Origin of the sequence: Neisseria sp. P0008.S004, assembly GCF_051962755.1 — a bacterium.
In the GTDB taxonomy this organism is placed as follows: domain Bacteria; phylum Pseudomonadota; class Gammaproteobacteria; order Burkholderiales; family Neisseriaceae; genus Neisseria; species Neisseria subflava_A.
The window spans coordinates 90,441-135,669 of the sequence record NZ_JBQCUZ010000008.1 but is presented as its reverse complement, the minus strand read 5'-3'; the positions used below and the strand labels follow the sequence as shown (position 1 = coordinate 135,669).

The 45,229-nt window shown below is 49.2% G+C and carries 34 protein-coding genes, 3 tRNA genes and 1 pseudogene (1 of these 38 running past the window's edge); 23 read left to right on the top strand and 15 right to left on the bottom strand.

Translation table 11 applies throughout. From position 1 onward, the window contains the following. The 3 genes and pseudogenes from ACTHSW_RS09545 to grxB form a co-directional block, all read left to right on the top strand. Window positions 1–461, top strand: a pseudogene (locus ACTHSW_RS09545) (hypothetical protein); the annotation flags it as partial. A gap of 39 nt (window positions 462–500) precedes the next feature. Continuing rightward, complete coding sequence (locus ACTHSW_RS09540; protein ID WP_225905466.1) at window positions 501–2,327, top strand: hypothetical protein; 1,827 nt, start codon at window positions 501–503, stop codon at window positions 2,325–2,327. Between the two features lie 106 nt (window positions 2,328–2,433). Continuing rightward, a complete protein-coding gene (gene grxB / locus ACTHSW_RS09535; protein ID WP_107769234.1) occupies window positions 2,434–3,069 on the top strand; it encodes a GrxB family glutaredoxin in 636 nt (211 codons plus the stop codon). Window positions 3,070–3,124: 55 nt separating this feature from the next. On the opposite strand, the gene ACTHSW_RS09530 is transcribed toward grxB, so the two are convergent. Genes ACTHSW_RS09530 through ACTHSW_RS09520 form a run of 3 tightly spaced genes read right to left on the bottom strand, consistent with a single transcriptional unit; the run spans window position 3,125 to window position 6,611 of the window. Beyond that, window positions 3,125–3,643 carry a PqiC family protein gene (locus tag ACTHSW_RS09530; protein ID WP_070461956.1) on the bottom strand — a complete coding sequence of 173 codons (519 nt, stop codon included), beginning with the start codon at window positions 3,641–3,643 and terminating at the stop codon, window positions 3,125–3,127. After that, a complete protein-coding gene (gene pqiB / locus ACTHSW_RS09525) occupies window positions 3,643–5,304 on the bottom strand; it encodes an intermembrane transport protein PqiB (RefSeq protein WP_070461959.1) in 1,662 nt (553 codons plus the stop codon). The genes ACTHSW_RS09530 and pqiB overlap by 1 nt, the downstream gene beginning before the upstream one ends. Further along, a complete protein-coding gene (locus tag ACTHSW_RS09520; RefSeq protein WP_083290081.1) occupies window positions 5,301–6,611 on the bottom strand; it encodes a paraquat-inducible protein A in 1,311 nt (436 codons plus the stop codon). Before ACTHSW_RS09520 ends, pqiB begins: the two co-directional genes overlap by 4 nt. A gap of 413 nt (window positions 6,612–7,024) precedes the next feature. On the opposite strand from ACTHSW_RS09520, the gene ACTHSW_RS09515 reads away from it, so the two are divergent. Continuing rightward, entirely contained in the window at window positions 7,025–7,648 is a 624-nt protein-coding gene (locus ACTHSW_RS09515) for a biliverdin-producing heme oxygenase (RefSeq protein ID WP_070461963.1), read from the top strand. 120 nt (window positions 7,649–7,768) lie between these two features. Here the strand turns inward: ACTHSW_RS09515 and ACTHSW_RS09510 are convergent, their stop codons facing one another. Further along, complete coding sequence (locus tag ACTHSW_RS09510; RefSeq protein ID WP_070461965.1) at window positions 7,769–9,310, bottom strand: surface lipoprotein assembly modifier; 1,542 nt, start codon at window positions 9,308–9,310, stop codon at window positions 7,769–7,771. Window positions 9,311–9,677: 367 nt separating this feature from the next. Between ACTHSW_RS09510 and ACTHSW_RS09505 the strand changes: the two genes are divergently transcribed. Further along, complete coding sequence (locus ACTHSW_RS09505) at window positions 9,678–10,673, top strand: Slam-dependent surface lipoprotein (protein WP_070461967.1); 996 nt, start codon at window positions 9,678–9,680, stop codon at window positions 10,671–10,673. A gap of 54 nt (window positions 10,674–10,727) precedes the next feature. Further along, a complete protein-coding gene (locus ACTHSW_RS09500) occupies window positions 10,728–13,145 on the top strand; it encodes a TonB-dependent hemoglobin/transferrin/lactoferrin family receptor (RefSeq protein ID WP_070461969.1) in 2,418 nt (805 codons plus the stop codon). Window positions 13,146–13,354: 209 nt separating this feature from the next. Here ACTHSW_RS09500 and mnmC read toward each other — a convergent pair whose 3' ends face one another. Beyond that, window positions 13,355–14,965 (bottom strand): FAD-dependent 5-carboxymethylaminomethyl-2-thiouridine(34) oxidoreductase MnmC, encoded by a 1,611-nt coding sequence (gene mnmC / locus ACTHSW_RS09495; protein WP_070461971.1) that lies wholly within the window; start codon window positions 14,963–14,965, stop codon window positions 13,355–13,357. 127 nt (window positions 14,966–15,092) lie between these two features. Here mnmC and ACTHSW_RS09490 point away from each other — a divergent pair, with 127 nt between their 5' ends. After that, entirely contained in the window at window positions 15,093–15,683 is a 591-nt protein-coding gene (locus tag ACTHSW_RS09490) for a tyrosine-protein phosphatase (protein WP_070461973.1), read from the top strand. Between the two features lie 74 nt (window positions 15,684–15,757). Here the strand turns inward: ACTHSW_RS09490 and cysE are convergent, their stop codons facing one another. Beyond that, window positions 15,758–16,576 carry a serine O-acetyltransferase gene (gene cysE, locus ACTHSW_RS09485; RefSeq protein WP_070461975.1) on the bottom strand — a complete coding sequence of 273 codons (819 nt, stop codon included), beginning with the start codon at window positions 16,574–16,576 and terminating at the stop codon, window positions 15,758–15,760. Between the two features lie 150 nt (window positions 16,577–16,726). Between cysE and grpE the strand changes: the two genes are divergently transcribed. From grpE to ACTHSW_RS09470, 3 genes are all read left to right on the top strand, one after another. Next, a complete protein-coding gene (gene grpE / locus ACTHSW_RS09480; RefSeq protein ID WP_070461976.1) occupies window positions 16,727–17,287 on the top strand; it encodes a nucleotide exchange factor GrpE in 561 nt (186 codons plus the stop codon). Between the two features lie 304 nt (window positions 17,288–17,591). Then, window positions 17,592–19,520 carry a molecular chaperone DnaK gene (dnaK, locus tag ACTHSW_RS09475; protein WP_049348822.1) on the top strand — a complete coding sequence of 643 codons (1,929 nt, stop codon included), beginning with the start codon at window positions 17,592–17,594 and terminating at the stop codon, window positions 19,518–19,520. A 255-nt stretch (window positions 19,521–19,775) separates the two neighbouring features. Next, complete coding sequence (locus ACTHSW_RS09470; RefSeq protein WP_070461978.1) at window positions 19,776–19,994, top strand: hypothetical protein; 219 nt, start codon at window positions 19,776–19,778, stop codon at window positions 19,992–19,994. A gap of 73 nt (window positions 19,995–20,067) precedes the next feature. On the opposite strand, the gene ACTHSW_RS09465 is transcribed toward ACTHSW_RS09470, so the two are convergent. After that, window positions 20,068–21,408 carry a DUF2868 domain-containing protein gene (locus ACTHSW_RS09465; RefSeq protein ID WP_070461980.1) on the bottom strand — a complete coding sequence of 447 codons (1,341 nt, stop codon included), beginning with the start codon at window positions 21,406–21,408 and terminating at the stop codon, window positions 20,068–20,070. A 123-nt stretch (window positions 21,409–21,531) separates the two neighbouring features. Then, window positions 21,532–21,616: transfer RNA gene (locus ACTHSW_RS09460), tRNA-Leu, on the bottom strand. Window positions 21,617–21,778: 162 nt separating this feature from the next. Here ACTHSW_RS09460 and ACTHSW_RS09455 point away from each other — a divergent pair. The 4 genes from ACTHSW_RS09455 to ACTHSW_RS09440 all read left to right on the top strand — a co-directional run bounded on the left by ACTHSW_RS09455 (window position 21,779) and on the right by ACTHSW_RS09440 (window position 23,340). Beyond that, entirely contained in the window at window positions 21,779–22,444 is a 666-nt protein-coding gene (locus ACTHSW_RS09455; protein WP_070461982.1) for a hypothetical protein, read from the top strand. Next, entirely contained in the window at window positions 22,437–23,030 is a 594-nt protein-coding gene (gene ribA / locus ACTHSW_RS09450) for a GTP cyclohydrolase II (RefSeq protein ID WP_063068903.1), read from the top strand. The genes ACTHSW_RS09455 and ribA overlap by 8 nt, the downstream gene beginning before the upstream one ends. Window positions 23,031–23,155: 125 nt before the next feature. Then, window positions 23,156–23,231 (top strand) — tRNA-Val (locus ACTHSW_RS09445). Window positions 23,232–23,263: 32 nt separating this feature from the next. After that, window positions 23,264–23,340, top strand: a tRNA-Asp gene (locus tag ACTHSW_RS09440). 190 nt (window positions 23,341–23,530) lie between these two features. On the opposite strand, the gene parE is transcribed toward ACTHSW_RS09440, so the two are convergent. Together parE and ACTHSW_RS09430 are read right to left on the bottom strand one after the other, a co-directional pair. Then, window positions 23,531–25,516 carry a DNA topoisomerase IV subunit B gene (gene parE / locus ACTHSW_RS09435; RefSeq protein ID WP_107811064.1) on the bottom strand — a complete coding sequence of 662 codons (1,986 nt, stop codon included), beginning with the start codon at window positions 25,514–25,516 and terminating at the stop codon, window positions 23,531–23,533. 68 nt (window positions 25,517–25,584) lie between these two features. Further along, window positions 25,585–26,121: an RNA pyrophosphohydrolase gene (locus ACTHSW_RS09430; protein ID WP_070461986.1), complete on the bottom strand. Its 537-nt coding sequence runs from the start codon at window positions 26,119–26,121 to the stop codon at window positions 25,585–25,587. A 328-nt stretch (window positions 26,122–26,449) separates the two neighbouring features. Here ACTHSW_RS09430 and ACTHSW_RS09425 point away from each other — a divergent pair, with 328 nt between their 5' ends. From ACTHSW_RS09425 to ACTHSW_RS09415, 3 genes are all read left to right on the top strand, one after another. Further along, a complete protein-coding gene (locus ACTHSW_RS09425; protein WP_070461990.1) occupies window positions 26,450–27,589 on the top strand; it encodes a polyamine ABC transporter substrate-binding protein in 1,140 nt (379 codons plus the stop codon). A gap of 107 nt (window positions 27,590–27,696) precedes the next feature. Next, window positions 27,697–27,969 (top strand): ACT domain-containing protein, encoded by a 273-nt coding sequence (locus ACTHSW_RS09420; RefSeq protein ID WP_070461992.1) that lies wholly within the window; start codon window positions 27,697–27,699, stop codon window positions 27,967–27,969. A gap of 15 nt (window positions 27,970–27,984) precedes the next feature. Continuing rightward, the gene (locus ACTHSW_RS09415; protein ID WP_036493871.1) at window positions 27,985–29,340 is read left to right on the top strand and encodes a PFL family protein; all 1,356 of its coding nucleotides are present in this window, start codon (window positions 27,985–27,987) and stop codon (window positions 29,338–29,340) included. Between the two features lie 66 nt (window positions 29,341–29,406). On the opposite strand, the gene ACTHSW_RS09410 is transcribed toward ACTHSW_RS09415, so the two are convergent. Next, entirely contained in the window at window positions 29,407–30,936 is a 1,530-nt protein-coding gene (locus ACTHSW_RS09410) for a helicase HerA-like domain-containing protein (protein WP_070461993.1), read from the bottom strand. A gap of 241 nt (window positions 30,937–31,177) precedes the next feature. On the opposite strand from ACTHSW_RS09410, the gene ACTHSW_RS09405 reads away from it, so the two are divergent. Then, window positions 31,178–32,407 carry a multidrug effflux MFS transporter gene (locus tag ACTHSW_RS09405; protein WP_070461994.1) on the top strand — a complete coding sequence of 410 codons (1,230 nt, stop codon included), beginning with the start codon at window positions 31,178–31,180 and terminating at the stop codon, window positions 32,405–32,407. A 61-nt stretch (window positions 32,408–32,468) separates the two neighbouring features. Continuing rightward, window positions 32,469–33,278, top strand: coding sequence for a glutamate racemase (gene murI / locus ACTHSW_RS09400; protein ID WP_049331752.1), 810 nt, complete (start codon window positions 32,469–32,471; stop codon window positions 33,276–33,278). A gap of 70 nt (window positions 33,279–33,348) precedes the next feature. Here the strand turns inward: murI and pgmB are convergent, their stop codons facing one another. The 3 genes from pgmB to ACTHSW_RS09385 all read right to left on the bottom strand — a co-directional run bounded on the left by pgmB (window position 33,349) and on the right by ACTHSW_RS09385 (window position 37,711). After that, window positions 33,349–34,014 (bottom strand): beta-phosphoglucomutase, encoded by a 666-nt coding sequence (gene pgmB, locus ACTHSW_RS09395; protein ID WP_070461995.1) that lies wholly within the window; start codon window positions 34,012–34,014, stop codon window positions 33,349–33,351. A gap of 12 nt (window positions 34,015–34,026) precedes the next feature. Then, window positions 34,027–36,285, bottom strand: a complete 2,259-nt coding sequence (locus tag ACTHSW_RS09390) for a glycoside hydrolase family 65 protein (RefSeq protein WP_107811062.1) — start codon at window positions 36,283–36,285, stop codon at window positions 34,027–34,029. A 73-nt stretch (window positions 36,286–36,358) separates the two neighbouring features. Further along, window positions 36,359–37,711: an SLC45 family MFS transporter gene (locus ACTHSW_RS09385; protein WP_440373888.1), complete on the bottom strand. Its 1,353-nt coding sequence runs from the start codon at window positions 37,709–37,711 to the stop codon at window positions 36,359–36,361. Window positions 37,712–38,051: 340 nt separating this feature from the next. Between ACTHSW_RS09385 and ettA the strand changes: the two genes are divergently transcribed. Continuing rightward, a complete protein-coding gene (gene ettA, locus ACTHSW_RS09380) occupies window positions 38,052–39,728 on the top strand; it encodes an energy-dependent translational throttle protein EttA (protein WP_003747462.1) in 1,677 nt (558 codons plus the stop codon). Between the two features lie 65 nt (window positions 39,729–39,793). On the opposite strand, the gene mtrR is transcribed toward ettA, so the two are convergent. Continuing rightward, window positions 39,794–40,429, bottom strand: coding sequence for a multidrug efflux system transcriptional repressor MtrR (mtrR, locus tag ACTHSW_RS09375; protein ID WP_070462000.1), 636 nt, complete (start codon window positions 40,427–40,429; stop codon window positions 39,794–39,796). Between the two features lie 226 nt (window positions 40,430–40,655). Here mtrR and ACTHSW_RS09370 point away from each other — a divergent pair, with 226 nt between their 5' ends. The 3 genes in view from ACTHSW_RS09370 to ACTHSW_RS09360 are tightly spaced (at most 56 nt apart) and all read left to right on the top strand, a layout consistent with a single transcriptional unit that may run on beyond the window. Next, a complete protein-coding gene (locus tag ACTHSW_RS09370; protein ID WP_440373887.1) occupies window positions 40,656–41,924 on the top strand; it encodes an efflux RND transporter periplasmic adaptor subunit in 1,269 nt (422 codons plus the stop codon). An 11-nt stretch (window positions 41,925–41,935) separates the two neighbouring features. Next, window positions 41,936–45,148 (top strand): efflux RND transporter permease subunit, encoded by a 3,213-nt coding sequence (locus ACTHSW_RS09365; protein ID WP_440373886.1) that lies wholly within the window; start codon window positions 41,936–41,938, stop codon window positions 45,146–45,148. Between the two features lie 56 nt (window positions 45,149–45,204). Further along, on the top strand, window positions 45,205–45,229 hold the beginning of the coding sequence (locus tag ACTHSW_RS09360) for an efflux transporter outer membrane subunit (protein ID WP_107831885.1). Its footprint extends 1,382 nt past the window's final position; the window shows 25 of its 1,407 coding nt (coding positions 1–25); its start codon is at window positions 45,205–45,207; its stop codon lies off the right edge, out of view.

Below are 45,229 nucleotides of genomic sequence, written 5' to 3'. Positions count from 1 at the left end.
AGAAATGGCTCAAACACAGGCGGCGTAAGCTAAAACGGCCGACCGACGGCTTTACGGTAGTGCATCAGACCAACTACAACGGCAGTACTTTTTTAGAAATCGAAGCAACGCCTGATTATTTAAAGCATTACCGTTCGCTGTTTCCTGACAACCGTTATCCCGAGGATTTGCCCCTGCCAAGCATTGGTTGGCATCCAATGTTTAGACCGATATTTTGTTCTGATTCTGCTGTAAGTTTTGGAAAATCATTAAAGGATATTGACAACTTAGAAAAATCATTAGAGGCTATTGACAACAACGGTCATATTAAGAATTTTCATGCAAGATTGTCTATTCATGATAGTGTATCTCTATACTTTATGCATGATAACCAAGAAAATATGAGATGTAGCAAGGAAATATCTTATATTCAATATAAAAAAAATTATTTATATAAAAAAGATTATTTTATCACCAATTAAAATTAAAAATTTACTCAAACAATTAATAGGAGAATTATTATGGCAACAGTTCAAAATGCACAAATTCGGCAGCATTTTATTCGCATGGGCATGCCTAAAAAGGAGATTGATAGCATCATGCGGGATAATGTTATTATGCAAAAGACTCATATTTTTATCAATAAATGGGGGCTATCAAGTATTCGTGTCGATCATCATGTTCCAGCCACTTATACAACGAGAAAATTAAGAGGAGACATTGAATACCGTGAGATGGTATTTGGAAAAGATTATCTTACGGCTTCTGATTATGCCCATGAAATCGAGCATGGTATTTCTGATACTCTTTATAGACTAGATCTTGCTGATGAGAGAAATCCAACAAAAAACCTTACTGCAAATGAGTATGCCCGCCGTTTTTTGTATGAAGAAGGAAAAGCCGAATACAACCGTTTTCAGTTTGATTTGCGGAACAATCCCAAAGAAACCAAATACGGATCGGATACGGCAGCAATCAAGGCGATGAACCAACAACAGGCTGTTGATTATTTTGCCCACAAAATGAAAACCCAAAACCCCAGCGGACAGCCCGACCATACTTATTGGACATGGGCGAAATCTGTATTCCTTAAGGAAACCAATCCAAACCTGCTAAACGGTAAAACTCCGGCCGAAAAGCAAAAAATTCTGCAATCAGGAATGGATGAAGCAGCGCCTGACCATCCCAACAGACTGTTTGGCGTAGGTGACGAGCGGGTTCGCTTTCAGAAAACCGATCCAAATATGCCGCTTAGTCTGATGCCGATGATGGCGCGTGGAAATCCTACGCTGATGGTGGTATTTGTACCTGCCAACAGCCGTTTGGCAGACGGTACGGTAACGACGGCTGCAAGAACAGCGTTATATTATTCTTCAGGCGGAAAGCAGGGGGCGATTGAATTCGGTATCGGTGGCGCGGGCAAGAGTGTCAGCTTCAACGATAATTTAGTAAATTACTCAAAAAGTGCGTATGCGGCACTGATTACTTCAGCCAGTAGGCTTCATTCCAATGCAGTGAACCGCTTGGCTACTTTGGTCGAACAGCAAAAATCCGAACAGGCATCAGGAAAAGGCAAAGAAATTCATAATGAAAACGAAGCTTTGAAAGCTTTGCAGGATTTACTGAACAAAGCCAATATTTCACTTGATTTGCAGGGCGGAGTGGATAATCTTCAGCAGAATTTTGACCAAATTGCCAAAAATTACCATACTCCTCTTGCTATCGAGCTGTATGGAGAAGAGTTGCTCACGACTTCGGTGGAGGATGGAGTGAGTTTTGATATGGATGGCGACGGGATGGCCGAACAGACGGCTTGGCTCAAAAAAGGCAGCGGTTTTTTGGTTTGGGATAAAAATGGAGACGGCATGGTAAACGACGGAACGGAGATGTTTGGTGAGGCAACAGTTATGTCTGACGGCAAGCGCGCAGAAAACGGCGTAGAAGCTTTGAAAGATTTGGACAGCGACAATAATAATATCATTAATCAATATGATGAATTGTGGGGCGAGCTAAGAATCTGGCATGACGAAAACAGTAACGGGAAAACGGAGGAAGGAGAGCTTTCTCTATTGTCCGACTGGGATATCCAGTCGATCTCTTTGGATTTTGCAAAAATCAATCTGAAAGATGAAGCCGATAATAAAATATTATTTGAATCAGAAGTGGTTTTGGAAAACGGGGAAAGGCGTAAGGTTGCCGATATTGATTTCCAAAACGACAAAGGAATTTACAATGAGTTGGCAGGTGAAATTTCAGCAGAGACAGCCGCTGATGTCGTGTATCCGACGGAAATTTCAACATCGGTTATACTGCCCGGAGACAATACTGCATATATCCCGGCCGTATAAACACGTTATCAGATATGGTTTCCAAAGATATTTGGCAGGATAATCCTTTTGCGTGAGGCATTCAGACGGCCTTTGCCCAATCAAACCCATTTTCGGAGGATTTTTAATGAAACTGTATATTTACGACCATTGCCCGTTTTGTGTTCGTGCGCGGATGATTTTCGGCTTGCGTGATGTGGCGGTGGAAGAGGTTGTCTTGGCAAATGATGACGAAGCCATGCCGATTGGCATGATTGGCTCAAAACAAGTGCCGATTTTGCAAAAAGAAGACGGTTCGTTTATGGGCGAAAGTTTGGATATTGTCCGCTATATCGATCAAGGCCGTCTGAAAGAGGAAGTTCGTCCAGAAATGCAGGCTTGGTTGGATAAAGTGGGCGAATACAATAATAAATTGGTACAGCCGCGCATGGTCAAAATCGGCCTGCCCGAATTTGAGACCGATGAAGCGAAAAAATACTTTATCGACAAAAAAGAGAAAAGTATCGGCAATTTCGAGACTAATCTGAACAAAACGGCGCAATATCTGGAGCGTCTGCATCAAGACTTGGCAGAACTGGAAGCGCTGGTGTGCGAAGGCGAGGGCTTGGGTGGAGAAATTAGTTTGGAAGATATCCTGACGTTCCCTATTTTGCGCAACCTGACCGTTGTGCGCGGTATCCAATGGCCGCAAAAATTGATGGATTATTTGTTGGCAATGAGCGAGCGTTCCGGCGTGGCTTTGTATTTTGACCGCGCGTTGTGATGAATGTTTGAAACATAAAAAAGGCCGTCTGAAAATGTTCAGATGGCCTTTTGGTTTAATAGGCAATCGTATCGGCAACCTGTGACAAACCGTTTTCCAACGATTCGAGCATGGCGGTATAGCCGTCGCCTTGTTGCGGCGTAATGGCGTTAAACGGTTTGCTGCGTCCGTCCGGCCATAGTGCATAACCGCTGATGGTGGTCTGCCCCTGATAGCTGCCTTGGAAGGCTTCGATATAGACTTTCAGGGTTTGACTGCTTTGGCTGCGTGAAGCAGGCACGAAGGTGCGATGCGGATTGAGGCGGTTGAGCTTGTTGCTGAGATTTGCTGACAATGCGCCATCGAGCGGTGCCGCCCAAAGGTGGTTTTTCGCTAGATTCACATGATAGGCATCGGTTTGGTAAACGAGGCCGCCGTTGGCAAGCGGTTCGGCAAGGTTGACTTTGACCGCGATTTCGTTGCCATGGGCATCAGGTCGGATGTACTGGCTGTCGGGCAGGACGAAATATTGTGTGCTTTGCGCAGTGCCGCAGGCGGCAAGCGTCAGGGCGGCGGCAATCGGGAAGAGGCGCATTATCGGCTTCCTTTCGGGATAGGGTCTTTGCTGCTGCTGTTGAAAATCAGCGCGTTGGGTTTTTCTTTCAAAGTATTAATCACGGGTTGAACGTCTTTTAAGGTTTTGTCCAAACTTTGCAGCGTATTTTGTACGTCGCCATAGATAGGCGATTGAGGCGATACGCCTTGCAGGGTTTGACGCAATTCTTTCAGGGTTTGGTTCAACTCGTTCGGAATGTTTTGTGTCTGCGGTTTGCCGACCAGTTTGTCGATAGAGCTTAGGGCAGCATTGGCAGATTTAAGTGTGGACTTGAGCTCGGCAAGCGAACCGTTCAAGCCGGCAACGGTTTTATCCAATGGCAAATTGTTGAACTTGTCTAACAAGTCGGCCACTTTGGCTTGCAAATCGTCCAAACCGCCGCCTTGGGTCGCGATAACGGTATCGCCTGCATAAACGGTATGCGGTCGCAGCTTAGGCGAGGCAGAAGGCTGATCGTTCAACTCAATCATTTTGCTTCCGGTCAGTAGGTTGTTGCTGGAGATGGTGGCGGTCAGGCCTTTGTTTAAGGCTGTCTGAAATTGTTGTTTCCAATGTTCTTTGCTTTGCTCGTCGGCATTGATTTCCAAACGGGAAGGCTCGATGCGGATGCGTACGGGAATCCAACCGTTTTCAAACAAATGCAGGCTGTCGTTGCGGTCGAAATAAGGGACATCGGAAACCACGCCGACATTCAGGCCTTTGTATTCGACAGGCGAACCGGCAGTCAGGCCGCGTACGGATTGTTTGAAAAACGCGGTGTAGTACAGCGAGCGGTCGTCAGGCAGGTTGGCGACTTCACTGCGGCTGTCATAAAGCGTGAAGCTGTCTTCGCTTTTGACGTTCTTGCTGTCGCTTGTTTTAGGCGAGTCAAAGGAAATCGCGCCGGATAGCAGGGCAGCCAGAGGGGCGGAGTTGAGTTTGACACCGCTGCCTGTGGTTTCGATATTAATGCCGCTTTCCAGCCAGAAACGGCTGGAGGAATTAATCAGTTTGTCGTTGGGGCTTTGGATGAAGATGGTGTAATGCACGCTTTGGTCGGACGGGTCGAAATGCGCGCTTTCTACTTGGCCGACCATAAAGTTTTCATACAAAACCGGGCTACTGACGTTGAGGATGCGGTCGTTTTTGCCGATCAAATTCAGGCGCAGGCCGCTTTGACCGATGGCGGCAATCGGCGGAATGTCTTGGACGACAAATACGTCTTTGGTTTCTTGGCTTTTGCCCGGTGTAAATGCAATATATGAGCCGGAAAGCAAGGTTCCCAAGCCGGTAACGCCGCTTTGGTCGATACGCGGTTTGACCACCCAAAATTGGGTATCGCTGCGGATAAGGTCTTTGGCGTCGGCACTGAGTTGGGCCGTGACTTCCACGCCTTTTTGGTCGTCGCGCAATTTGATGCGGGTAACGCGTCCGACATCGACGTTTAACACTTTAATAATGGTGTTGTTGACTTCGATGCCTTCGGCGCTGTCCATCAACAGCGTAACGACAGGGCCGCGGTTGCGGATGTCTTTAATCAAAAGCCAGCCGCCGGCAATCAGTGCAATCAGCGGAATCAGCCACACGACAGACGTGAAGACATTGGTTTTCTTGACACGCGCCGGTGCGTGATAATTGGGTGAAGAGTCGTGTTTTTTCATTGTGTTAAGGTCTGGTCAGAATCAAGGCCGTCTGAAAGCTGCTGTTGCTTGTCCCAAATCAGACGGGGATCGAAATAATAGGCCGAAAGCATGGTCAAAATAACGACCAGGCAGAAGTAAATCGCCGCACCACCCGGCACGACGCGCGCCATATTGGTGTGGAACGAACTCATCAAAATAATAATCACAAAAATATCAATCATCGACCAGCGGCCGATGGATTCGGTAATCCGATACAAAACCGACATTTTGTCCGCGCTCATCACAGGTTTAAAGTATGCGGAATAAATCAAAACCGCCATCGCAATAATCTTCAAAACCGGCACCATAATACTGGCACTAAAGATAATCACGGCAATCAATCGGTCGCCGTCGTCCCACATATAAACAATGCCGTTGAAAATCGTATTGATCTCCAAAGCCGTCGGATTTGACGAAATCATAATCGGCAGGATGTTGGCAGGGAAATACAGGATAAACGCCGCGACTAAAAACGCCAGCGAAATGCTCAGGCTTTTCGGGCGGCGACGGTATAAGTCCGCACCGCATACGCCGCAAGGCTGCTCGTCTTTATCGCGGAAATACAGGCAACGGCTGCAACAGATTTTGTCTTCAGTGGCCGTCTGAACCGCATGGCCGCCGGTTAAACGGTGAATCTTATAATAAACCCAATGCTGCGGAATCGATACCGAAGTCCGAATCAGCATGACCGACAACGGAAACATCAGATAAAACGCTGAGCCGAACTCTACTGTGGCAACGGACGAGAGCTTGATATATGCCACCAAAGTGGAAATGAAAAACACATCCACCATAATCCAATGACGCAGCCGAACCAATACGCGCGTTGCAAAGCGCAGCGCAGGGTAGGCCTTTTCGCGTATCAAGGCCGTATAAACATAAAGACAGAGCAGCAAAAACAGTAAGGGCGCGCCGAAGGTGAGGATAAACATCACTTCCGCCAGAAAACCGTAATCCAGCGAAATCAAAAGCCGCATCATTTGCGGCAACGACAAAATCGATGTCACGCCGAACAAATCCACGCGGATATACACCATATTGTACGCGAACGCCATTAGAATCAAGGTTGTCAGCGCATAGGCAATTGGCGCGATATACGGATTGTTTTCCACTTCCACAATTTCATGGTTGCACACCGGACAATGCGCTTCCTGTCCCTGACGCAGGCGCGGAATATCCATACGGCAGCCGCAATCTGGGCATTCCACCGTATGTGCAGGCAGCGTCGCATCAGGAAGATAAGACTTGTAGCGCCACCAGCGATGGTAGGCAGGAATCCGTTTCATGGTTCGGCAGGGGATAAAGAAGGTGCAAAGAGTGTCGCATTATAAAGGAAAACAGAAGGATAGCCCAAATTTAGGTCGATATTTGATTGAATTGCGGCTGCTTAATAAGGTTTGGGCCGTCTGAAAAGTTTGAAAAGACTTCAGAAGTTTATTGCTATGGACCGTTAAATTTTATTAATAGGTCTTAGTTTGGTTTATTTCCATTAGGATAAAAATAAGATATATTCTCAATATTTAAAAACACGATAATCCTTGTAGATTTGTGGAAGGTACACGGTCAACGAACCTGAAGTAGGCTAAAAATTATCTTCTTTGTTTTTAAAACGATTCTTTTCAAATTAGACGGATTTTTAACCATAAAGGCCGTCTGAAACCATCTGAAACTATTAGTCTCTTAATTCAAAGTAAACATCATGAGTGAAACCCAAGAGCTGACTTTCGCCAAACGCTTAAAAGAGCAAACCACAGTTACACACGACAGCGTTGATAACTTGGTTATGTCCGTTCAACCTTTTTCCAGCAAAGAAAACTACATCAAATTCTTGAAACTTCAATCTGTTTTCCATAAGGCCGTCGACCACATCTATAAAGATGCCGAATTGAACAAAGCCATTCCAGAGCTTGAATACATGGCGCGTTACGATGCCGTGACTCAAGACTTGAAAGACTTGGGCGAAGAGCCTTACAAATTTGACAAAGAATTGCCACACGAAACCGGTAATAAAGCCATCGGCTGGCTGTATTGTGCCGAAGGTTCTAATTTGGGCGCGGCATTCTTGTTCAAACACGCTCAAAAACTCGAATACACCGGTGAATTCGGAGCACGCCACCTAGCTCCTCATCCAAACGGCCGAGGCAAACACTGGCGCGCTTTTGTCGAGCATCTGAACGCTTTGAACTTGACTCCCGAAGCCGAGGCGGAAGCCATTCAAGGTGCGTGCGAAGCGTTTGCCTTCTATAAAGTGATTTTGCGCGAAACTTTCGGTTTGCCGGAAGGTGCGGAAGCACCTGAAGGTATGACACCGCACAGACTCTAAAAAATAATTAAATCAAACAGACAAGGTCTCGGCGTAGATGTTTGCAGAGACCTTTAATTACACTACAAAGTTTTGTTTGAACGGGTTGCTGTCTTATACCTACTCAGATTTGATTCTCTTTTAAAAATTCCATTCACCACCTAATGACCATTGATGAATATTACGCATTGCATAGGGTGCATTGCTACGGGTGTGACTATAACTATAATTCAAAGTAGGGGTAATGCCTTTATAAGATAATTTGTTGTGACTAAGATTGATAGAGAGAGCGCGCTCCCGATTGCGTTGCGGCTCCGTGCCGAATGCCATAATGCCTTTATAGCGACGGTTGGCAAATGAAGCGGTAAGTCTGCTGTTAAGCCCACCTAAAACCTGCCATTGCTGTATCCAACCTATATTGAAACCGTTGCGGTGGTAGGCTGCATTGTTCTCAATATTGTGTATGTTTTTGTTTTCAGGAACAAAGCGGTTGTATTGCCAACCGCCGAACAGAGTCGTGTTGCCAAAACGGCGAGCCAGGGAAAGATAAGTACTGTCGTGCCAACCATCATTGCGCAGTGCACGATCAGTTTCCCGATAGTTTTGGCGGTAGCGTTCCAGTGAGTAGTAAAGTTGAGTCGCATTGCCGAGATTGAACATATGCGAAAGCTGTACGCCAACTCCGTGAGCCAGCATATAAGGTGCAACGCGGCGGTTATTTTCTTTTTTGCTGTCAAACTCGCTGCTGCCTGCCAACTGTGCCTGATAAAACGGTAAAACGCTGACGGTTTGTTTGCCGTCCTTGCGTTGCCAGCCCAAATAAGCTCTGCCGAACGAATCGTCGTAAGCCGATTGGCGGTCGAAAAAATAGCTTGTGCCGCTGAGGTTGGCGCGGAGTTTGATAGCGTGATGCCCATGCAATGGGGTGAGTTTTTCGGTGTTCAATTCGTAATTCAAGCCGTTGGCACTGACAGGTAAGGTAACACTGCATGCGGTTTGCCCCCTTGTTTCGATGCAATAACGCGGAGCAGCGTTGTTGGCATTATCGTTATGCACGGGGCTGATTCCACCAGACCATTTCCATTCTGTCTGCCGTTTGACGGCTTCTTGAAAACGTTTGACATTTTCCAAAACGGGGACAGGTATATCGCGTTGCGCGGCATGACGAAAATGCATCATTGCCTCACCCAAGCGATGGTCCTGAAACTCTGCTGCTGCCAAATCCAACAATATGCGGTCGTCTGAAACGTCAGATTCATAAAGGGTACGATAACGTTCGACCGCTTCGGAAGTCCGTCCTTTCAACTTTGCCAGCAAAGCATCGGCACGCGCAATCAGTTTGGGATTGTGGTTGGGCTGTTTACGGTAAAGGGCGACAAGCGAGGAAACCAGGTCTGCGCTATTGCTGTTAAGTGCTTGAACCAGTGCGTCTTCAAGAATATGCGGGTTTGCCGCTAAAAAATCATCATTAACCAGAGTTGGTCTGCCTATATTCTCATTCTTTTCAGGCGACCTTTCCTCCTCAGATAGAATATCTAACCATTGTTTCTGTTGTACTTGTACAGCAGTATTCTGAGAAGAAATATTCTGCCGAACACCCTCTTCGGGAAATTCAGCAAAGGCTGCTGACGGCAATAGGTAGCACAAAGAAGCTGAGACAATTTTTTGTTTTATTTTTAGCATTTAAAGTCATCCGAAATATATGTATATCTGAGGGCAAATCGTTTCTAATAAGGGATTTGCTCTTATCATAAAACTGCCTGAAACATCTCAGGTGATTTTATTTTTGCATAAAAAATACAGATTCGTATTTAGATTTATCATTATAACGGCAAATTTACGAAATAAATATAACTTATTTATTTTTATAGGATTATAAATTGCGTAAATATATTTAACAGAGAGAGGATGGCATAAAGATTCACCCTAACTACTGATAGAAAAAATATTGGTATTGCTAAAATAAAATATTTGTTACACAATATTGCATATTATTAGTAATACTTATCATTATTGTATCTGAGAAGCTTGTATTTTAGAGAGATTGGTTATGAAAATTAATGTATTTATAGTGCCTATTGCAACTACCTTTATTTTGACTGCATGTGCAGGTGGAGGTGCATCTGAACCCAAAGTTCCCGTTGCTATTCCGACAGCGCAACCTATTGCCAATGTTAAGCTGAGCGATGAAAGCAATGCAGTAAAGACCATTAATACCCTTTCCGATAAAGGCGGCAGTCTGCGTGAAGCGGAACTCGAAGTGAAAACATCATGGGGCTACAGCTATACCGATAAACAATATGTCTATCAAACCCCTTCTGGTAACTATTACAACATTAGTTCATATTCTGATCCGATTGTCCCATCATATTCCAGCCCGTCTTATGCCCTTCGTACACGCCATGAAGGACAACCTTTATCTGAAGGTGGTAAACTGTTTGTCTGTTGCAGTAGTTCGGGACAATTCACCTATGCACCGGCAACCAAACAGGACCACCTCAAATTCGGCGCATGGATAAATGCAGACGGCACGGCAGACCTGTTTGTCGGCGGCAAACCCGTCGGAACGGCGAAACCGTCTTATTACACTCCGTCAGACAGTACAGTGGCAAAAGGCAAGACTACATACGAAGTTTGGGCTGTCCGCGTCCGCAACGGCAATATCGTTACCTCAACCTACGATCCGGGCAAATCCTCCGGGTCGTCTGAAAAAAACACGCCCAAACTTTCACTGCTGACAGCCAATTTCAACACCAACAAACTCGGCGGCACGATTTTAGGTAATGCTGATTACGGTCCGGACGTTGTGATGAAAGATGTAGGCATCAACGGCGTTGATTTTTCAGGCACTGCCGAATCCGATGGTAAAAACGGCAAAGTCGAAGGGAAATTTTTTGGTCAATTTAACGGCGATAAAACAGAAGTCAGTATAGGCGGTAAAGTTACCTTTGATGCCGATAAATCGTTGGATACCGTGTTCGGCGGCGTGAAGAATGATGACGACCGCAATACGACGGATACAAGTTTGACACCTGTCAGCAAGTAACTGCACATCAAGCATTCCAATAATAGATAATCAATATATATTAAGAGGCAAAAAATGTCCTTCCATTTTAAACCTGTACTGCTGGCAGCTATTGTCAGCCAAACTTTCCCTGCCTTAGCGGCCGATCCTATTCCTCAAGCTTATCAGGAGTTGAATGAAGTCAAAGTCATTGGCGGCCGCAAAGTACAAAAACTCGGTGAAGAGAAAATCCGCCGTCAGGTTTTGGATAAACAAATGGTCTCCGATGAAAGCGACTTGGTGCGTTACGATCCGGGCATCAGCGTCGTTGAAGGCGGACGTTCCGGTTCCAACGGCTTTACCATACGCGGTGTCGATAAAGACCGCGTTGCCATCAACGTGGACGGACTGGCACAAGCAGAAAGCAGGTCGTCTGAAGCGTTTCAAGAGTTGTTCGGTGCATACGGCAACTTCAATGCAAACCGCAACACGTCCGAACCCGAAAACTTTTCGGAAGTAACCCTTAACAAAGGCGCGGACTCGCTTAAATCCGGCAGCGGCGCATTGGGCGGTGCCGTCAACTACAAAACCAAATCCGCAAGCGACTATGTTTCCGAAGAAAAACCCTACCACTTAGGCATTAAAGGCGGCTATATCGGACGCAACAGCCAAAAATTCAGCAGCATAACCGCCGCAGGAACCTGGTTGGGTCTGGACGCATTGATGGTCTACACCCGCCGTTTCGGTAAAGAAACCAAAAACAACAGCGACGCTGCCGATACCGTCATCACTGACAACAAACAAAGCTGGAGTCCGAATGCTGGTATGACCAACTACGGCAGCCGCGGTGTAGCGCGCAGCAAACCTGACCCTCAAGACTGGGAAAACAAAAGCACCCTGTTCAAACTGGGTTACAACTTCAACGATAAAAACCGTATCGGCTGGATTTACGAAGATTCACGCACCGACCGCACGACGATTGAATTGTCCAATATGTGGGCGGCAGACTGGAAAGGCGACGCACTGGGCGACACCCGTTCCCGTCAAGATATTTCCTACCGCAAACGCATCGGTTTCGAATACAAAAACCAACTTGACAAAGGACCATGGGACAACCTCAACCTGCGTTACGACCGTCAAACCATCGACATGAGCACTTGGACCTGGGACTTGCCGACGGATTATGGCCGTAACGGTGTCAACAGCGACGTGTACCATATGTTCCGCAACATCCGTCAAAAAAATACCCAATTCGGTGCCGATGCCGAAAAACAAATCGACTTCTCCAAATCGGTATGGGCAATGCAATACGGATTAGGTGGCTCCAAAAACGATAACGGTAATAGCGACCATAGCTATTGGGTACGCCTATATGACCCGAAATACCAAACGTCCAACAACCAAGAATTGACTATGCTGGTCGAAAGCTCGTCCAAAAACCGTTTTGCCTACTGGAACAACACCTTCCAATTCGGCGACAGCAGCCAATACCGCCTCAATGCCGGGGTTCGCTACGACAACAGCAGCAGCAAAGCCAAGGACAACCCCAACTATACCCCTGCCATCCGCGGTCAAATCCCCTATCTTGGCAGCGAGCGTAAACACAGCGGTTTCAGCTACGGTTTAGGATTAGACTGGAAATTCACGCCGCGTCTGAATCTTTTGGCAAAATATAGCACTGGCTTCCGCGCGCCGACTTCAGACGAAACCTGGCTATTGTTCCCGCATCCTGACTTCTACCTTAAAGCAAACCCTAACCTTAAGGCAGAAACCGCCAAAAACTTCGAACTGGGACTTGCCGGCAGTGGCAAAGCCGGAAACTTTAAACTCTCCGGCTTCCAAACCCGCTACCGCAACTTTATCGAACTGACCTACATGGGCGTGTCCTCAGACAACCCCAACAGCCCTAATTATGCACCGATTTCCGACGGTACCGCATTGGTCAGCTCACCCGTTTGGCAAAACCAAAACCGTTCCTCCGCATGGGTGAAAGGTTTGGAATTTAACGGCACATGGAACCTTGACAGCATCGGTTTGCCGCAAGGCACGCACGCAGGTGTTAATGTCAGCTACATCAAAGGCAAAGCCAAACAAACCAACGGACAGGAAACCCCGATTAACGCCCTTTCCCCGTGGTCTGCCGTTTACAATTTGGGCTACGATGCTCCCTCCAAACGCTGGGGTATCAATGCGTACCTGACACACACCGCAGCTAAAAAACCGTCTGACACCGTTCACAGCAGTGATGATTTGAACAACCCATGGCCATTTGCCAAGCACAGCAAAGCCTATACGCTTTTCGACCTGACAGGCTACGTCAACTTGGGCAAATACTTCACCCTGCGCGCCGGTGCGTACAACATCGGCAACAAAAAATACTATACTTGGGAATCGCTGCGCAGCATCCGCGAATTTGGTACAGTTAATCGTGTTGATAATAAGACACATGCAGGTATAGAGCGTTTCTCTTCACCAGGAAGAAGTTACAACTTTACACTTGAAGCTAAGTTCTAAGGTAATTAGAACAGAAAGGAAGGTTGGTACAGCTACAGCACCACCAACGGGGTTGACCGCGATGGCAAAGGCTTAGACCGCTATCGCGCCCCAGGCCGCAATTACGCTGTATCGCTGGAATGGAAATTCTAAGCAGTTAACGGATAGCTAAAGGCCGTCTGAAAGTTTTGATGACTTTCAGACGGCCTTTTTTATTTAAAACGAAAATTTTAAACGGACAACAACGGATACTGCCGAACAATCGCGCGGATGATGGCGCGGTTGGGGTGCAGCGCGGTTCTCAGCCTTTGCGATAGCGGATGCGGCAAGCCGAGTATTTCGGCCGCAATGGAGGCGGCGCAGATGGGGGCTGTCGCCAGGCCGCGTGTGCCGTGTGCCGTATTGATGTAGGCATTAGGCAGGTAAGGGCAGGGGATACTGTCGAGGCGGTAGTTTTTGTCTAATGCCAGTTTGGCATAGGCAGACTGCATGGCGGCGATGTCGCCGAGTGCGCCGACAACGGGCAAATGGTCTAGGCTGTCGCAACGCAGGGCGGCATGGCCTTGTGTGTCTTGAAGGCCGTCTGAAAACGAATCTTGCTCAAACAGGGATTGTGCCAATGGCGGATTGAGCTGTTGCAGGGCGGCGCGGTTTTTGGTTTCTTCGTACGGATACCAAGTTTCATCGTTGCTGTTGAGGATAAATGTCGCGCCGTAGCAGTGGCGGCCTTGCCAGCTCGGGCTGATGTAGCTTTCGCCGGAAATGGCGCAACGCAGTTTTTGTGAAAACGGGCTGGCGGACACAACGCCGGTTTGTCCGCGGATTTGGCGGAAAGGCAGGGCGGAGACGTTGGTGTCGGCGGCAGTCGGGCTGTGCGCGCCCATACAGTAAACGATATGGCTGGCATTGAAATGCGCGTCCGGCGTGTGTACCGTCCATTGTGTACCGTCATGCGATACGGCGGTCAGCGGCGAGTGTTCGTGCAACTCAATCAGCGGATGATTCAATAAGGTATGCACGATGGCGGGCGGATTCATCCATACGCCTTGCGGCCAGTAAAGGCCGTCTGAAAATACGTCCATGCCTGCAATGTGCGCAGCTTCTTCGGCGGATACGCTGCGGTAGAGGTGTTTATGCTGGTGTTGCAAACCTAAGGCCTGATTGCGTTTGCGTTCGCTGTCGTCAAAATTCAAATGCAATACGCCGTCGCCGCCCCATACGTCGGAGTTGGTCAGCAAGTCTTCCAGCAATCGGCGCGTGTAGCCGTAGCCTGTCAACAGCAGCTCGGTTTGTTCGGTATCGTGTGGCGAGATTTTGGCGTAGAGCAAGCCTTGTCGGTTGCCGCTGCCTGCCTGCGCCGCTTTGCCTGCCTCCAAAACCGTAACGCGTATGCCGTGTCCAGCCAGTTTGCGCGCGGTCGCTGCGCCGGCAATACCTGCACCGATAATCAGGACGTGTTCGGGCGCGGCTTGATGTTCAGGCCGTCTGAACCAAGGTTTTAGGGGAGTTGGGGCGGATTGGGGTATGGCTTCGGTTTGCCATTCGATATGATGGAAATGTTCGTGTAAGTGGTTGGCGCGGTGTAGTGGAGCCAGCCAAAGGTGCACGTCAGGCAAGAGATTTTCCAAAACATTGACGCTGTTGAACTGAAGACATTTCATGGCTTGAACGAGGCGGTTATTCAGACGGCCTTCAAGCTCGGATGGCTGATTCGATAATGGAAAATCGGGAATACGGTTTTCAGGCAGGCAGACAATCAAATAAAGCGGCGCGCTATGTTGTTCGATGGCGCGGCAAAGGGCAGCAAGGGAAGGTGTGGTGTTCCAAGCAAGGCAGGTCATGATGAAAGGCCGTCTGAAAAAAAAGAGGCTTTATTGTAACGCGGTTTGCGCGGATAGAATATCCGAACGGGTTTTGATAGAATCGCATGATATTTTGATTTTCAATTGATTTTCATACAGGAATTTTATGCGCCGTCTTTTATTGTGCCTTCTCGCTTCCGGCTTGCCCATCGCTTGCTCGTCCGCGTCGCCGGATAACGGCAGCAAAGCCGTTCAGTCCGAACGCTGGGCAACCCCCGTCAAACACGATGCCAACCTTTATCGTATTGACGACAAGCTTTACCGCAGCGAGCAGCCTGTTGCCGAAGATGGCGAAGCCATCGTCAAGCTGGGCATTCAAAGCGTGATCAACTTGCGCTTTTTTGACCGCAACGATGATGACCATTTGAAAGAGCATGGTTTGACCTTGCTAAACCGTCCGTTGCTGTCATGGAGCATTAAGCCGAAAGAGATTGCGGAAATCCTATACCTGATTGAAAAACAACAGCAAAACGGCGCAGTGCTTATCCATTGTTATCACGGTGCGGACCGTACCGGTTTGATTGCCGGAATGTACCGCATTATTTATCAAGGCTGGTCGGTGGAGGAGGCAAAAGCCGAAATGCAACATGGTCCTTACGGTTATCACAGCATTTGGAAAAACATTGCCAACCTGTTTACCGAAGAGAAAGTCAAGCAGGTTAAAATGCACTTGGAAGCCTTGCGCAAACGCGATTAATACCAAGATTTAAATCATAAAAGGCCGTCTGAAAGATTTGTTTTTTCAGACGGCCTTTTTTAATGGCAGATAACTTAAATCACAAAATCCGTAGTCGATAATTGAATGCTTTGATCCATATCGGCAGACGGAGTTTTGGAAGAGCGGCCGACAGGTTTGGCCGGTACGCCGACAACGGTAATCGAAGACGGTACGTCGGCAACCACCACGCTGCCTGCGCCGATTTTGGCATTTTCGCCGATGCGGATGTTGCCCAAAATCGAAGCATTCGCACCAATCATCACGCCATTGCCGATTTTCGGGTGGCGGTCGCCGCTTTCTTTGCCCGAACCGCCCAGCGTTACACCGTGGAGGATGGAAATATTGTTGCCCAAGACAGCGGTTTCGCCGGCCACAAAACCGGTGGCATGGTCGAGCATCAAACCGTGACCGAAACGGGCGGCAGGGTGAATGTCGACACCGAAGACTTCCGACATGCGGTTTTGCAGGAAATACGCCAGCGTTTTGCGGTCGTTTTGATAGAGCCAGTGGTTGATGCGGTGCGCCTGTACGGCGTGGAAACCTTTGAAATACAACAGCGGCAGCGAATATTCATCACAAGCCGGGTCGCGCTCGTAAATGGCTTTCAAGTCGGCCTCGACGCATTTGCTGATACGGGTGTCCACGCTCAAAGCCTGCTGATAGATTTCAAACAGCGCGCGCACATCCATAATCGGGCTGCCGAGTTTGCTGGAAAGATGGTAGGCAAGTACCGAATCGAGCGAATCGTGGCGCAACACGGTTTGATGCAGGAAGCTTGCCAGCATCGGTTCGGCCGCGGCGGCCGCTTCGGTTTCTTCGCGGATGGTGTGCCACAGATTAAAATCGGTTGAATTCAAATGGTCTTTTTTCATATTCGAGGCCGTCTGAAGAATAAAATCAGATGGCTATCTTACCGTTTTCCAACGTCTTTTAACAAGGTATTTGATAATCGACGTTCAAATGCTTGAAGTTTTTTCAGACGGCCTTATATATGAAACATCGAATATCAACACGCTAAAAGGATGTCAGAAATGACGGAGCATAACGAACAACATCAACACGAAGCAGAAGAAGCGGCAGCCGTAGAAACTGCTGAAGCGGTTGAAACCGAACAAGCAGAACCGACTTACGAAGAGCTTCAGGCGCGTATTGCCGAGTTGGAAGGCCAGCTCAAAGACAGCGAATTACGCGGTCTGGCAAACGAGCAAAACCTACGTCGCCGCCATCAGCAGGAAATCGCCGATACCCATAAATTTGCCGGACAAAAATTTGCGGCCGAAATGTTGCCGGTTAAAGATTATCTCGAAATGGCGCTGCTGGACCAAAGCGGCAATTTCGATGCACTGAAAATGGGCGTGCAAATGACTTTGAACGAGCTGCAAAAAGCATTTGATGCCACACACATTAAAGAAATCAACCCACAGCCGGGTGACAAACTCGATCCGCACCAACATCAAGCGATGCAGGCAGTCGTCAGCGAGCAAGAGCCGAATACCATCGTCAGTGTGATGAAAAAAGGTTACACATTATCCGACCGCGTGCTGCGTCCTGCGATGGTTGTCGTGGCGAAAAAAGAAGATTGAAGGCACCGCTTGATAAAGTTTATCAAGCATAAAATCTTCAGACGGCCTTATCTGGTTTCAAAGCCCGATGTTCCGCTATTGGAAAATCATTCCGATAAACCGGAATCGGAAAATTAAAGCCGGCCATCTGAAAAAAGAATAAACGGCTTGTGGATAAATAAATCAAGTACTTGAATTTAATTTAAAAAAAAATTCAAATTAAGCCTTGAAAAAAAATGAAGCAACCTTATTTACAAGCCATCGGAACGAAATGTTCCACAGGATTATTAATTTAGAAAAGTTTATTTATTAGGAGCAATATAATATGGCAAAAGTAATCGGTATTGACTTAGGTACAACCAACTCTTGTTTGGCCATTTCTGAAAACGGTCAAACCAAAGTGATCGAAAATGCAGAAGGTGCACGCACCACTCCTTCCGTTATCGCTTATTTGGACGGCGGCGAAATCCTCGTCGGCGCGCCTGCAAAACGCCAAGCAGTAACCAACGCTAAAAACACTATCTACGCCGCCAAACGTTTGATCGGCCACAAATTTGAAGACAAAGAAGTACAACGCGACATCGAATCTATGCCTTTCGAAATCATCAAAGCCAACAACGGCGATGCATGGGTGAAAGCACAAGGCAAAGAGCTGTCTCCTCCTCAAATTTCCGCAGAAGTTTTGCGTAAAATGAAAGAAGCAGCCGAAGCTTACTTGGGCGAAAAAGTAACCGAAGCCGTGATTACCGTTCCTGCCTACTTCAACGACAGCCAACGTCAAGCGACTAAAGACGCAGGCCGTATCGCAGGTTTGGAAGTAAAACGCATCATCAACGAACCGACCGCAGCCGCTTTGGCATTCGGTATGGACAAAGGCGACAGCAAAGACCGTAAAATTGCCGTGTATGACTTGGGTGGCGGTACTTTCGATATTTCCATCATCGAAATCGCCAACATCGACGGCGACAAACAATTCGAAGTATTGGCCACCAACGGCGACACCTTCTTGGGCGGTGAAGACTTCGACCAACGCTTGATCGACTACATCATTGACGAGTTCAAAAAAGAACAAGGCATTGATTTGAAACAAGACGTCATGGCTCTGCAACGCCTGAAAGAAGCTGCCGAGAAAGCCAAAATCGAATTGTCCAGCGGTCAGCAAACCGAAATCAACCTGCCGTACATTACTATGGACGCAACCGGTCCGAAACACTTGGCCATGAAAATTACCCGTGCCAAATTCGAAAGCCTGGTTGAAGATTTGATCCAACGTTCTATCGAGCCTTGCAAAATCGCATTGAAAGATGCCGGCTTGAGCACCAGCGACATCGACGACGTGATTTTGGTCGGCGGTCAGTCCCGTATGCCGAAAGTACAAGAAGCCGTTCGAGACTTCTTCGGCAAAGAGCCTCGCAAAGACGTGAACCCTGACGAAGCCGTTGCCGTTGGCGCAGCGATTCAAGGCGAAGTATTGAGCGGCGGCCGCAGCGACGTATTGCTGCTGGACGTAACGCCTCTGTCTTTGGGTATCGAAACCATGGGCGGCGTGATGACCAAGCTGATTCAAAAGAACACTACTATTCCGACTAAAGCGTCTCAAGTGTTCTCTACTGCCGAAGACAACCAAAGCGCTGTAACCATCCATGTGCTGCAAGGCGAACGCGAACGCGCTTCTGCCAACAAGTCTTTGGGTCAGTTCAACTTGACCGACATCGCACCTGCACCACGCGGTATGCCACAAATTGAAGTTACTTTCGACATCGACGCCAACGGTATCTTGCACGTTTCTGCCAAAGACAAAGGCACCGGCAAAGCCGCCAACATCACCATCCAAGGTTCTTCCGGTTTGAGCGAAGAAGAAATCGAACGCATGGTGAAAGACGCCGAAGCCAACGCTGAAGAAGATAAAAAACTGACTGAATTGGTCGCTTCACGCAACCAAGCCGAAGCCCTGATTCACTCCGTGAAAAAATCTTTGGCCGACTACGGCGACAAACTCGACGCGGCTGAGAAAGAAAAAATCGAAGCTGCGTTGAAAGAAGCTGAAGAAGCCGTTAAAGGCGACGACAAAGCCGCTATCGATGCTAAAGCCGAAGCTTTGGGTACAGCCAGCCAAAAACTGGGCGAAATGGTTTACGCTCAAGCGCAAGCCGAAGCACAAGCAGGCGAGGGCGCACAAGCCGAGTCTTCTGCTAAGAAAGACGACGACGTTGTAGATGCCGACTTTGAAGAAGTAAAAGATGACAAAAAATAATTGATGCCGTCTGAAAAAAGCGCGAATCGAAAGGTTCGCGCTTTTTATTGTTTGGGGAATGTGTAAAGACGCTTTGTCAAAATTGACGGTAAACTTTCAAAACCTTGCTACATCATCGTGTTACCATATTTCTATTGTCGAATTTTGAACAGATTTCGCCGAATGCTGACAGCAGCTGACAGTCAAAGCCCCATCGCTTGAGTGCGAATAAATGCTTATTTTTACCTCAAATCAACCTCTTGAAAGAAGATAAATATGAAAAAACTGATTCAAATGACCTCTTTGATGGTTGCCGCTGCCGGTTTGGTATTGGCTCCAGTCGCTTCTGCACACGGCAAACATGAAATGCATCCGAAACAAGAGCGTATGCACAAAAAAGCCAAACCGCAAAAAATGAAAAAACCTGCACCTAAAGCCAAACACCACGTAGCCAAGCCCAAACATCATCAAGAGCATCGCCACGAACCTCATTAAGATGAATCCTCAACAATATATAAGGCCGTCTGAAACCCAAACATCAGTTTTCAGATGGCCTTCGGTTTATCTGTCAAATAGCGCTTTGACGTTTTTCTTGTGCCAAACGGGTCGGCTCCAGCCAGGCAATGTTTCTTTCTGCCAGCGCATCGCGCCAGTAATCTAGTTTGGTATCCAAATCTTCAGAGAAACTGTCTTGATTCAAAAGTTGAATGATAACGCCGCCATCCGTGGCTTCGGCCAAGCGGCTGATTTGACGCAGAATGCCGCGATCGGGAACAGTTTGCGTGCGTACGCCGATGAGAAGTTGCGCCGGAGTTTGTTTCAATTCGGCTTCCAATTGTTCCAAATCTTTTCTGCCGGCGACTACGCCTTTGTCTACCCACTCTTGCGCCAAAACGCCGGAAAACCAAAGCGGCTCAGGCCATTCCGTTTCCAGAGTAACAGCCCATTTGGGCGCATTGTTCAGCGTAATTTTAGATGAAACGGGAACGATGTTCTCCTGAAAATCATCGGCATCAACAATCTTCGTCTGCCATGTGCGGAGAATGTTTTGATAGTAGGGCTGATTCAGATCCAAACGTTCGCGAAGGGTTTTTAAAGTAATCTTGCAAGCCAGCCAAGCAAGCAAGCGCGGCAGAATACCATAGCAGACAATGCTGCCGATGAGTAAACCCGCCCAAGCGCGTGCATCTTCGATATGATTGTTCAGACGGCCTGCAATTACGGCCTGACTGTCGGGAACAGGAAAGCCCAAACGTTCCGGCAGCCATGACAAAGCCTCAACCGTTTTCACCAATGCCGTATTGCTTAAAAGCGTACTTTCCCAGTTGAACGTATATTGACGCACCAAAAGCAGCAGCAAAACAGAAACCAACATTCCCGACAGCGTACAAAGCCACAGACTGTGTGAGGTTGCGCCAATCAGCCAACGCGTTTGCGGTTTGCGCCATTCGTTCATATAAAGCCGCAAAATTGCCTGATTAACCGGGTCCTTTCCACGGAACCAAGTTGCCGGACTGCTGATAAAGTGCACATTTTTCAAACGCAGGAATAAAGTCGCCAGCCACACCAGCAGCATGACCGTATTCATGCCCAAAATCCCGGCCAACACCAGAAAAAAGTTCAGTCCCTGATTGTCCATCAAAAGATAAGTGCTGGAAAAACCGACCGTAAACAACAACGTCGCCGCAACAATCCAAAGCCAAAACGAGCCTGTCTCCACCTGTTGCAACACATATTTCAAATGCTTGTCGCGGTCGATAATTTGAGCGCGGCGTATCAGTTTTTCCTCATTGCCGCCGTCAATATGTCGCAACGCTTCCGTCGCCTGCACAGGATCTCCCGGAAAAATATAGGCACGTTCTTCAAGGATACGGACCAATTCGACAAGTTTTTGCGATGGATTCAACATAAATGATAGGCCGTCTGAAAGATACAATGGAAACAGCTGTAAAAGCAGTTTCGATTTCGAATGGGGTGTATAGTAGTGGAATAGATGTAAAAAAAGCAGCCCGAAAGCTGCTCATTTTTAGTGTGGTGCGGACGGAGAGACTCGAACTCTCACACCTTGCGGCGCCAGAACCTAAATCTGGTGCGTCTACCAATTTCGCCACGTCCGCACTAATTTGAACCGTGGATTATACACAAGATTAATGGGGGCGCAAAGTCTTGTTTGCTTGAATTTTTCGGTTTATCCCTTATATAATGGTTTATTCTGGCCGTCTGAAAGCAGGGTTTGTTTTCAGACGGCCTCAACTTTACTATTTGGTGAGGAAGGGCAGATGCCTGCTTTATTGATTAAAGATTTTTTGCAGACGCAAGGTTTGAAGTTGCCTGCGGATGAGATACATGTTGCTTATTTGACTACCCAGGCTGTGATTAAAATGGGCAATGCTTCGGTTGAGCGTTCGATTTTGTGGCCGTCTGAAGACGGTTGGCAGTTGGTGGATTATGTTGATGCCGAACATGAATTGTTGCTGAAACAGATTTTTATGGCTTTGGATTCGGTTGCCGAGCGCACTGAGCATTTGAAAAGCGCAGCGGTTTATACAGCGTTTCCGAAAGATGGCGCGTTGTCGCTGGTTCGACTGAGCCGTTGGGGCGTGCCGTTGGAAAATGTAATTCCAATCGACGAGCAGGCCGGACAGGCTTTTTTGGCTGTGCGTACGGCGCAAAGCGGTTGGATGAATGTTTGTCAGAATGTGGCGTATTGGCAGGAAATTGGTGAATTGTCGGCCGAACGCAATCATCCCGGTTTGAGTCAGATTTCTGTTCCTGTCTGTATGCCCAGCGGTGCGGTTTTAGGTGTGGTGCATGCCGAGTTTGATGTCAAAGACGGCGCGCCAGACGAAGTATTGGTGTCTTGGATTGCCCTTGCATTAGCCTTGGCGGAACCTTTGAAAAACCTCTTGGGCGTGACTGAAAGCGAGGAAGCGGAAAATGAGTAACGCCTTGAAGTTTGTCGCGTCATGCCGTTTGCCTACGGAATGGGGCGAATTTACCATGCACGGCTTTGAAGAAGAGGGTGGTCAGGAGCATGTCGCATTGACGATGGGCGATGTTTCAGACGGCCTGCCTGTGTTGTCGCGTATTCATTCCGAGTGCTTGACCGGCGATGCTTTATTTTCGGTGAAATGTGATTGCGGCCCTCAGCTTCAAGCGGCGATGCAGGCCGTTCAGAAAGAAGGGCGTGGCGTTATCGTATATTTGCGCCAAGAAGGCAGGGGCATTGGTTTGATAAACAAAATCCGTGCTTATCGTCTGCAAGATCAGGGCTTGGATACGGTCGAAGCCAATGTTGCACTCGGCCTTCCTGTTGATGCACGCGACTTTACTTTGGCTAAGCAGATTTATGATTATCTGCATATTCGTGAAGTCAAGTTGTTGACCAATAATCCTGAAAAAATCCAAACATTGAAAGATTCCGGCATTAATGTGGTCGAACGGATTGCATTACATGTCGGCGAAAATGTGGAAAATGAACGTTATCTGCATACTAAAGCGGATAAATTGGGACATTTGATTTTTGATTGATGGATAGGCATAACGGTGATTTTTGTGGCTAAATAAAATATTCTATATTCTTTCAATGGGATATATTTTTATTTAAATAAAAACCTTGCGCATGGTCTGATTTTTTGATTTAATGTCGGCTTATCGGGTGATTAGCTCAGTTGGTAGAGCGTCTGCCTTACAAGCAGAATGTCGGCGGTTCGACTCCGTCATCACCCACCAAGTTTCCTTTCATTGTCTTTGACAGTGGATGCGCGGTGGTAGCTCAGTTGGTTAGAGTACCGGCCTGTCACGCCGGGGGTCGCGGGTTCGAGCCCCGTCCGCCGCGCCATTATTTAAAAAGCACTGATAATATCAGTGCTTTTTTATTTGTCTTAACAACTCAATTAAGCTGCAAAAATAGAAACAGGTAAGTAACGGAGTGTTGAAATACTGTTTAACCTTAATTTCTAATGATTTTAAAAAAGGCCGTCTGAAACTTTTAAAATTTCAGACGGCCTTTAGTCTATTGAAATAATAGATTAAATATCCAATTCTGCCTTATCGCCTTCTTTTTCCATCCATGCGCGGCGGGCGGCGGCTTCGCCTTTTCCCATCAGTTTGACGAAGATGTCGCGTGTTTCGTCATCTGCGCCTTCGGGGATTTGTACCTGCAACAGGCGACGGGTGTCGGGGTGCATGGTGGTGTCTTTAAGCTGGTCGGGGTTCATCTCGCCCAAGCCTTTGAAACGGCTGATGGAATAAGCAGTTTCTTTAACGCCTTCTTTTTGAAGTCGCTCCAAAATGCTGTCGAGTTCGTTTTGGTCGAGGGCGTAGAATTTGCGGGCGGGTTTGCTTTTGCCTTGTGCGTTGACATCGACGCGGAATAGCGGAGGCTGGGCGACGTAGATGTGTCCGTCAGCGACCAGTTTCGGGAAGTGGCGGTAGAACAGGGTCAACAGCAAAACCTGAATATGCGAACCGTCCACATCGGCATCGGACAGGATGGCAATTTTGCCGTAGCGCAGGCCGCTTAAATCGGGATTGTCGTTGATGCCATGTGGATCGACGCCGATGGCAACGGAAATATCATGGATTTCGGCGTTGCCGAAAAGCTGGTCGGGGTGAACTTCAAAGCTGTTGAGTACTTTACCGCGCAGGGGTAGGATGGCCTGTGTGGCTTTGTCGCGGGCAAGTTTGGCTGAGCCGCCGGCGGAATCGCCTTCGACGAGGAAGAGTTCGTTTTCGCGGATGTCTTCACTTTCGCAGTCGGTCAGCTTACCGGGCAAGACAGCGACACCGCTGCCTTTTTTCTTTTCAATCTTTTTAACCGAACGCATCCGTGCTTGTGCCTGACGGATGGCGAGTTCGGCGATTTTTTTGCCGTAGTCCACGTTTTGGTTCAGCCACAATTCCAAAGGGTCGCCCGATACGGTGGCAACAAGTTTCAATGCGTCGCGGTTGGTCAGTTTGTCTTTAGTCTGACCTTGGAACTGCGGGTCGAGGACGCGGGCGGAGAGGACGAAGACAGTTTTGCTGAACACGTCGTCGCTTTGCACTTTCACGCCGCGCGGCAAGAGGTTGTGCAGATTGATGAAGTTGTTGACTGCGTTGAACACGGCTTGTTTCAAGCCTGCTTCATGTGTGCCGCCCAGTGGGGTGGGGATGAGGTTGACATAGCTTTCGTTGGCGCATGAGCCTTCTTCCAGCCAAGTCAGGGCAAATGCTGCGCCTTCTCCAATGCTGAAATCGCCGTTGTGGCCGTCTGAAATGTAGTTTTCGCAGGAGAAGATAGGCACGGCTTCTTGCGCGTCAGCAATCAGGTCGGTCAGATAGCTTTTCAGGCCGTCCGGGTAGTGCCAGGTTTGGATGTGCGCTTCGTTTTCGCCTTTAACTGGACGGGTCAGTGAAACGCGTACGCCTGGCAGTAAAACAGCTTTGGCGCGCAGCAGGCGTTCGAGTTCGGGAATGCTGTAATTCGGGCTTTCAAAATATTTGCCGTCCGGCCACACGCGCACTTCGGTGCCGCTGTCTTTGACGGCGCATTTGCCCACTTCAGTCAATGGCTCAATGACGTCGCCACCGGAAAAGACGATACGGTGGACTTTGCCTTCGCGTTTGACCGTTACTTCAAGGCGGGTGGAAAGGGCGTTGGTAACAGATACGCCGACGCCGTGCAGACCGCCTGAAAAGGCATACGCGCTGCTGCCGTCTTTTTTGTTGAACTTGCCGCCTGCGTGCAGACGGGTGAACACGAGTTCGACTACGGGTACGCCTTCTTCAGGGTGTAGGCCGACGGGAATGCCGCGGCCGTTATCACGGACGGAAAGCGAACCGTCTTCATGAATTTGCACGTCGATTGCAGTTGCAAAACCACCCAACGCCTCGTCCGCCGCATTATCAATCACTTCCTGACAGATATGGGTCGGGCTGTCGGTACGGGTGTACATGCCGGGACGTTCTTTGACCGGCTCCAAGCCTTTGAGGACGGTAATGCTGGATTCGCTGTATTGATTGTTTTTAGCCATAGGAATAATGTAAAGGCCGTCTGAAAGGATGAAAAACAACGCTTTCAGACGGCCTGAAAGCGTTTGGGTTATAGGTTTTCTATTGGATTGCGACGGATAAAGTCTTCATAGCTTTCTATGCCGCGCAAGAAACGGGAGAGTTCGGTCAATGCGTCCAAATACACGCCGCGCTTGAAGTCGATGACTTCGTCAACCGGCGCCCAGTATTGGTGCCAGCGCCAGCCGTCAAATTCAGGATGATGGCAGGCACGGAGGTTGACGTCGCTGTCGCGGCCAACCAAACGCAAAAGATACCAAATCTGTTTTTGTCCGCGATACGAACCGCGCCATTCGCGGCGCACCCAATGACTGGGCACGTCATAGCGCAGCCAGTCGCGCGTGCGGCCGATAATTTTGACATGTTGCGGCAACAGGCCGACTTCTTCGTACAACTCGCGGTACATGGCGGTCTCAGGACTTTCGCCCGGCTTGATGCCGCCTTGCGGAAACTGCCATGAATGTTCGCGTACGCGTTTGCCCCAAAAGACTTCGTTACGTTCGTTAATCAGGATAATACCGACATTGGGGCGATAGCCTTCTCTGTCTAACACGGGGTCGCCCTTCATTAAATTCAATCGTGCAATTTTCCCACAAATTGGGCGGTTTTGACAAATCTTGAGGCCGTCTGAATAAGCCCACAGTTTTTTCCAGACGGCATGAAACCGTTTCTGAAAAAATGTTGTTTATGAATAAAACCATAGCTTCAGGCCGTCTGAAAAATGAAATTTTTTTCTGCTTTAAGGTCTTGCATTCAAAAGCTTTTTGCCGTTTAATGCAAACCTTGCTGAATCAAGGGCAAAGGACACATGCCGGCCGCCCCCACAGTTTCCCTTTTGTAAGTGGCATCTGCCACCGCTGCAATATTTTTACCTCCCGAACAAAAGGTCTGAAACCATGAAAAAATCTTTGATGGCGGCGGCAATCGTGAGCCTCGTCTTGACTGCGTGTAGCGGCGGACAAGGAACCGCCGCAGAATCTTCCGCATCTCAAACTTCCTCTTCCCAAACCGATAAACTCAATATCTACAACTGGTCGGATTATGTCGATCCTGCCACGCTGTCTGCGTTTGAAAACAAAACGCATATCAACGTCCGCTACGATTACTACGACAGCAACGAAGCGCTGGAAGCCAAGCTGCTGACCGGCAAGTCGGGTTATGACTTGGTTGCACCTTCTATTGCTAATGTCGGCCGTCAGATCAAAGCCGGCGCGTATCAAAAAATCGACAAATCGCAAATTCCTGATTACGCCAATATCGATCCCGATTTGTTGAAAATGATGGAAACCGTCGATCCGGGCAACGAATATGCCGTCCCTTATTTCTGGGGCATCAATACGCTGGCGATTAACAAACAGCAGGTTCAAAAGGCTTTGGGTACGGACAAGCTGCCTGAAAACGAATGGGATTTGGTGTTTAACCCTGAATATACCCAAAAACTGAAATCCTGCGGCATCAGCTATTTCGACAGCGCCATCGAGCAGATTCCTTTGGCTTTGCATTATTTGGGCAAAGATCCGAACAGCGAAAACCCTGACGACATCAAAGCCGCAGTCGATATGATGAAAAAAGTGCGTCCCGACATCAAACGCTTTACCTCATCCGGCTATATCGATGATATGGCTGCCGGTAATCTTTGCGTATCGGTAGGCTACGGCGGTGACCTTAATATTGCCAAAACCCGTGCCAAAGAAGCCGGAAACGGCGTCGAAGTCGAAGTATTGGCGCCGAAAAGCGGCGTCGGTATTTGGGTGGATTCGCTGATGATTCCGCGTGATGCGCAAAATGTGGCCAATGCACACAAATACATCAATCACACGCTCAATCCGGAAACAGCGGCTAAAAACGGCAACTATGTGACTTATGCTCCGGCCAGCCGTCCAGCGCGTGATTTGATGGATGAAAAATACACCTCTGACGAATCGATTTTCCCAAGTAAAGAATTGATGGAAAAAAGCTTCATCGTCTCTCCCAAGTCAACCGATGCGAGCAAACTCAGCGTTCGCCTATGGCAGGCTTTGAAAGCAGGGCGATAATTAAAATTGAAATTTGAATACTCAGGCCGTCTGAAACAGTTTTTCAGACGGCCTGAGTGTTATAATTGTCAACACTTTTCAAATATCCTATCAGGAGAAACAGCGTTATGAACAATTCAGTCATCACCGTCATCGGTAAAGACCGTGTGGGCATTGTGTACGACGTTTCCAAAATTTTAGCGGAAAACCAAATCAATATTCTCAACATCAGCCAACAGTTGATGGACGATTTTTTTACCATGATTATTTTGGTGGACACTTCAAAATGCGCTAAATCGCGTCAAGAGGTTTTGGATTTGTTTGCGGAAGAGAGCAAAAAACTCGTGCTTGACATCCGTATGCAAAACGAAGAAATTTTCCAAGCCATGCACCGTATTTAAGTCGGAGGGAGAGTCATGAGTATTCAATCCGGCGAGATTTTAGAAACCGTCAAAATGGTGGCCGACCAGAACTTTGACGTGCGCACCATTACCATCGGCATTGATCTGCACGACTGTATCAGCAGCGATATCAATGTGTTGAACCAAAATATTTACAATAAAATTACCACAGTCGGCAAAGACTTGGTGGCGACGGCAAAATATCTGTCTGCCAAATACGGCGTACCGATTGTGAATCAGCGCATTTCCGTCACGCCGATTGCCCAAATCGCCGCAGCTACCCATGCCGATTCCTATGTCAGCGTGGCGCAAACTTTGGATAAGGCTGCCAAAGCCATCGGCGTGTCTTTTATTGGCGGCTTTTCCGCGCTGGTGCAAAAAGGCATGTCACCTTCAGACGAGGTGTTAATCCGCTCCATTCCCGAAGCGATGAAGACTACCGATATCGTGTGCAGCTCCATCAATATCGGCAGCACGCGCGCCGGTATCAATATGGATGCGGTCAAGTTGGCAGGCGAAACCATCAAACGCACGGCTGAAATTACGCCCGAAGGTTTCGGCTGCGCCAAAATCGTCGTGTTCTGCAACGCGGTGGAAGACAACCCATTTATGGCGGGCGCGTTTCACGGTTCGGGCGAAGCGGATGCCGTTATCAATGTCGGCGTATCCGGCCCGGGTGTTGTAAAAGCCGCGTTGGAAAATTCGGATGCAACGACACTGACCGAAGTTGCAGAAGTCGTGAAGAAAACTGCTTTCAAAATTACCCGCGTGGGCGAACTCATCGGCCGCGAAGCCTCAAAAATGCTGAATATTCCGTTTGGTATTCTCGACTTGTCGTTAGCACCAACCCCTGCCGTCGGCGACTCGGTGGCACGCATTCTTGAAGAAATGGGTTTGAGCGTCTGCGGTACGCACGGCACGACAGCGGCTTTGGCCTTGCTGAATGATGCTGTGAAAAAAGGTGGCATGATGGCTTCCAGCGCGGTCGGCGGCCTGAGCGGCGCGTTTATCCCCGTTTCCGAAGACGAAGGCATGATTGCCGCCGCCGAAGCAGGCGTGCTGACGCTGGACAAACTCGAAGCGATGACCGCCGTCTGCTCGGTCGGATTGGACATGATTGCCGTTCCCGGTGATACGCCTGCTCATACCATTTCCGGCATCATTGCTGACGAAGCCGCCATCGGCATGATCAACAGTAAAACCACTGCCGTGCGCATTATTCCGGTAACCGGCAAAACCGTCGGCGACAGCGTCGAGTTCGGCGGCTTGTTGGGCTACGCGCCTGTAATGCCGGTTAAAGAAGGCTCATGCGAAGTGTTTGTCAACCGAGGCGGCAGAATCCCAGCTCCGGTTCAATCAATGAAAAACTGATTGGATTGATAAATAAAAGGCCGTCTGAAATTGATTTTCAGACGGCCTTTTATATTTGCAGGGTAATTATTTAAACATATTTTTAATAATGCCCATTACGCTGCGGGAAATGGCGTTGGTTACTTGGCGGTTGATTTGGCTGCCGATGGCGTCGGCAACGTTGTAGCCCAAACCTTGGCCAGATTTTTTGCGTCCGCCGCTCAAGCCGCCGATCAGTCCACCGAGGATGCCAGGATCAGCATTGGCAGCTTCTTTTTCTGCGGCTTTTTGTGCTTTTTCCTGCTCTTTGGCGGTATTTGCGGCTTCTTTTTCAGCGGCAGCCTGGCTGTCTGCTTCGGCCAATGCTTCAAAAGCGGAATAGTTGTCCACCATGTCTTTGTAGGTCGGATACAAATCATCGTTTTGGAACAAGCGGTTGCGCTCTTCTGCGGCAAGCGGGGTTAAGGAAGATTGCGGCGGCAGGATAAGGGCGCGTTCTACCGGCTCGGGCATACCTTTTTCGTCGAGGAAGGAAACGAGCGCTTCGCCGACGCCCAGTTCGGCAATCGCTTCGGCAACTTTGATATTCGGATTGCTGCGGAAGGTTTCGGCAGCGGCTTTGACTGCTTTTTGGTCGCGCGGTGTGAAGGCGCGCAGGGCGTGTTGCACGCGGTTACCCAGTTGGCCGAGGATGGTATCGGGTAAGTCGAGCGGGTTTTGGGTGACGAAATATACGCCCACGCCTTTGGAACGGATCAGGCGCACGACTTGTTCGATTTGTTCGACCAACGCATTGGCGGCATTGTCGAACATTAAATGCGCTTCATCGAAGAACATCACGAATTTTGGTTTGTCCAAATCGCCAACTTCGGGCAGGGTTTCAAACAACTCCGCCAACATCCACAGCAAAAACGCGCTGTACATACGCGGCGAGCGCATCAGTTTTTCGGAATTAAGGATGTTGATGATGCCTTTGCCGTTGTCGGTTTGCATCCAGTCTTGCAGGTTGAGGGAAGGTTCGCCGAAGAATTTTTCTGCACCTTCGTTTTCCAAAGTCAGCAGTTGGCGTTGAATTGCACCGATACTGGCGGCAGAAACGTTGCCGTATTGCGTGCGGTATTCCGAAGCGTGGTCGGAAACGTGTTTCAGCATGCTGCGCAGGTCTTTCAAGTCCAGAATGTGCCAGCCTCTGTCGTCGGCAACTTTGAACACGAGGTTGAGCAGGCCTTCTTGCGTGTCGTTCAGATTCATCAGGCGGGCCAAAAGCATAGGGCCCATTTCGGAAACGGTTACGCGTACGGGAATACCGGTTTCGCCGTAAACATCCCAAAAGCGCACGGGGAAATTTTGCAGCCATTGCTCGCCCAAATCAAACTCGGCGATGCGTTCGCCCACTTTGCCGCTGTTGGTACCGGCTTGCGCGATGCCTGACAAATCGCCTTTGACATCGACCAAGAATACAGGGATGCCTTCGCTGCTGAAGGCTTCCGCCATGCGGCGCAGGGTAACGGTTTTACCCGTACCGGTCGCCCCGGCGATCAAGCCGTGGCGGTTGGCCATTTTGCCTTGGATTTCGAGCGTTTTCCCGTCGGCACGCGCAATTTGAAATGTAGTCATGATTATTCCTTAGAATCCGTGATGTGAAACAATTTGTTGTCTTAAAAAACAAGCATTTTAACGTTTGCGGCGAGGGGATTCAACCAAGCAAAGTTTCAGACGGCCTTAAGTTTTGCAAAGGTTTTTTTGCAGTGATTGGACAAGGTTGAAATCTGCTATAATTCCATCCAATCCGCAACCGTCTGACAAGGCGGTTGTTTTCTTTGTTTTTTGAATATTTTTTACGAAAGCGAAAGTCGGAATGACTGCACAACAAGCCCCTTTGGGCGAAAAAACCATGGCCGTGCTGATGGCGATGTTGGTCGCGCTGATGCCGTTTTCTGTCGATGCCTATCTGCCTGCGATTCCCGAAATGGCAAAGTCGCTGGGTTCGGACATCCACCGCATCGAGCAAAGCCTGAGCTTTTTTATGTTTGGCGTGGCGTTTGGTCAGGTGGTCGGCGGTTCGATTTCGGATATTAAAGGCCGCAAACCTGTCGCCTTGGTGGGCTTGAGCATTTACTTTGCCGCCGTTATCGGTTTGACGATGGTGAATAATGTCGAGCAGCTGTTGAACTTGCGTGCCTTGCAGGCGTTTGGCGCGGGGATGACCGTGGTGATTTCCGGCGCGATGGTGCGCGATTATTATTCCGGACGCAAAGCCGCGCAGATGTTTGCCTTAATCGGCATCATTCTGATGATTGTGCCATTGATGGCGCCGATGATTGGTGCAGGCTTGCAGAATTTGGGCGGCTGGCGCATGATTTTCGGCTTTCTGGCCTGCTATTCGCTGCTGCTTTGGGGTTTGATGTGGTATTTCCTGCCCAAGCCGCACCAAAAAGGCAAAATCAGCATGGACGTGTTCGGCGTGGTGGCAGGCAGGTTTAAACGTGTTTTGAGAACGCGCGCCGCGATGGGCTATCTGTTTTTCCAAGCTTTCAGTTTTGGTTCGATGTTTGCCTTTTTGACCGAATCGTCGTTCGTGTACCAAAATCTGTATCATGTTTCACCAAACCAATATGCTTGGATATTTGCGCTCAATATCATTACCATGATGTCTTTTAACCGCGTTACCGCATGGCGTTTGAAAACCGGTACGCATCCGCAAAACATCCTCAAATGGGGCATTATCGTCCAATTTTCCGCCAATCTGCTGATGACGGTTTTGGTGTTGTCGCTGTCTTTGCCGCCTTTGTGGGCTTTAGTGCCATGCGTGATGTTTTCAGTTGGTACGCAAGGCTTGGTCGGAGCGAACACTCAAGCCTGCTTTATGAGCTATTTCAGCGCAGAGGGCGGCAGCGCAAATGCCGTTTTAGGCGTGTTCCAATCCCTTATCGGCGCATCGGTCGGCATGGCAACGACTTGGCTACATAATGGTTCCGCCTTGGTGATGGCCGGTATGATGTTGAGTTCGACCGTATGCGGTATCGTGCTGTTGTGGGTTTGCTCGCATCAGGCTTGGATGGAAAACGATAAAAAAGAATATGTTTAACCTTCGGGCCGTCTGAAAAACGGTTTCAGACGGCCTCAACACTATATTGAAGAAATTAACCATGAGTACCAGCAAACAACGCCCCATCGGCGTATTCGATTCCGGCGTCGGCGGCTTGACCAACGTTCGCGCCCTGATGGAACGCCTGCCGATGGAAAACATCATCTATTTCGGCGATACCGCACGCGTTCCCTACGGCACCAAATCCCGTGCCACCATCGAAACCTTTGCCATGCAGATTGTCGATTTCCTACTGGAAAACGATGTCAAAGCACTCGTCATCGCGTGTAACACTATTGCCGCGGTTGCCGGACAGAAAATCCGCCAAAAAGCAGGCAATATGCCCGTATTGGACGTCATCTCCGCCGGTGCGGAAGCCGCTTTGCAAACCACCAAAAACAACCGAATCGGCATTATAGCGACCAATACCACCGTCAACAGCAATGCCTACGCGCGCGCCATCCATTCGAAAAACAACGACACGCTGGTGCGCACACAAGCCGCGCCCCTGCTTGTGCCATTGGTGGAAGAAGGCTGGCTCGATCACGAAGTTACCCGCCTGACCGTACGTGAATACCTGAAGCCGCTCTTGGCTGATGATATCGACACGCTGGTGTTGGGTTGTACCCACTTCCCACTTCTCAAGCCGCTTATCGGCCGCGAAGCGCAAAACGTCACCTTGGTCGATTCCGCCATCACCACCGCCGAAGCCACCGCCAAAGCCTTAGCGCAAGCAGGTTTGCTGAATACAGAAAACGACAACCCGGATTACCGCTTCTACGTCAGCGACATCCCACTGCGTTTCCGCACCATAGGCGAACGCTTTTTGGGTAGAAGTATGGAACAGATTGAGATGGTAACATTGGGTTGATGGGTGATATTAAAGGCCGTCTGAAAACCTGATTCAGGTTTTCAGACGGCCTTTTTACTTCCTTAGAATTTTATCTGCCCGACTGTTCCCACACGTTTTGCAAGTAGGCGTAGGTCAGCTCGGCGGTGCCGGAGACCAGCTCGATGTCGCTGCCCAAGTCTTCGGCTTTGCCCACGCCGATGGGCAAGGCACCGGCGGCTTTGATGGCGGCGATGCCGGCGGCGGCGTCTTCGATACCGATGCAGTGGCGGATGTCCGTGCCCACGCCCTCGGCTGCGGCGAGGAAGATGTCGGGGGCGGGTTTGGAATGCGCGACGGCGGCAGGGTCGGCAATGGCGTCGAAGAAGTGGGTCAGTCCCATGCGTTCTAGCAGGAAGGGGCCGTTTTTACTGGCGGACGCGAGGGCGATTTTTTTGCCGTTTACTTTCAATGCTTCCAGCAGGGGCAAAATGCCGGGATACACGTCTTCGGGTTTGACTGCCTGAATCATCTCGACGTAGTTGTTGTTTTTACGGCGGGTCAGTTCGGCGAACTCGGCTTCGCTGACGGTTTTGCCGCCGTGTGCGAGGATGCGTTTGAGCGAATCGTCGCGCGACACGCCTTTGAGCTGCTCGTTAAACTTGCGGTCAATACTGATGCCCAGTTCTTCGGCGAGCTTTTTCCATGCGCGGTAGTGGTATTCGGCGGTGTCGGTGATGACGCCGTCGAGGTCAAAGAGCACTGCGGTAAAAGTCATTTTGCGCCCTCCTTATTTTTCCAATGCAACGGTGTGGCTGCCGTTGAGCGTGATGTCTTTGCCGTACACCTGCAAATCGAGCGGTTCGCCTTTGAGTAGGGTGAAGACGACGTTTTCTTTACCGACGGCGACTTTAATCAGACGGCCGCGGTAGTTGATGTGGAAGGCGTAGCCTGTCCACGCATTCGGCAGGAACGGTGCGAAGCTGAGTTTGCCGCCCCAAGTTTTCATTTGGGCGAAACCTTGGACGATGGCGAGCCACGAGCCGGTCATGGAGGTGATGTGCAGGCCATCCTCGGTGTCGTTGTTGTAGTTGTCCAAGTCCAGACGGGCGGTGCGCTGGTACATTTCCACGGCTTTTTCTTCTTTGCCCAGTTCGGCGGCGAGAATAGCGTGGATACAAGGCGACAACGAGCTTTCATGCACGGTCATCGGTTCGTAGAAGTCGAAGTTGCGGCGTTTTTCGTCCATGTTGAAACGGTCGCCGAAGAAGTAGATGCCTTGCAAGACGTCCGCCTGTTTGATGAAGGGCGAACGCAGGATTTTGTCCCACGACCATTTCTGGTTGAGCGGCAAATCGTCGGGTGAAAGCGCGGACACGGGGCGGATGTCTTTGTCGAGGAAGCCGTCGTGCTGCACGAATACGCCGAGTTCTCCGTCATGCGGACGGTACATATTCGCGCTGATGTCCGCCCATTTTTCCAACTCGGCGGCGCTCACGTTCAAATCCGGACGCGGGTATTTCGCCAGGGCTTCACGGGTGTAATCCAATACCCATGCGGCGAGGGTATTGGTGTACCAGTTGTTGTTGATGTTGTTTTCGTATTCGTTCGGGCCGGTTACGCCGTGAATCATGTATTTGCCGTTGCGTTTGGAGAAGTGGACGCGGTCCGCCCAGAAGCGGGACACTTCGACCAAGACTTCCAAGCCTTCTTTGGCAAGATAGCTTTCATCGCCGGTGTAGTTGGTGTAGTTGTAGATGGCGTAAGGAATTGCGCCGTTGCGGTGGATTTCCTCGAAGGTGATTTCCCATTCGTTGTGGCACTCGATGCCCGTAAACGTTACCATCGGATAGAGCGCGCCCGCCAAGCCCTGTTCGCGCGCGTTGTGCTGCGCATGCGGCAGTTGGTTACGGCGGTATTGCAGCAGGTTGCGGGTAACTTCGGGTTCCGCTAGTGCGAGGTAGAGCGGCACGGCGTAGGCTTCGGTGTCCCAATAGGTCGCGCCGCCGTATTTTTCGCCGGTAAAGCCTTTCGGACCGATGTTCAGGCGCGCGTCTTCGCCGTAGTAGGTGGAGAACAGTTGGAACAGGTTGAAACGGATGCCTTGCTGCGCTTCGTCGCTGCCTTCAATGACCACGTCGGCGATTTCCCAACGGTGCAGCCAGCCTGCTTTGTGCGCGTCCAGCAAGGTTTCAAACGCAACGCCTGCGATTTTTTCCGACAAGGCGTGGCCGGCGGCTTTCACTGCTTCCAAGCCCTGATAATCGCGGCTGGTGGTAATAATCACACGTTTTTCAAAGGTTTCGGGCGTACCGCCGACTTCGGCTTCGAAAGAATTGGAGACCTGCCAGTCGGTTTGGCTGCCGCCGAGGGCTTTGAAGCTGCCGGCGAAGATTTGCTCGGCGTTGACGATGAATTGTTCCACGCCGAAGGGATTGGCAACGGTTTGGGTGGCAATGTAGGAGTGGTCGTCTGAAACGCCTTTGTCTAATACCTGCCAGAATTTTTCTTCGTAGTTGGAGTCTTCGTTTTTCACGTCGGCATCGATGATGGAATCGATGCGGACTTGGTGGGTTTTGCCGTCAACGGATACGGCTTCCCAGCGGATGAGCGCCAGCTCTTTTTGCGCGACGGACAGGAATTTGCACACATTGAAACGCACGCCGAATACGGTGAACGAGCGGCGCAATACGCCGTGCTGCATATCGAGTTCGACGGAGAAGCCGGCAACGTCGTTTTTCGCCAAGTCCACCTCTTGTCCATCAACAAAGATTTTGACTTTGCTGAAATTGAGCGCGTTGATGGCTTTGCCGAAATATTTTGGGTAACCGTTTTTCCACCAGCCGACGCGGGTTTTGTCGGGGAACCACACGCCGGCGATGTAGGTACCCAAGTGGCTGTCGGAGGAGTAGGTTTCTTCAAAGTTGCCGCGCATACCCATATAGCCGTTGCCCAAGCTGGTCAGGCTCTCTTGCAGCCGTTTGTGTTCTTTTTCCAGTTTTGCCGAACGCAGCGTCCAAGGGCTGATTTCCATGATTCTTGTGTACATCGTAAAGCTCCTGTTATTAAAATTGTAAGTTCGGCAAAGGTTTCAGACGGCCTTTGCCGATGGTATTGATGGATTATTCGCCGTGGGTCTCTTTAATCAGACATACTGAGAAGGCTCCCAGCAGCAAGACTGCGCCTGCAACCAAGAACATGGTTGCCTGATGGCTGCCCAGCATAGGAAAGAGGATAAAGCTCAGCAGAGAGGCGACGATCTGAGGCATACAGATAGAGCCGTTAAACAGACCCAAATAAGTACCCATGTGTTTGCCGGAGAGGGCATTGGTTACAATCGTCAAAGGATAGGTAATAATACCGGCCCACGCAATACCGATTAAGGTATAAGACAACACCAGCGCGTATTGATTGCTGATGAAGAAAACGGAGAAGAAACCGAGTGCACCCAAAGCCAAGCAACCGAAATAACCGGCTTTATGGTATTTATTCGGTACTTTTGCCAGAATAAACGAACATATGACGGCAGCAATGGATTGTACTGCCGCCAAAACGCCGTACCAGTTGCCTGCTTCTTGGTAGCCTACGGAAGAGGCATCGGTTGTCTGCCAAACGTTTTCTGCAATCGCGCCTGCCGAGTAAGTCCACATATATTGGAAGGCGAACCAACAGAAGAATTGTACCAAAGTCACCGTCCAAAACGCTTTGGGCGCGGTTTTCAAGAGTTCGAACCAGTTGGCTTTTTCCTGATTTGCAGTCACGTCGATGCCGTGGTAGCGGGCGTAGGTTTCCGGATCATACTCTTTGACTTTGAAGATGGTGAACGCACTGGTAATAATCAGTAAGGCTGCGCCCACATAGAATGCTACGACCACGGTCTGCGGCACGACACCTTTTTCGGCCGTGTTCGCCAAACCGATATACGCAAACACAAACGGCAGAATCGCCGCCACAACCGCGCCCGTATTCGCTAAGAAACTTTGAATCCCGTAGGCGTAGCTTTTCTGCTTCTCGTTGACCATGTCGCCGACCATCATTTTAAACGGCTGCATTGCCATATTGGAGGACACGTCCAACAGCGCAATCATCAGCGCGCCAAACGACAAGGCCGCCAAAGAAGCATAGCCAAAACCGAAGCTGCCCGAGTTCGGCATCAGAACCATGACGATAACCGCAATCAGCGTACCGTAAAGCAGATAGGGAAGACGGCGGCCGCCCAAGCGCGGCATCCAAGTGCGATCTGAGTAGTAGCCCACAATCGGCTGAACCAACATACCGGCCAATGGCGGCAGAATGAAAAACCAGCCCAAATTGTGCGGGTCGGCGCCTAAAGTTTGAAAAATTCGGCTCATTTGTGAGCTTTGCAGGGTAAAGGCCGTCTGAACGCCGAGATAGCCGAAGCTCAGCATCCAAATCGTACTTTTTGCCAGTGACGGCAAACCTTGTTTTGCTGTTTTTTGCGTATTTTCCGACATGAGGTAAATCCTTTTTTTAAAAAGTATTTTTATTGAGAAATCTGAAAGGTTCCTTGGTGTGGTGTTCTCTGTCGTTATTGTTTGTGTACGTACTTTCAAGGATATAGGTGCATTTTATGAAGCGCGCCGGATATTGGCAATGCCAGTTCAAGGATAAACTGGCTTAAATCAAATTTTTTGCGGTTTGGCATTGATACCGTCGGGCAATGAGGGTATCGGTTCGGCTCGGTGTATATTTTGATGCTTATTTCTATTTTCAGGCGGCATTTGAACAAGCAAGTATTGGGGCAATAGGTTAAAATGGGCCGTCTGAAATTTGTTTGACGGAAACGAGAAAACTATGTCCCAACAATACGTCTATTCTATGCTGCGCGTGAGCAAGGTTGTGCCGCCGCAAAAAACCATTATTAAAGATATTTCCCTTTCCTTCTTCCCCGGCGCGAAAATCGGTTTGCTCGGTTTGAACGGTGCGGGTAAATCTACTGTACTGCGGATTATGGCGGGTGTGGATAAAGAATTCGAGGGCGAAGCCGTGCCGATGGGCGGCATTAAAATCGGCTATTTGCCGCAAGAGCCTGAGCTTGATCCTGAGAAAACCGTACGCGAGGAAGTGGAAAGCGGTTTGGGCGAAGTGGCCGCGGCGCAGAAACGCTTGGAAGAAGTGTATGCCGAGTATGCCAATCCTGATGCGGATTTTGACGCGTTGGCGGAAGAACAAGGTCGTTTGGAAGCGATTATTGCGGCGGGTTCATCTACCGGCGGCGGTGCAGAGCATGAATTGGAAATCGCTGCCGACGCGCTGCGACTGCCTGATTGGGATGCCAAAATCGGCAATTTGTCCGGCGGTGAAAAACGCCGCGTTGCTTTGTGCAAACTCTTGTTGAGCAAGCCCGATATGCTGCTGCTGGACGAGCCGACCAACCACTTGGACGCAGAATCTGTCGAGTGGCTGGAACAATTCTTGGTACGCTTCCCTGGTACTGTCGTTGCGGTAACGCACGACCGCTACTTCTTGGACAATGCCGCCGAATGGATTTTGGAACTTGACCGCGGCCACGGTATCCCGTGGAAAGGCAATTACTCGTCTTGGCTGGAGCAGAAAGAAAAACGCTTGGAAAACGAGGCGAAGTCTGAAGCTGCACGCGTGAAGGCGATGAAGCAGGAATTGGAATGGGTGCGCCAAAATGCCAAAGGCCGCCAAGCCAAGTCTAAAGCGCGTTTGGCTCGTTTTGAAGAAATGAGCAACTACGAATACCAAAAACGCAACGAAACTCAGGAAATCTTTATCCCTGTTGCCGAGCGTTTGGGTAACGAAGTAATTGAATTTGTGAATGTTTCCAAATCGTTCGGCGATAAAGTGCTGATTGACGATTTGAGCTTCAAAGTACCTGCTGGCGCGATTGTCGGCATTATCGGCCCGAACGGCGCGGGTAAATCTACGCTGTTCAAAATGATTTCGGGCAAAGAGCAGCCTGATTCCGGCGAAGTGAAAATCGGCCAAACCGTGAAAATGAGCTTGATTGACCAAAGCCGCGAAGGTTTGCAAAACGACAAAACCGTGTTCGACAACATCGCCGAAGGCCGCGACATTTTGCAGGTTGGTCAGTTTGAAATTCCAGCCCGCCAATATTTGGGACGCTTCAACTTCAAAGGCAGCGACCAAAGCAAAATCGCAGGTCAATTGTCTGGCGGCGAACGCGGTCGTCTGCACTTAGCAAAAACCTTGTTGAGCGGCGGCAATGTGTTGCTGCTGGACGAGCCGTCTAACGACCTCGACGTAGAAACCCTGCGCGCGTTGGAAGACGCATTGTTGGAATTTGCCGGCAGCGTGATGGTGATTTCGCACGACCGCTGGTTCCTCGACCGCATCGCTACGCATATTCTGGCTTGTGAAGGCGACTCTAAATGGGTGTTCTTTGACGGCAACTATCAGGAATACGAAGCCGACAAGAAACGCCGTTTGGGCGAAGAGGGCGCGAAACCGAAACGTATCCGTTACAAACCGGTAACACGTTAAGCAGGTTTGAACCAAAAGGCCGTCTGAAACTTTTAATGTTTCAGACGGCCTTTTATTTTTGATGTTTATGATTGTTTTCTTAATTGCGGATGGTTTTCCAATGTATCAATGATGATTTCAATCATGCGTGGGGCAGTTTGAGCTAAATCGAAGCCTTGACCTGAAGAAAGCCAGCGCCAAATAAAGCCGTCTAATGAAGACTTGATGAAGATGACTGCCATATCGATATCCAAATTATCCGCCAACGCTTTTTGTTGTACCGCATCAGTCAGGACAGCAACGATTTTTTCACGCCATAGTGATTGGTGTTTTTTAGCGATGGCAATGACCGCCTCGTTTTGCTCGGTGTGTTCGCATTTTAAAAACAAAATGCTGTGGAATTTATAGTGAAGCTCGTTGTGTTGCAGGCGCTCGAAAAAACGGGTCAGGGTCAGTCGGAAGCTTGACCAAGCCTGTTCGTTATTGTTGTTCGAGTCTTCTTTTATGCAGCTTTCGATGTCGTCGCAAATCCGTTGGAACAAGGCGTCAAACAAATCTTCTTTGTTTTTGAAATGCCAATACAGCGCGCCGCGCGTTACGCCTGCGGCTTGGGCAATTTCGTTAAGCGAGGTGCGGGCAATGCCTTTCTGATAAAACGTATCCAATGTGGCAAGCATGAGATATTCTTTGGTTTTTAAGGCTTCGGTTTTGGTTCTTCTCATAGTTGTTTTGTAGGAAATGTAAATTTATGGTTCGGATTATAAAAAATTACTTCTGAACATGCAAGAATGTATGTATAATTCAATTTAATATTATATAGTGTTTCTCAACACTATATAATCAGCCTGTTTTTCACAAAAGCAGGCAATTTCTGCTTATGAAATATGAAATTAAAGTAATCAATTTTTAATTAGTCAAACCCTTATTTATCATAGAGATAGGAAAATTATGGCTCTTTATGCTTCTAAAATGATGCGTGTCGTATCGATTGCGGCGGCTACTGCATTGGCGCTTTCTGCTTGCGGCAAAGGCGATGAGAAGGCAGCCGGCCAACAGGCGCAAGGCAGTCAGCAACAGCAAAATCAACCTGCGCCTGAAGTCCGCGTGGTTACCGTGCATCCGGAAACCGTTGCATTGACAACCGAATTGCCAGGCCGTCTGGAATCATTGCGTACTGCCGAAGTTCGTGCCCAAGTCGGCGGTATTTTGCAAAAACGCCTGTTCCAAGAGGGCAGCTATGTTAAAGCCGGTCAGCCTTTATATCAAATCGACAGCTCATCTTATGAAGCAAACTTAGAAAGCGCACGCGCCCAGTTGGCAAGTGCGCAAGCGACTTTGGCCAAAGCGAATGCCGACTTAGCCCGCTACAAACCGCTGGTTGCCGCCGATGCCATCAGCCAACAAGAATATGATGCGGCCGTAACGGCCAAGCGTTCAGCAGAGGCAGGCGTCAAATCTGCACAAGCAGCCATCAAATCTGCCGGTATCAGCCTGAACCGCTCCCGTATTACTGCGCCGATTTCCGGCTTTATCGGTCAATCTAAAGTTTCTGAAGGTACGCTGCTGAATTCCGGCGATACCACTGTTTTGGCCACCATCCAACAAACCAATCCGATGTATGTCAACGTTACTCAGTCTGCGAGTGAGGTCATGAAACTGCGTCAACAGGTTGCCGAAGGCAAATTGTTGGCGGCAAACGGCGCGATTGCAGTGGATATCAAATTTGACGACGGTACGGTTTACCCTGAAAAAGGCCGTCTGCTGTTTGCAGATCCGACTGTTAACGAAACGACCGGTCAAATTACTTTGCGCGCTGCCATTCCTAATGACAGAAATATCTTGATGCCGGGCTTGTATGTGCGCGTATTGATGGAACAAGTGGCAGTGGATAATGCATTTGTAGTGCCGCAACAAGCAGTTACCCGCGGTTCGCAAGATACGGTGATGGTGGTGAATGACAAGAGCGAAATGGAAGCGCGTGTCGTGACCGTTGCCCAACAGCAAGGTACCAATTGGGTTATTACAGACGGCCTGAAAGACGGTGACAAAGTGATTGTTGAAGGCATCAGCATTGCCGCTATGTCGGGTGCTAAAAAGGTAACGCCGAAAGAATGGACGCCGCCTGCAAGCGCTGCGGCAGCAACACCGGCAGTTTCAGACGGCCAGGCGGCATCCGAGGCCAAGCCTGAAGCTAAAGCTGCATCTGAAGTCAAATAAGGAACGCATGAATGTCTAAGTTTTTTATTGACCGCCCCATTTTTGCATGGGTTATTGCGATTTTTATCATCGCAGCGGGTATTTTCGGTATTCAAAAACTGCCGATTTCCCAATATCCGTCCGTTGCTGCACCGACCATTACTTTGCGCGCTACTTATCCGGGCGCTTCTGCTCAGGTAATGGAAGACAGCGTACTGGCCGTTATCGAACGTAATATGTACGGTGTGGAAGGTTTGGACTATATGACGACTTCTGCCAATTCCAGCGGCAGCGGCAGCGTCAGTCTGACGTTTACACCGGAAACCAATGAAGATTTGGCGCAGGTAGACGTGCAGAACAAATTGTCGGAAGTGTTGTCCACATTGCCGTCTACCGTACAGCAATATGGTGTAACCGTATCTAAAGCGCGTTCCAACTTCTTGCAAGTGGTCATGCTTTCTTCTGAAAAGCAATCCATTGAGGAAATGAACGATTACGCCCAGCGCAATATCATTCCTGAACTGCAGCGTATCGACGGGGTAGGGCAGGTACAATTGTTTGGTGCGCAACGCGCCATGCGTATTTGGGTTGACCCGAAAAAACTGCAAAACTACAACCTGTCTTTTGCAACGGTAACCAACGCACTGGCTACTCAAAATATCCAAATTTCTGCAGGCTCTATCGGTTCTTTGCCGGCGGCTGCAGGTCAGACCATTTCGGCGACCGTTACTGCGGAAGGGCAATTAAGAACGGCTGAAGAGTTTGGCAACATCATTTTGGTATCCAATACCGATGGTTCTAATGTCTATCTGAAAGACGTTGCCAAAGTCAGCTTGGGTATGCAGGACTATTCTACTTCCACACGTTTGAACGGCGTGAATACCACCGGTATGGCAGTGATGCTGTCCAACAGCGGTAACGCTTTGGCAACGGCGACTGCCGTGAAAGAAAAAATGGCAGTTTTGCAGAAGTATTTTCCAGACGGCATGAGCTGGAAAGTTCCTTACGATACTTCCAAATTTGTGGAAATTTCGATTGAGAAAGTGATCCATACGCTTTTGGAAGCCATCGTATTGGTATTCTTGGTGATGTATCTCTTCCTGCAAAATATCCGCTATACGCTGATTCCGACTATTGTCGTGCCGATTTCCCTGTTGGGCGGTTTTGCCTTTATCTCATATATGGGTATGTCGATTAACGTATTGACCATGTTTGCGATGGTATTGGTAATTGGTATTGTGGTCGATGATGCGATTGTGGTCGTTGAAAACGTTGAGCGTATTATGGCGAGCGAAGGTCTGCCGCCTAAGGCTGCAACCAAAAAAGCGATGAGTCAGATTTCCGGCGCGGTGATCGGTATTACTGCCGTGTTGATGTCCGTATTTGTGCCGCTGGCAATGTTTAGCGGTGCAACCGGTAACATTTACAAACAGTTTGCCCTGACCATGGTGGCATCGATCGGCTTCTCCGCATTCCTTGCTTTGACGCTGACTCCGGCATTGTGTGCCACCATGCTCAAGCCGATTCAGAATGGTCATCACGAAGAGAAAAAAGGTTTCTTCGGTTGGTTTAACAAGAAATTCGACAACTGGACACACGGCTACGAAGGCTGGGTAGCCAAAGTCTTGCGCAAGACTTTGCGCATGATGGTTGTCTATATCGGTTTGACTGTTGTGGGCGTATTCCTGTTTATGCGTCTGCCGACTTCCTTCTTGCCGACTGAAGACCAAGGTAACTTGATGTTGAGCGTACAGCTGCCTGCCGGCGCGACCAAAGAGCGTACCGATGCAACTTTGGCTCAAATCACTCAACTGGCGAAATCTGTACCTGAGATCGAGAACATTGTTACCGTTTCCGGCTTTAGTTTTAGCGGTTCCGGCCAAAACATGGCTTTGGGCTTTGTCATTCTGAAAGACTGGAGCGAACGTACTGCTCCGGGCAGCGATGCGACTTCTATTTCCGGTAAGTTGACCGGCATGATGATGGCTACGCTGAAAGACGGTTTCGGTTTGGCGATTGTGCCTCCTGCCATTATGGAATTGGGTACAGGCTCCGGCTTGACGATTTACCTGCAAGACCGTAACAACAGCGGCCATGCCGCATTATTGGCCAAGCGCAATGAGTTGATTGACAAAATGCGCAAAAGCGGTTTGTTTAACCCAAGTACCGTTCGTGCGAGCGGTTTGGAAGATGCGCCGCAGTTGAAAATCGACATCGACCGCTCTGCCGCAGCAGCACAAGGTATTTCGTTCTCTGACATCCGTACTGCTTTGGCTTCTGCTTTGGGTTCGTCTTATGTAAACGACTTCCCGAATCAAGGCCGTCTGCAACGCGTGATGGTACAAGCTGATGCGAGTGCCCGTATGCAGCCTGCCGATATTCTGAACCTGACTGTACCGAATAAATCCGGCGTTGCCGTACCGCTTTCTACCATTGCTACTGTTTCTTGGGAAAACGGTATGGAACAAAGCGTCCGCTTCAATGGTTATCCGGCAATGGAGCTTTCCGGCTCGCCTGTTAATGGCGTGTCTTCCGGTCAAGCCATGGCTGCGGTACAGCAAATGGTTGATGACATGGGTGGCGGTTACAGCCTGGAATGGGGCGGCCAGTCTCGTGAAGAGGCCAAAGGCAGCTCGCAAACTGTCGTGTTGTATGCATTGGCCGCTGCCGCTGTATTCTTGGTATTGGCTGCTTTGTACGAAAGCTGGTCTATCCCGTTGGCGGTTATCCTTGTGATTCCGTTGGGCTTGATTGGCGCGGCATTGGGCGTGACCGGCCGCAACATGTTTGAAGCGCTGCTGGGCAGTATTCCGGCATACGCCAACGATATCTACTTCCAAGTCGGTTTCGTTACGGTGATGGGTTTGAGTGCGAAAAACGCGATTTTGATTATCGAGTTTGCCAAAGACCTGCAAGCGCAAGGCAAGAGCGCGCTTGAAGCTGCGCTTGCCGCCGCACACTTGCGTTTCCGTCCGATTATCATGACTTCGTTTGCCTTCATCTTGGGCGTGGTACCGCTTTATGTTGCCAGCGGTGCCAGCTCCGCCAGCCAACGTGCGATTGGTACGACCGTGGTCTGGGGTATGTTGATCGGTACGATTCTGTCTGTGTTCCTTGTGCCTTTGTTCTATGTGGTTGTGCGCAAATTCTTTAAAGAAACCGCACACGAGCATGAGATGGCCGCCAAACACGCCGCTGAAGCCGGCATGATTGAAGACGGTAAACACGATTCAGACAAGCACTAAAGCAAAGGCCGTCTGAAAAATTTTCAGACGGCCTCAAAATGCTAAAGGATTCTAAAATGAAGAAGATTACATTCAAACCTG

Bases quoted from the DNA above. Each gene is read 5' to 3' on its own strand.
- ACTHSW_RS09540 (WP_225905466.1), top strand. From the start codon at position 501: ATGGCAACAGTTCAAAATGCACAAATTCGGCAGCATTTTATTCGCATG.
- grxB (WP_107769234.1), top strand. From the start codon at position 2,434: ATGAAACTGTATATTTACGACCATTGCCCGTTTTGTGTTCGTGCGCGG.
- ACTHSW_RS09530 (WP_070461956.1), bottom strand. From the start codon at position 3,643: ATGCGCCTCTTCCCGATTGCCGCCGCCCTGACGCTTGCCGCCTGCGGC.
- pqiB (WP_070461959.1), bottom strand. From the start codon at position 5,304: ATGAAAAAACACGACTCTTCACCCAATTATCACGCACCGGCGCGTGTC.
- ACTHSW_RS09520 (WP_083290081.1), bottom strand. From the start codon at position 6,611: ATGAAACGGATTCCTGCCTACCATCGCTGGTGGCGCTACAAGTCTTAT.
- ACTHSW_RS09515 (WP_070461963.1), top strand. From the start codon at position 7,025: ATGAGTGAAACCCAAGAGCTGACTTTCGCCAAACGCTTAAAAGAGCAA.
- ACTHSW_RS09510 (WP_070461965.1), bottom strand. From the start codon at position 9,310: ATGCTAAAAATAAAACAAAAAATTGTCTCAGCTTCTTTGTGCTACCTA.
- ACTHSW_RS09505 (WP_070461967.1), top strand. From the start codon at position 9,678: ATGAAAATTAATGTATTTATAGTGCCTATTGCAACTACCTTTATTTTG.
- ACTHSW_RS09500 (WP_070461969.1), top strand. From the start codon at position 10,728: ATGTCCTTCCATTTTAAACCTGTACTGCTGGCAGCTATTGTCAGCCAA.
- mnmC (WP_070461971.1), bottom strand. From the start codon at position 14,965: ATGACCTGCCTTGCTTGGAACACCACACCTTCCCTTGCTGCCCTTTGC.
- ACTHSW_RS09490 (WP_070461973.1), top strand. From the start codon at position 15,093: ATGCGCCGTCTTTTATTGTGCCTTCTCGCTTCCGGCTTGCCCATCGCT.
- cysE (WP_070461975.1), bottom strand. From the start codon at position 16,576: ATGAAAAAAGACCATTTGAATTCAACCGATTTTAATCTGTGGCACACC.
- grpE (WP_070461976.1), top strand. From the start codon at position 16,727: ATGTCAGAAATGACGGAGCATAACGAACAACATCAACACGAAGCAGAA.
- dnaK (WP_049348822.1), top strand. From the start codon at position 17,592: ATGGCAAAAGTAATCGGTATTGACTTAGGTACAACCAACTCTTGTTTG.
- ACTHSW_RS09470 (WP_070461978.1), top strand. From the start codon at position 19,776: ATGAAAAAACTGATTCAAATGACCTCTTTGATGGTTGCCGCTGCCGGT.
- ACTHSW_RS09465 (WP_070461980.1), bottom strand. From the start codon at position 21,408: ATGTTGAATCCATCGCAAAAACTTGTCGAATTGGTCCGTATCCTTGAA.
- ACTHSW_RS09455 (WP_070461982.1), top strand. From the start codon at position 21,779: ATGCCTGCTTTATTGATTAAAGATTTTTTGCAGACGCAAGGTTTGAAG.
- ribA (WP_063068903.1), top strand. From the start codon at position 22,437: ATGAGTAACGCCTTGAAGTTTGTCGCGTCATGCCGTTTGCCTACGGAA.
- parE (WP_107811064.1), bottom strand. From the start codon at position 25,516: ATGGCTAAAAACAATCAATACAGCGAATCCAGCATTACCGTCCTCAAA.
- ACTHSW_RS09430 (WP_070461986.1), bottom strand. From the start codon at position 26,121: ATGAAGGGCGACCCCGTGTTAGACAGAGAAGGCTATCGCCCCAATGTC.
- ACTHSW_RS09425 (WP_070461990.1), top strand. From the start codon at position 26,450: ATGAAAAAATCTTTGATGGCGGCGGCAATCGTGAGCCTCGTCTTGACT.
- ACTHSW_RS09420 (WP_070461992.1), top strand. From the start codon at position 27,697: ATGAACAATTCAGTCATCACCGTCATCGGTAAAGACCGTGTGGGCATT.
- ACTHSW_RS09415 (WP_036493871.1), top strand. From the start codon at position 27,985: ATGAGTATTCAATCCGGCGAGATTTTAGAAACCGTCAAAATGGTGGCC.
- ACTHSW_RS09410 (WP_070461993.1), bottom strand. From the start codon at position 30,936: ATGACTACATTTCAAATTGCGCGTGCCGACGGGAAAACGCTCGAAATC.
- ACTHSW_RS09405 (WP_070461994.1), top strand. From the start codon at position 31,178: ATGACTGCACAACAAGCCCCTTTGGGCGAAAAAACCATGGCCGTGCTG.
- murI (WP_049331752.1), top strand. From the start codon at position 32,469: ATGAGTACCAGCAAACAACGCCCCATCGGCGTATTCGATTCCGGCGTC.
- pgmB (WP_070461995.1), bottom strand. From the start codon at position 34,014: ATGACTTTTACCGCAGTGCTCTTTGACCTCGACGGCGTCATCACCGAC.
- ACTHSW_RS09390 (WP_107811062.1), bottom strand. From the start codon at position 36,285: ATGTACACAAGAATCATGGAAATCAGCCCTTGGACGCTGCGTTCGGCA.
- ACTHSW_RS09385 (WP_440373888.1), bottom strand. From the start codon at position 37,711: ATGTCGGAAAATACGCAAAAAACAGCAAAACAAGGTTTGCCGTCACTG.
- ettA (WP_003747462.1), top strand. From the start codon at position 38,052: ATGTCCCAACAATACGTCTATTCTATGCTGCGCGTGAGCAAGGTTGTG.
- mtrR (WP_070462000.1), bottom strand. From the start codon at position 40,429: ATGAGAAGAACCAAAACCGAAGCCTTAAAAACCAAAGAATATCTCATG.
- ACTHSW_RS09370 (WP_440373887.1), top strand. From the start codon at position 40,656: ATGGCTCTTTATGCTTCTAAAATGATGCGTGTCGTATCGATTGCGGCG.
- ACTHSW_RS09365 (WP_440373886.1), top strand. From the start codon at position 41,936: ATGTCTAAGTTTTTTATTGACCGCCCCATTTTTGCATGGGTTATTGCG.